The organism is Enhygromyxa salina, from assembly GCF_002994635.1.
Lineage (GTDB): Bacteria > Myxococcota_A > Polyangia > Nannocystales > Nannocystaceae > Plesiocystis > Plesiocystis salina_B.
Window position 1 is genome coordinate 1 of sequence record NZ_PVNL01000109.1, and the last position, 57,401, is coordinate 57,401.

At 67.2% G+C, this 57,401-nt stretch carries 39 protein-coding genes, 1 tRNA gene and 1 pseudogene; 19 read left to right on the forward strand and 22 right to left on the reverse strand.

From position 1 onward, the window contains the following. Window positions 1-260: 260 nt before the first annotated feature. Window positions 261-3,653, forward strand: a complete 3,393-nt coding sequence (locus ENSA7_RS26830; RefSeq protein WP_106092204.1) for a P-loop ATPase, Sll1717 family — start codon at window positions 261-263, stop codon at window positions 3,651-3,653. A gap of 110 nt (window positions 3,654-3,763) precedes the next feature. After that, the gene (locus ENSA7_RS26835; RefSeq protein WP_219908060.1) at window positions 3,764-4,453 is read left to right on the forward strand and encodes a class I SAM-dependent methyltransferase; all 690 of its coding nucleotides are present in this window, start codon (window positions 3,764-3,766) and stop codon (window positions 4,451-4,453) included. Between the two features lie 191 nt (window positions 4,454-4,644). On the opposite strand, the gene ENSA7_RS26840 is transcribed toward ENSA7_RS26835, so the two are convergent. Then, window positions 4,645-5,811, reverse strand: a complete 1,167-nt coding sequence (locus ENSA7_RS26840) for a sigma-54-dependent transcriptional regulator (protein ID WP_106092205.1) — start codon at window positions 5,809-5,811, stop codon at window positions 4,645-4,647. 285 nt (window positions 5,812-6,096) lie between these two features. Between ENSA7_RS26840 and ENSA7_RS26845 the strand changes: the two genes are divergently transcribed. Continuing rightward, a complete protein-coding gene (locus ENSA7_RS26845; RefSeq protein ID WP_146158165.1) occupies window positions 6,097-6,837 on the forward strand; it encodes a hypothetical protein in 741 nt (246 codons plus the stop codon). A 17-nt stretch (window positions 6,838-6,854) separates the two neighbouring features. Here ENSA7_RS26845 and ENSA7_RS26850 read toward each other — a convergent pair whose 3' ends face one another. After that, complete coding sequence (locus ENSA7_RS26850; protein WP_106092207.1) at window positions 6,855-7,358, reverse strand: hypothetical protein; 504 nt, start codon at window positions 7,356-7,358, stop codon at window positions 6,855-6,857. 270 nt (window positions 7,359-7,628) lie between these two features. On the opposite strand from ENSA7_RS26850, the gene ENSA7_RS26855 reads away from it, so the two are divergent. From ENSA7_RS26855 to ENSA7_RS26870, 4 genes are all read left to right on the forward strand, one after another. Continuing rightward, on the forward strand, window positions 7,629-8,552 hold the full coding sequence (locus ENSA7_RS26855; protein WP_106092208.1) for a hypothetical protein: 924 nt from the start codon (window positions 7,629-7,631) through the stop codon (window positions 8,550-8,552). 29 nt (window positions 8,553-8,581) lie between these two features. Continuing rightward, window positions 8,582-10,174, forward strand: a complete 1,593-nt coding sequence (locus tag ENSA7_RS26860; RefSeq protein WP_106092209.1) for an LDL receptor domain-containing protein — start codon at window positions 8,582-8,584, stop codon at window positions 10,172-10,174. 143 nt (window positions 10,175-10,317) lie between these two features. Beyond that, a complete protein-coding gene (locus ENSA7_RS26865) occupies window positions 10,318-13,218 on the forward strand; it encodes a serine/threonine-protein kinase (RefSeq protein ID WP_244923922.1) in 2,901 nt (966 codons plus the stop codon). An 82-nt stretch (window positions 13,219-13,300) separates the two neighbouring features. Next, window positions 13,301-14,143: a sterol desaturase family protein gene (locus ENSA7_RS26870; protein WP_106092211.1), complete on the forward strand. Its 843-nt coding sequence runs from the start codon at window positions 13,301-13,303 to the stop codon at window positions 14,141-14,143. Window positions 14,144-14,170: 27 nt separating this feature from the next. On the opposite strand, the gene ENSA7_RS26875 is transcribed toward ENSA7_RS26870, so the two are convergent. After that, on the reverse strand, window positions 14,171-16,102 hold the full coding sequence (locus ENSA7_RS26875; protein ID WP_106092212.1) for an anaphase-promoting complex subunit 10 family protein: 1,932 nt from the start codon (window positions 16,100-16,102) through the stop codon (window positions 14,171-14,173). Window positions 16,103-16,253: 151 nt separating this feature from the next. Here ENSA7_RS26875 and ENSA7_RS26880 point away from each other — a divergent pair, with 151 nt between their 5' ends. The 3 genes from ENSA7_RS26880 to ENSA7_RS26890 are packed head-to-tail and all read left to right on the forward strand — an operon-like array spanning window position 16,254 to window position 18,564. Next, window positions 16,254-17,276 (forward strand): DUF6620 family protein, encoded by a 1,023-nt coding sequence (locus ENSA7_RS26880; protein ID WP_106092213.1) that lies wholly within the window; start codon window positions 16,254-16,256, stop codon window positions 17,274-17,276. Then, entirely contained in the window at window positions 17,276-17,770 is a 495-nt protein-coding gene (locus tag ENSA7_RS26885; RefSeq protein ID WP_106092214.1) for a hypothetical protein, read from the forward strand. The genes ENSA7_RS26880 and ENSA7_RS26885 overlap by 1 nt, the downstream gene beginning before the upstream one ends. Beyond that, window positions 17,767-18,564 (forward strand): hypothetical protein, encoded by a 798-nt coding sequence (locus tag ENSA7_RS26890; RefSeq protein ID WP_106092215.1) that lies wholly within the window; start codon window positions 17,767-17,769, stop codon window positions 18,562-18,564. The genes ENSA7_RS26885 and ENSA7_RS26890 overlap by 4 nt, the downstream gene beginning before the upstream one ends. Window positions 18,565-18,769: 205 nt before the next feature. On the opposite strand, the gene ENSA7_RS26895 is transcribed toward ENSA7_RS26890, so the two are convergent. From ENSA7_RS26895 to ENSA7_RS26910, 4 genes are all read right to left on the reverse strand, one after another. Beyond that, window positions 18,770-20,296, reverse strand: coding sequence for an Eco57I restriction-modification methylase domain-containing protein (locus tag ENSA7_RS26895; protein ID WP_106092216.1), 1,527 nt, complete (start codon window positions 20,294-20,296; stop codon window positions 18,770-18,772). A gap of 95 nt (window positions 20,297-20,391) precedes the next feature. Further along, window positions 20,392-20,754 carry a J domain-containing protein gene (locus tag ENSA7_RS26900; protein ID WP_106092217.1) on the reverse strand — a complete coding sequence of 121 codons (363 nt, stop codon included), beginning with the start codon at window positions 20,752-20,754 and terminating at the stop codon, window positions 20,392-20,394. A gap of 65 nt (window positions 20,755-20,819) precedes the next feature. Beyond that, window positions 20,820-23,837 carry a carboxypeptidase regulatory-like domain-containing protein gene (locus ENSA7_RS26905; RefSeq protein ID WP_106092218.1) on the reverse strand — a complete coding sequence of 1,006 codons (3,018 nt, stop codon included), beginning with the start codon at window positions 23,835-23,837 and terminating at the stop codon, window positions 20,820-20,822. Window positions 23,838-23,920: 83 nt separating this feature from the next. Next, the gene (locus ENSA7_RS26910) at window positions 23,921-27,271 is read right to left on the reverse strand and encodes a WD40 repeat domain-containing serine/threonine protein kinase (protein WP_181234149.1); all 3,351 of its coding nucleotides are present in this window, start codon (window positions 27,269-27,271) and stop codon (window positions 23,921-23,923) included. Between the two features lie 217 nt (window positions 27,272-27,488). On the opposite strand from ENSA7_RS26910, the gene ENSA7_RS26915 reads away from it, so the two are divergent. Continuing rightward, the gene (locus ENSA7_RS26915) at window positions 27,489-28,115 is read left to right on the forward strand and encodes an RNA polymerase sigma factor (protein WP_181234150.1); all 627 of its coding nucleotides are present in this window, start codon (window positions 27,489-27,491) and stop codon (window positions 28,113-28,115) included. Window positions 28,116-28,197: 82 nt separating this feature from the next. Further along, window positions 28,198-29,112, forward strand: a complete 915-nt coding sequence (locus ENSA7_RS26920) for a M14 family metallopeptidase (protein ID WP_106092221.1) — start codon at window positions 28,198-28,200, stop codon at window positions 29,110-29,112. A 324-nt stretch (window positions 29,113-29,436) separates the two neighbouring features. On the opposite strand, the gene ENSA7_RS26925 is transcribed toward ENSA7_RS26920, so the two are convergent. Both ENSA7_RS26925 and ENSA7_RS26935 read right to left on the reverse strand, forming a co-directional pair. Further along, the gene (locus tag ENSA7_RS26925; protein WP_181234151.1) at window positions 29,437-30,969 is read right to left on the reverse strand and encodes an NHL repeat-containing protein; all 1,533 of its coding nucleotides are present in this window, start codon (window positions 30,967-30,969) and stop codon (window positions 29,437-29,439) included. 211 nt (window positions 30,970-31,180) lie between these two features. Continuing rightward, on the reverse strand, window positions 31,181-32,023 hold the full coding sequence (locus ENSA7_RS26935; protein ID WP_146158167.1) for a ribulose phosphate epimerase: 843 nt from the start codon (window positions 32,021-32,023) through the stop codon (window positions 31,181-31,183). Between the two features lie 60 nt (window positions 32,024-32,083). Here ENSA7_RS26935 and ENSA7_RS26940 point away from each other — a divergent pair. Continuing rightward, window positions 32,084-32,494, forward strand: a pseudogene (locus ENSA7_RS26940) (ankyrin repeat domain-containing protein); the annotation flags it as partial. Window positions 32,495-32,502: 8 nt separating this feature from the next. Further along, entirely contained in the window at window positions 32,503-33,717 is a 1,215-nt protein-coding gene (locus tag ENSA7_RS26945; protein ID WP_106092226.1) for an RICIN domain-containing protein, read from the forward strand. A gap of 28 nt (window positions 33,718-33,745) precedes the next feature. Here the strand turns inward: ENSA7_RS26945 and ENSA7_RS26950 are convergent, their stop codons facing one another. The 5 genes from ENSA7_RS26950 to ENSA7_RS26970 form a co-directional block, all read right to left on the reverse strand. Continuing rightward, complete coding sequence (locus tag ENSA7_RS26950) at window positions 33,746-34,567, reverse strand: hypothetical protein (protein WP_146158168.1); 822 nt, start codon at window positions 34,565-34,567, stop codon at window positions 33,746-33,748. After that, window positions 34,560-35,747 carry a DUF4150 domain-containing protein gene (locus tag ENSA7_RS26955; RefSeq protein ID WP_106092228.1) on the reverse strand — a complete coding sequence of 396 codons (1,188 nt, stop codon included), beginning with the start codon at window positions 35,745-35,747 and terminating at the stop codon, window positions 34,560-34,562. The genes ENSA7_RS26950 and ENSA7_RS26955 overlap by 8 nt, the downstream gene beginning before the upstream one ends. Beyond that, window positions 35,744-36,388: a beta-ketoacyl synthase N-terminal-like domain-containing protein gene (locus tag ENSA7_RS44230; protein ID WP_181234152.1), complete on the reverse strand. Its 645-nt coding sequence runs from the start codon at window positions 36,386-36,388 to the stop codon at window positions 35,744-35,746. The genes ENSA7_RS26955 and ENSA7_RS44230 overlap by 4 nt, the downstream gene beginning before the upstream one ends. A 398-nt stretch (window positions 36,389-36,786) precedes the next feature. Continuing rightward, the gene (locus tag ENSA7_RS26965) at window positions 36,787-37,809 is read right to left on the reverse strand and encodes a DUF2169 family type VI secretion system accessory protein (RefSeq protein ID WP_106092230.1); all 1,023 of its coding nucleotides are present in this window, start codon (window positions 37,807-37,809) and stop codon (window positions 36,787-36,789) included. A gap of 13 nt (window positions 37,810-37,822) precedes the next feature. After that, on the reverse strand, window positions 37,823-39,151 hold the full coding sequence (locus ENSA7_RS26970; RefSeq protein WP_106092231.1) for a hypothetical protein: 1,329 nt from the start codon (window positions 39,149-39,151) through the stop codon (window positions 37,823-37,825). Between the two features lie 301 nt (window positions 39,152-39,452). Here ENSA7_RS26970 and ENSA7_RS26975 point away from each other — a divergent pair, with 301 nt between their 5' ends. After that, window positions 39,453-40,796, forward strand: a complete 1,344-nt coding sequence (locus tag ENSA7_RS26975; RefSeq protein WP_244923924.1) for a serine hydrolase domain-containing protein — start codon at window positions 39,453-39,455, stop codon at window positions 40,794-40,796. Window positions 40,797-41,041: 245 nt separating this feature from the next. Continuing rightward, the gene (locus tag ENSA7_RS26980; protein ID WP_106092232.1) at window positions 41,042-42,328 is read left to right on the forward strand and encodes a DUF4215 domain-containing protein; all 1,287 of its coding nucleotides are present in this window, start codon (window positions 41,042-41,044) and stop codon (window positions 42,326-42,328) included. A 283-nt stretch (window positions 42,329-42,611) separates the two neighbouring features. Here the strand turns inward: ENSA7_RS26980 and ENSA7_RS26985 are convergent, their stop codons facing one another. The 6 genes from ENSA7_RS26985 to ENSA7_RS27010 all read right to left on the reverse strand — a co-directional run bounded on the left by ENSA7_RS26985 (window position 42,612) and on the right by ENSA7_RS27010 (window position 50,941). Continuing rightward, window positions 42,612-43,943 carry an HNH endonuclease family protein gene (locus ENSA7_RS26985; RefSeq protein WP_181234153.1) on the reverse strand — a complete coding sequence of 444 codons (1,332 nt, stop codon included), beginning with the start codon at window positions 43,941-43,943 and terminating at the stop codon, window positions 42,612-42,614. 134 nt (window positions 43,944-44,077) lie between these two features. Then, complete coding sequence (locus tag ENSA7_RS26990) at window positions 44,078-44,644, reverse strand: DUF262 domain-containing protein (RefSeq protein ID WP_106092234.1); 567 nt, start codon at window positions 44,642-44,644, stop codon at window positions 44,078-44,080. 537 nt (window positions 44,645-45,181) lie between these two features. After that, window positions 45,182-45,254, reverse strand: a tRNA-Ala gene (locus ENSA7_RS26995). A 63-nt stretch (window positions 45,255-45,317) separates the two neighbouring features. Then, on the reverse strand, window positions 45,318-48,059 hold the full coding sequence (locus tag ENSA7_RS27000; RefSeq protein ID WP_146158169.1) for a WD40 repeat domain-containing protein: 2,742 nt from the start codon (window positions 48,057-48,059) through the stop codon (window positions 45,318-45,320). A gap of 8 nt (window positions 48,060-48,067) precedes the next feature. Continuing rightward, entirely contained in the window at window positions 48,068-48,880 is an 813-nt protein-coding gene (locus ENSA7_RS27005; RefSeq protein WP_106092236.1) for an amidohydrolase family protein, read from the reverse strand. 24 nt (window positions 48,881-48,904) lie between these two features. Then, window positions 48,905-50,941: a bifunctional aldolase/short-chain dehydrogenase gene (locus ENSA7_RS27010; protein ID WP_106092237.1), complete on the reverse strand. Its 2,037-nt coding sequence runs from the start codon at window positions 50,939-50,941 to the stop codon at window positions 48,905-48,907. Between the two features lie 111 nt (window positions 50,942-51,052). On the opposite strand from ENSA7_RS27010, the gene ENSA7_RS27015 reads away from it, so the two are divergent. From ENSA7_RS27015 to ENSA7_RS27025, 3 genes are read left to right on the forward strand one after another with little or no spacing between them, the layout of a single operon-like run. Continuing rightward, on the forward strand, window positions 51,053-51,397 hold the full coding sequence (locus tag ENSA7_RS27015; RefSeq protein ID WP_106092238.1) for an FtsB family cell division protein: 345 nt from the start codon (window positions 51,053-51,055) through the stop codon (window positions 51,395-51,397). Next, on the forward strand, window positions 51,394-53,667 hold the full coding sequence (locus ENSA7_RS27020) for a sensor domain-containing diguanylate cyclase (RefSeq protein WP_106092239.1): 2,274 nt from the start codon (window positions 51,394-51,396) through the stop codon (window positions 53,665-53,667). Before ENSA7_RS27015 ends, ENSA7_RS27020 begins: the two co-directional genes overlap by 4 nt. A 58-nt stretch (window positions 53,668-53,725) precedes the next feature. Beyond that, the gene (locus ENSA7_RS27025; RefSeq protein ID WP_106092240.1) at window positions 53,726-54,181 is read left to right on the forward strand and encodes a hypothetical protein; all 456 of its coding nucleotides are present in this window, start codon (window positions 53,726-53,728) and stop codon (window positions 54,179-54,181) included. Window positions 54,182-54,185: 4 nt separating this feature from the next. On the opposite strand, the gene ENSA7_RS27030 is transcribed toward ENSA7_RS27025, so the two are convergent. Beyond that, window positions 54,186-55,439 carry a DUF4215 domain-containing protein gene (locus ENSA7_RS27030; protein ID WP_106092241.1) on the reverse strand — a complete coding sequence of 418 codons (1,254 nt, stop codon included), beginning with the start codon at window positions 55,437-55,439 and terminating at the stop codon, window positions 54,186-54,188. A 103-nt stretch (window positions 55,440-55,542) separates the two neighbouring features. Continuing rightward, window positions 55,543-56,790, reverse strand: coding sequence for a TIGR04552 family protein (locus tag ENSA7_RS27035; RefSeq protein WP_106092242.1), 1,248 nt, complete (start codon window positions 56,788-56,790; stop codon window positions 55,543-55,545). Window positions 56,791-57,401 lie beyond the last annotated feature (611 nt).

Consider the following 57,401-nt stretch of genomic DNA (forward strand, 5'->3'; position numbering starts at 1 on the left):
GTGGTGGTCGGCCCGGTGGCGGCGGCGGCGGTGGTGGCCGCGGCGGTCGTGGTGGTGGTCGTGGCGGTGGTCGTGGCGGCGGCGGCGGTGGCCGTGGCGGCGGCGGCGGTGGCTACGGCGACAACTGGTAACCCAACAGGTTTTTGATGAGGCCCCGTCAGAATGACGGGGCCTTTTTTTGGTCTCGCGGCGTCATCCACTGCGCCCCGCAGCCGGCATGGTGTTCAGCCAGACGCCTGCGTGGGTCTATCATGCCGCGGATGGCGGCCGATGATCGGGTGTCGACGAAGGTCGGCGGCAGCACATTGAAGTCGGCCAGCGTCGAGCTCGCGCAGGGTGACATCGTCAACGGTCGCTATCGGCTCGAGCAATTCTTGAGCAGCGGCGGCATGGGTCGAGTCTGGCAGGCGACCGATCTCGATCTGCGCCGCGAAGTCGCGATCAAGTTGATGCATCCGGGCCTCGTCGCGACCCAGACCGCGCGCGAGCGGTTCTTGCGAGAGGCCCAGTCCGCCGCGAGGCTGCGCAGCGCCAACGTGGTGTCGATCCTCGACGTCAAGGTCGACACCGAGCGGGGCGTGCCCTACCTGACCATGGAGCTGCTGCGCGGCGAGGATCTGTCGCGGCGGCTCGAGCGGGGCCCGCTGAGCTACGCCCAGACCATGGCGGTGATCACCGACCTGTGCGCGGCGATCACAGAGGCGCACGCCAAGGGCATCATTCATCGCGACCTCAAGCCGGCCAACATCTTCTTGCTCGAGGGCCGGCTCGACCGCGGTCGCGAGCTGGTCGCCAAGGTCCTGGACTTTGGCATCGTCAAGTCACTCGCGATCGACTCGCTCGAGCACGCCCACAGCTCCGAGCCACGCGCGCTGACCATGGCCGGGACCGCGCTCGGGACCGTGACCTACATGAGCCCCGAGCAGGCCGAGGACGCGCAGAACGTCGACCACCGCGCGGATCTGTGGTCGATCGCCGCGCTGTGCTTCGAGTGCCTGACCGGCAAGCGGGCGTTTCGAGCCAAGTCGCTGGCTGAGCTGATCCGCGAGACCGGCGGGCCGCGGGTCGTGCCCTCGAACATCGCCGATAATCTACCGCGTGGGTTCGACGCGTGGTTTGCCCGGGCCACCCACCACGAGATCGATCAGCGGTTCAGCTCGGTCGCGCAGCTGCTCGAAGGCCTCGCCGCGCTCGGAAAGACCCAGGCTCCGTCGGCCGGCCCCGGCCCCAGCGCCTCGCTGCCGCCGCCGTCGCGCAGCTGGGCCTCGGACGCCAACCAGATCGACATCAACGAGCTGCGCCTGCTGACGTTCAAGAACAACGTCGTCAACGAGTTCTTGGACAGCGGCAGCAAGTACTTCGTGGTCGGCAGCAAGGGTCTCGGCAAGACCTTGTTGCTCACCTACAAGCGCTCGCTGCTCCACGAGCAGTACCAGGGCGGCGACGAGCGCAAGCAGGCCGCGGTCAAGTTCATCCCCGAGGGCCGGCCCTACCTCGACCTGATGAGTGATCTGCCGAGCGTCGGCAAGGCCGAGATCACCCTGATGTCCGAGCTGCACAGCTGCAAGCGCATGTGGGGCTTCGCGTTTCGGATCGCCGCGCTCTCGCATCACGCGGGCGTGGGCGCGGGCGCCAGCTCCGACGAGCGCGACGAGCTCTTGCGCATCGCCGCCCCGATCCGCGCCATGCTCGAGGGTCGCAAGGCCGAGCCCACCGTCGTCGTCAAGCAGCTGCTCGCGCTCTCGTTTGGCGAGCTCAAGCAGATGCTGGATCGCAGCGAGAGCTTCCTCGAGTACAAGATTCGCTCGCTGCACAGCCCGACCTTCATCTTTGTCGACAAGCTGGATCAGGCCCTGCGCCAGCTCCCGCGTCAGGCCTGGATCGCCATGCAGGCTGGCATGATCGAGGCCGCGTGGGATCTGATGAGCACCAACGCCCACGTCAAGGTGTTCGCCACGATCCGCGAAGAGGCCTTCGCCGAGTACGAGTCCGACATCAAGGCCAACCTCCACGGCGCGACCACGGCGTTGCGCTACACCAAGCGCGACCTCAAGGACATGCTCGAGAAGTTGACTTACTTCTACGAGCGCGTGCACCTGCGCGACTTCGTTCGGCTCGACCACATCACCACCACTCGCGGCGCCCGGGGCGAGCAGCCCTTCGACTTCATCTATCGCCACACGCTCGGGCGACCGCGCGACCTCGTCATCATCGCCTCCGAGATCTCGCGCAACCGCGGCGCCCCGATCGACGAGCAGCTGTTCAAGCGGGTGATCCGGGAGACCAGCGCCGGGATGTTGGTCGCCAACGTGTTCCTCGAGATGCGCGTGTTCCTGGAGATCCTGCGTGATCGAGACGAGCGCGGGCGGTTCCTCGCGCTGCTGCGCAACGACATCTTGACCGCCGAGGATCTGATCGACGTGTGGTGTCGGTTCCACGGGTTCGAGCGCGAGTACTACGAGCTGCACGGGCGCGAGGCCGAGGGCGTGTATCACCCGTTCCGCGAGCTGTTCGACTGCGGGCTGCTCGGGGTCGTCGTTCGGGATCCCGCGACCGGGCGACGCAGCCAGCACTTTCGTCAGCCCCGCGACGCCGTGGGTGGCTCGCGTCGGCAGCTGCCGCCGTCTCCTCACTACTTGCTGCATCCGGCCTTGCAGGCGCTGGTCATGCAGCTCGCGGGCGGCGGTGGGTTTGTGCCGTTTCGCCACGTTGTGATCGGGCACCAGCAGCCCTGGCCCAGCTATTACGGGCGCATGATCGAGGTTCAGCGCGAGCTGCAGCGGGGCGCTGATCGTGGGGACGAGGACAGTGAAGACGCCGTGTTCGATGTGCTGGCGCGGTTTGATGGCCACGTGGGCGCGGGCGAGAGCGTGGAGGTTGCCCGGCACCTGGTCGCCGCGACCTCGGCGTTCGCCGAGCTGACCACGCGGCTCGAGCATCGTGGGTGGGATGATCTGCACCTCGCGCTGCTCGAATTGTTTCCGGCTCGGCGTTCGGTGAGCTCGGCGGCGCAGGTGGTCGCGGCGCCCGAGCGGGCGGTGGAGCGGGCGGCGTGGTCTGGGGATCACGACGAGGGCGGGGAGGATGGCGAGCTGGGGGGCCCAGATACGACCATGGGGCCCACGCATCGGGCTGCGGTGGCGATGTTGCTGATTGATATCGTTGCGTCGACGGAGTTCGTCGAGCACCACGGGGATACGATGCTGGTCGAGTTCCTGCGGGACATTCGGGATGTCCTGACCCACGACAGCCATGAGGCGCCGCGGGTGATCAAGGGGGTCGGGGACGGGTATCTCGTGGTTTACGGTACGGTTTCGGGGGCCCTCGCTAGCGCGCGGGCGTTGCTTGGGGGGCTCGAGGACCGCAGCAGCTTGCGGCTGGTGGTTCACTGGGGGGACGTGCATGTCGGGGCTGCGGATGTGTATGGGGTGGAGGTGCATCGGTTGTTTCGGCTCGAGAAGGTTGCGGAGCGGGCCCGGGTGGGGCCGCCGGGGCCTGTGACGTTGCCGACGCCGGGGCGGGTGATGTTGTCGTCTGCGGCGGTGGAGTCGCTGCCGAGGGAGCAGCGGGGTGGGTTTGAGCGGGTTGGGACGTTTCGGATCAAGGGGTTTGAGGATCCGGCGGAGGTGTGGGTCGAGAGCGAGCCGCGCTGACGCGTGACGATGGCCCTGCCCGAAGGTCCTGTACCTCTATATTTGCGCAGTGTGCAGACGATTAGGGACGACCACGCCACCAACCACAGTCCACGACCCCGCACTCCCCAATGAGCCCCATCCAAGCGCCAGAACGCCAGCTGCTCGCCAGCTGGGAAACCAACGCGGCAGCGTGGACGTCGGCCGTGCGCGGCAAAGCGATCGCCAGCCGCGAGCTCGGGACAGATCGCGCGATCCTCGAGGCGGTCGCAGCCCAGCCCCCCCGCGCCGCGCTCGACCTCGGCTGCGGCGAGGGATGGCTGGTCCGCGCGCTCACGCAGCGAGGGATCCTGGCGTTTGGCGTCGATGGATCCGCGTCGCTCATCGAGGCTGCCCGGCGCGCCGACCAGGCGGTTCATGCCGAGCGCTACCGCTGCCTCCACTATGAGCAGCTCGAGCCGGCAGCGCTCGCCGATGCTGGTCCTTTCGAGCTGGCCATCGCCAACTTCGCGCTGCTCGGCGAAGACATTGAGACGCCGCTGCGCGCGCTGGCGAAGCTCCTGGTCCAACCCCGCCGGGTGCTGATCCAGACGCTGCACCCCGCCAACATTGACGCACCCGAGCGCGACGGTTGGCGACACGAAGACTTTCGCGGGTTCGGAGATGCCCACGCGTGGGCGCCGATGCCCTGGTACTTTCGGACGCTCGCGTCGTGGACCGTCGAGCTAGCGGGGGCCGGCTTCACGGTGGAGCGCGTTTCAACGCCGCTCAACCCCGGGACGGGGCGGCCGTTGTCGCTGCTGATCGACGCCCGCGGCTGAGCATCCCCCAATGAATCGAGTCTACTGTTCGTTTGCACAACTGCGCGAATATGAAGGTACATGACCTTCGGGCAGGTCACCTACGGGCAGGTCACCTACTCATTTGTACAACTGCGCGAATATGAAGGTACATGACCTTCGGGCAGGTCACCAATCCGGGCACCAAAGGTACATGACCTTCGGGCAGGTCATCAATCCTCGTTCAGCCAGCTCCGCAACCCCCGAGTCCTCGCCTGCGCCCGCTTGAACGCCCGCGCCTGGTTCCGCCGCTCGATCGTCGAGTTCGCCTCAAACAGCGCAAACGCCTCGCGCATCCCCCCCAGCCGCGCAGCCGCTCGCTCCAGCACGATCCCCCGAAACACATCAAGGTCGCCAAGCTCGAGGTGCTCGCTACGCGCAAGCATCTCGTCGATCAGCGTATCCGCGGCCCGCTCCAGCTCCCCCAGGATCGACCCATTCGCGTGTCCATGATGGCACTCGAACGTGAGCGCCAGCGACACATGCCCAGCCTCGATCTGTCCAGCCTCGGGCGACTCGGCCAGGCACAGCGCCCAGGCCCGACGCACGACGTTGTCGAGCTGCCGCAGATTGCCAGGCCACTCGGCCGCGCACAGCAGCTCACAGGCGCGGCGACTCAGCGAGCGCGAACCACAGCCTCCGGCCTCATCGCAGCGCCGCGCCGCCATGAAGTTGGCCCACGCCGGGATCTCGTCGCGTCGGGCGTCGAGCGGCGGAATCTCGGTGACGAGCACGTGGACCCGATAATACAGATCCTCGCGAAACTCCCCGCGGGCAACGGCCGCCTCCAGATCGCTGTTGGTGCCCACGATGATCCGCGCGGAGCAGCGGCGATCCTGGCGGTCGTCACCGAGCACGCGAAAGCTACGATCTTCCAGCAGTCGCAGCAGCCCGGCCTGGCAGGCGAGTGAGAGCTTGTCGATCTCGTCAATGAACAAGGTCCCCGCGCCGGCCCGCGTGACGCCACCGTCTTGGTCGCGGACCGCCCCAGTGAAGGCCCCGCGTCGCCACCCAAACAGCTCACCCATCTGCATGTCGCGGGGAACCGACAGCAGGTCCACGGTCACGAACGGTGCCTGCCGACGCGACGATTGCTGATGCACCCAGCGGGCGAGCGACGACTTGCCCGTGCCGGTCGGACCCGTGAGCAGCAAGGTCTCCGGCAAGGTCGCGTAGGTCGCGAGGCGAGCGACGATCGCTTGCATTCGGGCGCCGACCACGGGCAGGCCGAGATCAGATCGGGCCGCCGTGGACTCCGAAGGGCGCGGCGTGGTCGAGGCGCTGTACTTGCGGTGCATGGTGCTCGGTCCGGACTCGCTGCGTACGGCATTTACTGCCATTGAACGTGGCTCTTGCGCCAGGGTGCGAAACCCTGCTGACGCGGCAGACTATTCAGTCTCGACTCTGAACTCGACGCGGCGTGTGACGATCTTGCGCGCGCAGTAGACCGCCCGATACAGGTTCCGCGCAGGCGTCCCCAGCGGACGCGGTCGCGCGTCCACGAGTGACGCTGCACCGAGGCGCAACCGCGAGCAGCAACGCGTGAGCGGCCAGCGGACTCGGCACGTGGGTTGCTTTGGCACCCAGGCATGAACGCTCCATCCAAGCCAACCATCCACAATCGCATGTTCTCCTCCATCGGCTGCATCGCCATGCTGGCATTGTTCGCTGGCGGGTGTGATCCCGACGAGCTGGCATCGGAGGTCGATCGTTCCGCCGCGCTCGACGTCGACGTCGCCACCGCCGACGCGTCCACCGCCGACAACCCACCGCTGGTCAGCCCCGGGCCCGATCAGATCGACGGCATCAGCCCGGTCGGGTTTGACGACGAGCGGCAGCTATGGCTCTACGACCGGGACGGCGACGGGTTCCCCGACCTCACCGAGGCGCTCGATGACACCGACATGCTCGACCCCAACAGCAACCCGGCGGTCGACGACGAGCTCGACGCCCTCGACCCGGTCGCGGCAGCGTTCCCCCAGTCCAACTGTCGCAAGGGCTTCCAGCAGGCCGGACCCCGGCTGTGCATCAGCAAGCAGCTACGCCCGGCTCGCCGGTTTCGCCGGGCGATCAACAACTGCCGTCGACGCAGCAGCAGCGTGTGCAGCTACGAAGACCTGACCTACCTATATTTGAACTCGGACCTCGACGAGGACTACAACCCCAGGAACAAGTGGATCGGCAATATTACCGGGGATAATTACGTGCTATGCGGTAATCGGCGGATCAGCTACGACGGCGACCCCGATTGGGTCGATTTCGAAGACACGTGCCACAAGAACGAAAAGCACCCATTTTGGTGCTGCCACGACGACGATCGGGGCAAGAATGACGAGGACGACTACGACGAGGAATATGACGACTGAGCTGATAACAGTGAGGCTCACGGGTTCAGGTGTGCCCAGGGACGCGGGTCGACCGATCGGAACGCCGCGCCCTTGGGCAGCGCTCGCAGCCGCTTGGCGAGGCCGACCAGCAGCGCGATCGCGCCAATCAACACCACCGGCGAAGTCGCGACCAGGCCCATGAACAGCTCGTCCTTGCTGGCCAGGTAGGCGACCCCGGCCAGTCCAACCGCCAAGAGCACGCCGCCTCCGGCCAGCCACGGCTTGGCCTTGGCGTGAAACGTCCGGACCGCGAGGTCATCTCGCAGACCGCAGGAGGGGCAGGGCGAGAGGGCGATCAGCTCGTCGCCGGCCTGCTCCATGTTGCCGTGGGCTGTCCCCATCGCCAGGTCGCGGGTGTCGTCGAGATCCTGCAGCAGCCCAGTCTGAGCGCCCGCGCTCATCTGCATGCGAACGGCGCCCTGATCTTGGTGCCCGCAGTGCTCGCAGGTGAACGGGGCGTAGACCCAGCCGCGACGGGTGGCGTGGACGATCGTCGACATGCGCTGGATCTACCAGATTCGGGCAGACGGTGTCGCTGACCGTCTGCGAGTGTCTGACAGTCATCGCCGACAGTCCGCTGGTGGGCAATTCCAGTCGTGGCACCGCAACGCGAGTGGCGAAGGACTTGCAGCACGGGTCTGACACTCGCTTGCCCCGCTTGGTAGGCTGTCTGGACCCCCGTCATGCCCGCGCCCGAGTATGCCTCGATTCATCCCCTGCTAGTCGGCCCGCGACCCCTTCGCGCCCGCGTCTCCGGCCTCTCCCGGCTGGTGGCCGTGTCGGCTGGTATTGGCCTGATCGCCCTCAGCGTGGCCCCGCAGCCAGCTGCGGCGACTGATTCCGCACCCGCCGAAGATCAGGCCGGGCCCGACGAGGCGCCCGTCGATCCCAACTTGGCCAAGGCCGAGGCCCTGTTTCGTGAAGGCCAGGCCAAGTACGAGACCGCCGACTACGCAGGCGCGGTCGACCTGTGGACATCCGCCTACGCGCTCGTCGACTCGTCGACCGAGAACGCCAGCATCAAGGCGCTGCTGATCTACAACCTCGCGCAGGCCCACCTCAAGGCGTTCGATCTCAACAAAGACAAGATCCACCTCAAGCAGGCGCTGCAGCTGCTGCAGAGCTTTCAGTCCAACCTCTCGCTGCTCTACGACGATCAAGCGCTGCTCGACGCGGAGTCCAGCAAGGTCGCGGGGCGGATCGACGAGGTCGAGGGGCTGCTCGCCGAGCTCGAGGACAGCGAGCGTGAACCCGCGGCGGATCCCGATGAGGCGCCCGCTGCCACCGTCGAGCCCGCGCAGGACCAGTCACCCGCCGACGCGAACACCCGCTCGGGCACGCCGCTGATCGCCGCTGGCGGCACGGTGATCGGACTTGGGGCGCTGTTTGGTGTGGCGGGGATCGTCGGTGGGTTGATGGCCAGCAACGCCAACGACATCAGCGATCTCGAGCCCGACGACCTCGCAGGCCGCGAGGATCGCTTCGCCTCCGGGCGGGCCGGTAACACGATGTTGATCGTCGGCTCGGTCGGCGCGGGGGTGTTGGTGCCAACTGGCATCGCGCTGATCGTGGTCGGGGCGCTACGCAACAAGAAGAACGACGATCGTCGCGCCGCGGCGCTGCCCCGGCTTGTCCCCAGCGTCGGCGGCGTGTGGGGTGGTGGCGGTGGCGTGACGATCTCAGGACGGTTCTGATCGGCGTCGATCAAGCAGGAGACACGCACGTGAGCGATAAATTACGCATTCAATCAAGTCTCAGGATCCTCGCGTCACTGACCGCCTTCGTCGGCAGCTTCGCGCTCGGGGCCTGCTTCGACGGGCTCGACTCCACGGGCCTGCCGTGCACCAACGACGACCAGTGCGGGACCAAGAACAGCTGCATCGAGGGGTTCTGCGGCGGCATGTTTGCCTGCGCCGACGGTGAGCTGGTAGTCGAGGACGAGCTGTGTGACGGCAAGCTCGACTGCCCCGACGGGTCCGACGAGGACTTCGAGCGCTGCTTCGGCGACGCGGAGCCGTTCGAGTGCGACGACGGGACACTGATCCCGGCGGACCTGGTCTGCAACAGCACCGAGGAGTGTGCCGACGCCAGCGACGAGGCTCCCACGATGTGCGTGGGCGTCGGCGTCAACAGCTGTGAGGCGCCCGGCGGCGACCTGGGCTATGCGCTGGGCCCCACTCACGCGGTCATGCCGGGGCCGAGCAAGCTCGCGCTCGGGGATCTGGTCGGGCCCCCGACCGTGGACGTCGTCACGATCGGCGGCGCCGGAGACCAGCTCACGATCGTGTCGATCGACGAGGGCAGCTTCGGTCCAGAGATCGTCCTCGATGAGTTCGGGGTCAGCCAGATCGTCGACTTCGAGCTCGGTCTGGCCAACGACGACTCGATGACCGACTTGGTGGTCGCGACCACGGGGACGGACCCAGACGGCACCGACGCGGGGATCTACGTCTACGCCAGGGGCATGCCGATGACCCCTCCCGCGCTATTCGGGGCGCCCTCGGTCGTCCCGGGTCTGCTCGACGCCCAGGTCATGGGCATCGAGCTCGGCTCGTTCGACCTCGACGACGCCAGCGACATCGTCGTGATCGTCGATGGGGCGGTGAAGGGCCGGGGGGTCGCGGCGGTCGGCGATCCGGCGGCCGCCGCGATGGGCGGCGCCTACTTCCAGTTCGCGCCGCAAGACTCGTTCACGCTCGACTACGAGACCTTCTTGGACTCGGCGATGACCGACATCGACGACGACGGCGACAGCGACCTGCTGGTCACGAGCATCACCGACGGCAAGGGCGTGCTGTGGATCGTCAAACGCAGCGGTGAGGGCGGTCAGGGCCCGGTCGAGTGGGATCCTCCGCAGATGCAGGTGACGCCGTTTCCGGGCCGCGAGCTGGCGCTGGGCCAGCTCTCGACCATGGCCGTGTCCGACGATCTGGTCCTGCTCGACACGATGTCCGGCGACCTCCAGGCCTTCGTCAATCAGGAGGGCAGCTTGACGCCCCGTCCGCCGCTGTCGGCGGTGACCGGCAGTCAGCTGTCCGGGCTCACGGTCGCCGACATGAACTGCGATGGCTTCGCCGACTACTTGCTCAACGTCGAGAATCCAGCCGAAGTGCGCGTGTACCTTGGCGATGGCTTGGGCGGGCTGGTCTCGGACGAGCCGATTATCTACGCGAGCGGCGGGACCCCTCGCGGCGACCTGGCGGTGTTTCCCGCTGACAACGACTCGACGCCAGACATCGTGGCCGCCGTCGACGCGGGCGACGGGGTCGGCACAGCCGAAGTCCGGTTGTTGGTGACCGCCGAGGCGTCCAACTGAGCGCAGCCTCGCCCCGCGACGCGGCCACGCTCGCCCACGCTCTTGGAGTGGCGAGGGGGTGGGGTTCTCGGCGTCCTGCTCGCTGGCCCAGGTGAGTCGTCGGTGCGGGGACAAGTGTTTCGCATCCGCTTATGCTCTGCCGGGTGGTCGAGGTCGTTGACACGCAGGGCGAGCCCTCGCGCCCGATCACCGCGGTCGACTCGGCGGCCGAGTCCGCGGCCGAGTCGGTGCCCGAGCCGCGCGCCCAGGCGCAGCCGCCACGCCTGCGCGAGCGGGGCGAGACGATCGGGCGCTACGTGGTCGTCGACACGATCGGCCAGGGCGGCATGGGGGTGGTCTACGCGGCCTGGGATCCCCAGCTCGATCGACGCATCGCCCTCAAGCTCGTCAACTTGGGCTCGGCGTGGGGCAGTGAAGGTGACACGCAGCGCGCCCGGCTGCTGCGCGAGGCCCAGGCGCTCGCTCGGATCGAGCACCCCAACGTCGTCAAGGTTCACGACGTCGGGGTCAGCGGCGGGCAGGTGTTCATTGCGATGGAGCACGTCAACGGCCAGAGCCTGCGCCAGTGGTTGCGCGCGGATCGTCGGTCCGTGCGCGACGTGCTCGAGGTGTTCATCGCGGCCGGCCACGCCCTCGCCACCGCCCACGCGATGGAGCTGATCCACCGCGACTTCAAGCCCGACAACGTGTTGGTCGGCCACGCGGGCGAGGTCAAGGTCGTCGACTTTGGGCTCGCCCGCGACAGTCGCCGCGATGATCGCCCGCGGGCCCGCGAGTGGGCCGAGACCGAGCCGGTGATCGCCCGCGCGCTCGAGCGCGCCGCGTCCGAGAGTCAGGGCCGGGCCGGGGCCACCCGCGAGCCATCGGGTCTCGACGAGATCGAAGAGGACTTCGGCGTGGACTCGGGCGGGTCGAACCCAGACTCGGGCCCTGGCTCGTTCTTGTTCAACCCGTCGAACATCACGATGGCGGGGACCGTGCTCGGGACCCCGGCCTACATGGCGCCCGAGCAGCACGAGCAGGCCACCGTCGACGCGCGCTCGGATCAGTATGCGTTCTGCGTGAGCTTGTGGGAGGCGCTCTACGGCAAGCGCCCGTTCTCTGGCCGCCGCTCCGACGTGCTCGCCCGGCGCAAGCGCAAGCTGCAGATCCGCGAGTCCAGCCGCGGGCTGCGGGTCCCCAAGCAGGTTCGCAGCGTGTTGTTGCGGGGCCTGAGTCCGCGTCGCAACCGGCGCTTCGCCGCCATGTCCGAGCTGCTGACCGAGCTCGAGGGCAGCCTCGCTGAGCGGCGCCGTCGGTGGCTGCCCGCGCTGGCGCTGGCCGCTGCGACGTTGGTCGCGGTGTCTGTGAGCTGGTCGGTGTTGGCGAGCGACGACGCGGAGCCCTGCGCGGCCCCAGTCGAGCAGCTCGCGGGGGTCTGGGACGACGCGCGGCGGGCCGAGATCGCGGCTGCGATCGCGGCGAGCGAGCTGACCTACGCCTCCGACAGCTGGGCGCGGATCTCCGCCGGCCTCGACAGCTACGCCGAGCGTTGGCTCGCGGCCGAGGTCACCGCCTGCGAGGCCACCCACGTCCGCCACGAGCACGACGGCGTGTGGCTCGACCGCCGGCTCGCGTGCCTCGAGGCCCGCCGCCGCGAGCTCGCTGGCCTGACCACGCAGCTCGTTCGTCGCGACGAACGGACCGTCGAGCACGCGACGCGGGCTGTGTCTTCGCTGACCCCGATCGACGCGTGTGAGCGCGAGCGCAGCCCCGAGCTGATGCCGCTGCCCGCCGACTCGAGCCGCCGACTGCGGGTGATCAGCGCGCTCGATCAGCTCGCGGCCGCCCGCGCGAGCGTGGGCTCGGGTCAGCTCGACGACGGCCTGAGTCGCGCGCGAGCGGTGCTCGAGCGCGGGCGCGAGCTCGACTGGGCCCCGCTCGAGGCCGAGGCGTTGTTCGAGATCGGCCGGCACCGCGCCGACGTGGATCTCGACCTCGAGGGTGAGCTCGAGACCCTGCACCAGGCTGCGATCGCGGCGTTGCGTGGTGGTCACGATCAGCTGGCCGCGCGCAGCTGGTCTCGCCTGGCGCGGGGGCTGGTCCGCGCGGGTGAGCTCGAGCAGGCCGAGCGCTGGCTCGGCTACGCGGACGAGCTGGCGACGGCGCTGGCCCTGGCCCACGGCCACGACCTCGCGCTGACAGCCGATCTACTCCACGCTCGCGCGCAGCTGCGCTTCGCCGAGGGCGACTTCGCTGGAGCGGAGCAGCACGCCCGCGAGCGCGTGACCCAGCTGCGCGAGTTCTACGGCGAGGACAGCCCCCACGTCGCGGACGGGCTCAACAACCTGGGGGTCGCGGTGTACATGCAGTATCGCAAGGACGAGGCGGTCGCGGCCTACCGCGAGGCGCTGGCGATCCTCGAGCGCGTGCACGGCCCCGAGCATCCCTCGGTTGCGACCATGCACAACAACATCGGCGTGGTCTCGACCGATCGCCACGCGTACGCCGACGCGCTCGTCCACTACCGCCGCGCCGTCGAGATCCGCGAGCGCGTGTACCCGCCGGATCACGAGCTCGTCTTGCAGTCGCTGGTCAACCTCGCCAACGTGCACCTGTTCTCGGGCGACCCGATCGCCGGGGTCGCGGTTGGGCTGAAGATCGTGCAGCGTCGCCAGGCGAGCGCGGCCGTCGCGGTTGCGACGCCCGAGCGGCGGGTCAGCCTGGTCCCGGATCTGCTTCGACTCGGGCGACTGTTCGCGCTCGCGGGTGAGCCACGCAACGCGCTGATCGTGCTCGAGCAGGCGCTGAGCTTGCTCGACGAGGTCCCGGACGCCCGCCTCCCGCCGGGCTTCGTGCCGCCCCCCAAGGGGCAGCCCTGGCCATCGCACCTCGATGGCTGCCGCGTGGACGTGCTGGCGGGCATCGAGGACGCGAGCCGGGCCCTGGGCCGCACGCTCGACGCAGACCGGGCGCTCGCCCGTCGCACCGCGATCCCGGTCCCGCAGCGATCGCACCCACGCCGCTGCCTCGACGAGCACAACCGCTGGTCGACCTCACCCTGATCCAAGCGGATCGCTGTGATCTCGGTCTCAGCGGCGCGCGCCCACGCTGCTAGGATTTCGCGCCTGCTCGGCCCCACCACCCATGCTCATCAAGCTGCTCGGTATCGAAGACGCACCCCTCGCGATCTTTTTGGTCCTCTCGATCAGCGGGTTGCTGGCCTACTTCATCGCCTCGGGCCTCAGCTACCTGTTGTTCTTCGTGTTGGGGCGCAAGCGCTTCCACCCGGACTACGTCGCGGACCCGCAAGAGAACCGCAAGGCTCGATTCTGGGGCGCGCTGTCGGTCGCAGGCAACGCGCTGTTCATGGTCCCGTTCCACTGGCTGCTGTCGCACGGCTACGGCCACCTGTACTGGGACGTCAGTGACTATGGGTGGGGCTGGCTAGTAGCGAGCTTCTTCTTGTACCTCGCGGTCACCGAGACGATGATCTACTGGACCCACCGCGCGCTGCACTCTGACTTTCTCTACAACTGGCTGCACAAGCGGCACCACCAGTTTCGGGTCACGACCTCGTGGGTCAGCACCGCGTTTCACCCGATCGACTCGTTCGCGCAGGCGCTGCCCCATCACCTGTGCGCGTTCTTGTTCCCGGTCCACGCGGTCTTGTATCTGGTCATGGTCTCGTTCGTGACGGTCTGGTCCGTGGTGATCCACGATCGGGTCTCGCTGGTCCGCTGGAAGTTCATCAACTACACGGGCCACCACACGCTTCACCACTGGTACTACCAGTACAACCTCGGGCAGTTCACGACCGTCTGGGATCGCCTGGCCGGGACCTACAAAGATCCCGAGCTGTGCTACGAGGACATCCCCGAGGGCGTGGTCGTGCGCTGGCAGGATGGGCCCGGAACCCTGGTCGGGCCGCGGGCGCCACGGCCGACGGACCTGCGCGAGGACATGGTCGCGCTCGAGGCCGCCGAGTAGCTCGGGCAGTAGCTCGAGCGATCGGGATCAGCCGGGACCGGGCGGGACCGGGCCTGGCGGCGGGGCCGGGCGGGCGTCCCCAGGATCTTCGGAGGCATCGTCGTCGGCCGGATCGTCGGCCGGATCGTCGGCAGGACCTTCGGGCGGGTCATCGGACGCCGACTCCTCGTCTTCGTCCCCGTCCTGCTCCCCGTCCTCGTCGGACTCGCTCTCGTCGTACTCCTCGTACTCAGCCTCGTCGCCGTACTCGCCCTCGTCGCCCTCACCGTCGGGGATCGACGCGTCCGGGTTGGTCCACACGTCGGTGCAGGGCGTGCAGGTGCTCGGCGGCCGCACGAACAGCGCTCCGTTGCTCTCGAGCTGGGTGAGCAGGCCGGGCTCGGCGAGGTACAGCGATCCGGTGTCGCCGCCCTTTGACGAGAGCTCGACGAACAGCTTGTCGCCCGTGCGGCGCAGCCGGAGCCCGCGCGCGTCGGCCAGCTTGTTCTCGTGCTTGCCGATGATCTTGCCGCTCGGGTCGAGCTGATACGCGCGGGCCTTGGCGCCACACGAGGCCGACGCGTACAGCGTGTCGGTGCCGACGCTGCAGACCATCCACTGGGCGGGGTCGAGCCCGTCGGCGGCCGTGAGCTTGGCCGCTTTGATCACGGGCTCGAGCTCGCCCGCGCCGCCGCGGTGACAACCAGCCACGGCGCCCTCGAGCGGGACGGCGCGCGGCAGCGGATCGGGATCGAAGCCCCACGCGCGCAGCTGGGTCGCGCCGTCCTCGGATCCCTCGCTGGGCGGGCGCTTCCACTTGAGCTTGCCGCCCTCTTCGACGATGCCCTTGATCGTGAATTGGCCGTCGGCGGTCATCCACCCGACCGCGAATCCATGGCCCTCGGCGTGGCGATAGACCTGGGCCCCAGCGCCGCCGAGCTCACCGAGCGCGTAGGACATCCGGTTGCGCTTGTCCAACAGCATGTAGTTGCCCGCCGACGCGCCGCAGGTGGTCCCGTACAGTCGCTCGAACAGCGCGTAGTCGTCACCGAGCTGGCCGAACACCGCCGTGGCCCGGGCAAACCGACGCCGGACCGGGCCGTCCTCACCCGAAGGCTCCGGGCGCGAGACATACACGAACACCTGGCGGATCGTGTGGTCGAGATCGTCGCCACCCCAGGCCGTGGTCTCCCACCCGGTCCACGCCAGCGCGGGGTCGAGGATCACCGGTGGCCGCGCGACGCCGTCGGTGCCGTAGACCTCGACCTCGGCCAGCTGGATCTGCTTGTCTTTGTTGCCGGCGTGGAGCTCGAGCACCTCGATCGCCAGGCTCTGGGTCTCGACCGGCGCGTCGAAGCGCACGTAGCCGTGATCCGCACCGTCCGGCACCGTCGCGTCGAGGTAGCCCGCGTCGGTGTGGATGCGAACCTTGGCCACGCGCGGGTGGCCCTTGTAGTCGCGGTAGCGCGGGCCCGCGGCGGTGTACAGCCGCACGACCTCGACCTTGGCCTTCTCGGGCAGCGCGAGCCCAAGCACGCACGGCTTGGCCTGGCCGAACTCGCAGGTCCACGCGGTGTCGAGATCATCGTCGCGGGTCAGCTTGGCGTCACCGGTCCCCGCCGCACCCCAAACGGGGAGCTTCGCGGTGGCCATCAGCGAGAACAGATGGCTGATCTTGTCGATGCTAAACCCGAGGCCCTTGGCACCCTTGGCGCCGGTGCTCGCCGCGGCCGTGGCCCGCGTGATCGCAACGGCGGCCGCGCGTGGATCGTCGGGCTCGTCGACGGGCTGACCCCCGGTGTCGTCCGGGTCCGGCGCAGGTTGTGCCTCGGGATCAGATCCGTCGGTCTTGGGTGTCGTCGAGTCGCCGCTCGACGTCGCAGCGTCGTCGCTGTTCGACTTGCACGCAGCGGTCAACGCAACGCTGAGCGCGAGGCTGGAGATCAGTGGAGGTCGGACGAGAACGCGCAGGGCGGCCATGGTTCGCGTGCAAACTAGCAAGATATCCCTCACCCCCCCAGACCCTCGTGGGGTTGGGTCCTTGCGTGGGTTGGGCGGGAAATTGCGGGAATTACAGGTGGTGGTGCCGGGCTGGCACTCGGGGCGAGGGGCCGCGTAGGGTCCGCGGGCCATGGGCCTCCTCGACACCATTCTCTCGGCTTTGGGTCTGCGCAAGCAAGTCCAAGACAACTTGCACACTCCCCCGGTCGCCTCGGCCACCGCCACCGCCGCCGCCGCTGCTGTCGCCGCCGACGACGACGACGACGACGACGACGACGACGGGGAAGGGCGGGACTTCGCGCTCGAGGCCGTCGACGATCGCGCCAGCTTCGACTTTGACAATGACGTCGATCGCTACTTCGCCGCCCAGTTTCGGATCGAGCAGAACTGGGACGACGAGGACGACCGCGGCGCGCTGTTTGGTGAGTACGGGATCCGCTCCCCACAGCACTGGTATCAGGTCAAGGCCACGTTCGAGCGCTGGAGTCAGTCACCGGCCGCGCGGGCCAAGTACCCGACCGATGGCGACCTCATGCAGGCGCAGATGGACGCGACCCAAAAGGTTGCGATGCAGTCGATGAACATCGGCAACCAGCACGCGGCGCTGGCCGAGGATCTCGCCCCGGTCGAGGGCGTCACCCTCGAGCAGTGGGCCAAGGCGCAGGCCGGGGTCGCGAGCGGCGGCGACGTCAACCAGCTGATCGCCGGGCTGGGCGTGGACAAGGCCGCCTGGGATCGGATCTCGGCCGAGTGGAACGCGCGGATGAGCCGCGACACCTCGTTCACGATCACGATGGAGTACTCGAAGCACTTCGGCAGCGCGGGGGTCGGGCAGTTCGCGGGTGCTTCAGCCTCGGCTGCCGCTGGCGAGGCCGCGTCCGAAGCCGACGCACCGATCACGCTCGAGCGCTACGTCGAGATCGAAGTCGCCCAGAGCGCCGGATCCTCGCAGGGCAAGGACGCGGCCGGGATCTTGAAGAGCTTCGGCATGAGCCCGATGGAGTGGGGCCAAGTCGGCGGCTGGTGGTCGCTCTACATGAGCAAGAACGCGATGCGCAACAACGGTGAGCTGCACGCCCGCTACACCAAGCTGCACGAGCAGTTCGAGGCCAAGTACGCGACCGCGTCAGCCGACGACGACATCTCGTTCTGATGGCACACGCGGACCAAGCGGCGTTGCTCGACCAGGGGCGCCAGGCGATCGCGGCGATCGTCAACCTCGCGTCGATCTGTCCCGCGGGCGGCGACGCTCGCTGGGACGCGATGTTGGCCAAGCTGAACGTCACCCCGCTCCCGCCGGACGAGCGAGCTCGACACCTGCGCGAGGGGCCCGGCCAAGCCAAGGGCGCGCTGCTGCTCGAGCTGCGCTGGGCGCTGAACGGCGTGGTCGCGCCGCTGTGCGAGCACATGGATGAGGGCTGGCGCTTGACCCACGAGGTCGAGCAGGCCGTTCGCGACTACGTCGGCGCGGTCAAGCCCCGGGTCACCACCGCCTCGATCTTTGCCAACGCGCTGGCCGGCGCCGCCAGTTCGCCGGCCGCCATGGTCGGGGCCGCGGGTGCCAGCGCCGACTGCTGCCGCTGCTGTGGCGCGCCGCGAGCCGAGCGCGGCGAGACCCACTGTCACTACTGTGGAGAATCACGATGACCGCTGCTATCGACGCCCGCTGGGATGGGTTCCTCGCCAAGATCCGCGAACGCTTTGACGAGCTGATGCGCGAGTCCACGGCCGGGTGCGCGGCGCTGCTGGTTCAGACCGGCGGTGACCCGACCCCGGTCAGCAACGCGTGGCAGGGCATGCGCATGCGGGCGCTCGACCTGAGCGGCAAGGTCAGCGACAGCTGGAACGACAAAGTTCAGGACATGTATCACGACGCCGAGGCCTACGATCAGGCCGACGCGGCCTGGGCCCGGGCGGAGGCGCTGACTGACGAGATCGAGATCCGCCTCGAGCAGATCGAGACCAAGATCTTCGCCGACGCGATCCGCAGCTTGTTAGGCATGGCCGCGACCGAGCAGGGCCAGCTGCGCTGCAGCCAGTGCGGTGCCGAGCTTCAGCACGCCGTCACCTTGCAGTCGATCGAGGTCAGCTGTCAGCACTGCGGCGCGCTGGTCACGATCGAGCCGGGACCGCGCGCGCGCATGGCCGAGGCCATGTCGCATCATCTGTGGCGCGAGGCTTGCTGGCCGCAGTGGCTCGCGCGCTACCACGCTGACAAGGCCGCCCGCCACGCCCGGTCGGCCACGCTCGCGCAGCTGCAAGCGTGGGAGCAGGCGGAGATCGAGTATCTGACCGGCTATCTGCGCGAGCGCGCCAAGCTGCTGCCCAACACGGCGGGCGAGCTCGACAAGGAGCTGCGCGGGCGGATGCATCAATTCTATCAGGGCCTCGAGCGCGAGAGCGCCTGGAAGCAGGCCGGCTCGCCGCGTCGAGTTCGCTGAGCCGCGACTACTTCGAGAGCACAGACTTGTATGCCGGGATGTCATCGGGTGGCTTGTGGGGCGGGTTGACGGTGGGGGGCATCTGTCCATCTGGACGAATACACAGGTACATGACCTTCGGGAGGGGCACGGTGGGAGGGGCACGGTGCTCGGGGACGCCCAGCTGGACAAATACACAGGTACATGACCTTCGGGAGGGGCACGGTCAGCTCGCGCGGCCGAGCTCGCGCGGTTGGTCACGAAGGCTCGTCGCAATGATCCGCTCGACCGCCACAGCTTGGCCCCGCCCCGCTCGCCGCGACGCCTGGGCGATCGCATGGATCACCCCCAAGTCAGGCAACGGCAGCACCCGCAGCTCGGTCGCCGAGACCTGGGTGTTGCCGCTGCAGATCCGAAAGTAAGTATCAATCGTCCGCGACCCAAGCAGGGCCGCCAGCCCGATCACCTCCATCTCCGACATCCCCCCCGGACGGTGGATATAGTTCACATGGTTCTCGAGCCCAAACGCGCGGCACTCGAGATGCTTCGCAAGGTGCGGCGCGGCGGTGATCCGCTTCGGGTCCTCCTTCGCAGAGAACCGACGCAGCAGCACGTAATTACGATTGGCGAGCAGACGCGCGTCACCGATCGACGCCCGCACGTGCTCTTGCTTGCGAAACGGCTGACCCAGCGGCCAGGTCACGCCATCCGCCGACACGTGCTGCAACCACAACAACGGCAAGGTGTCGCGCTGGCGCGCGTGCTCGAGGTAGTCCGTCGCCCGAAACGGCACGATCGGTCCGGTCGACGCCTGTAGCCCCAGATCAGCCAGCACCATCGGCCAACCGCGGACCGCCTGCAGCAATCGAAGCTCATCCGCGCTGGTCGGCAGCGAGACCACCGCGTCTGCGTCGTCGCCCACGACATCACGCGAGGGCGCGCGCAGGCAGCTGACCGAAGCGAGATCCCCCAACCCCTGAGAGCGAGAGATGATCACTTCATGCTGCGCGCCCGCCTGCTTGGCATACACCACCACGATGTTCTCTTGCAGCACCGCGTCGCCGCGAAACGCGTCGGTGCGCGAGTCGAACACGTGAACCCTGCGAAGCCGCATCTGCTGGTGAAAGCGCGTACGAAACCGCCGAAAGTAGCGGCCCGAGGCGAAGCTGCGCGGGACCACGAAGCACAGCGCCCCGCCGGGGTGCAGCAATTCGCTCGCGACCTCCATGAAGCGCGCATAGATATTTGGGGCATCGCCCCCGCGCGGGTCCGATGGCGGCAGCTTGTAATAGGGCGGATTGGCGATCGCGAGGTGAAATCGCCCGACCGGCCGATCCCCCAATTCGAGCACGTCCTCGCTCAGCACCGAGAACGAGAAGCCAGGACCCAGGACCCGCCCCGCCACGGTCAAGCTGCGCACGAGCTGATCGCGCGCCCCCGGCTCGGACTCGACCGCGACCAGCTCGACCCGGCGGCCTGGCTGGTCTCGCAGCGCGCGCGCGGCCAGGCTCAGCCCCAGGACCCCAGTGCCCGCGCCCGGATCGAGGATCCGCAGGGCGCCGAGCTGATCGAGCTCGCCGAGGTCGACGAGGCTCGCCATGAACTCGCCGAGCGCAGCCGGGCTGAAGAATTGCCCCCACCGCTTCTTGTGCGCCTTGGTCGACGTCGCACCCAGCGCCCGCGCCCGGCGGTCTGCCTCGGCGACGGGACTGCCGGCCTCGCCGCCCGGATCGTGCTGTCGCTCGTCAGTCACGTGGGCTCACCCACTCGCGCCGCGAGGGGTCTGTGGGGGGCGACGTTACACGCAACCGCGGAGCTCGCGTAAGCCCCGTCCGGTCGGGCCCTCGATCAGGACTTCCCGCGCGCCCGGCGGGCCGCCGCAGCCTGCTGACGCAGCGTCTCGAGCAGCTCCCGCTCGTGGGTCTCGAGCTGCTCGACGCGCTGGTCCGAGATCGGCGGACTGACCTTCGAGATCGCCGCAGCGGTCTCGTCGATCAGATCCTCGCCGACACAGCGGGCGTCGTACTCGGCCCGCTTGGTCGGATCGATCAGCACGGCAAACGCCTCCTCGATCAGCCGCGTGCGCGCAGGGGTGCGGCCTGTGCCGCTCGAGCGGTCGTGTTCGAGGGCTCGATGGAAGGCCCGGAGGATCTCGTCGGTCTCGGCCTCGGGCCCAAGGCCGAGGATCTCGTAGTAGTCGGGGTCGCGCATCAGCCTGTATTCAATAACAGGTTTGCGGCCCCGCAGCGAAGCCTCCGCAACCGACTGCAACCCAATCACCACTCTACAGGCGGCCCGAGCACGATTGTCACCTCCGGCTTGCCCTCGATCGTCAGCTGAATCTTGGTGCCGGGCGGCGCGCGGGTCAGCTTGTTGTAGCGGTGACTGTCGAGACCCGTGACCCCGCGCCCATCGACCGCGGTGATCTGATCACCGGGTGCGAGGCCGCTGGCAGCGGCGGGGCCACCGGGCCGGATCACCGCGACTTCAAACTGCTCGTCCTCGGGCTCGACCTCGGGGCCGTTGGGCTTGGTCTTGAAGCCGAGGTCGCCCCCGGTCTCGCGCTTGTCGAGCCGCGACACGAGCAGCTCGATGTCGCCGATGTCGAGCGGCGATGGCTCGGCTGCCAGGGTGAGGCTGCGGTGGTTCCACCCGTAGTCGGAGTCCGCCGTGAAGTCGCGGGGGAGGATCATCATGTTGACCCGTCCCGTCGGCACGTCCTCGACCTCAAACCGGCCGTCGGCACCGCTGACATCGCGTTGTTCGCCCTTGTCATCCAAGCCGAAGTTCATCGAGCCGTTGCGCGCGCTGATCGTGACGCGGTGGCCAGGTACTGGCGCGCGAGTGTCGGCGTCGACCAACCGACCGGTGACGGTGATCATCGCTTGCAGCTCGATCTGCACGTCGTCGACCGACGCCCCGGCCGCGAGCTCGACCGTGGTCGAGGCGGCGCCCCCGGTCGCGGACACCGCGATCTCGTAGGTACCGGGGGGCAGCTCGCGCATGGCGAACACACCTTGGCTGCGAAAGAAGCTGTCCCTGCGCGTGAACGCGGCGGCCTTGTCAACAACCCGAACCTCGAACCGCTCCGGGCTGGTCTGGCCGCCCGCGAACACGACCTTGCCCGCGATCTGTCCGGTCTCGACGATCGTCAGCACCACACCGCTGGCGCCCACTTCGACGTCCTCCACGATCGCCTCGCCGCCGCCCTTTCGGTAGGCGCGGAGCATGTAGCTGCCCTCGGACAGGTCGCGCAGCTCGAACGCGCCGTCGTGGTCGCTGAGCATCGGCTTGCGTCCCCAACCCCACCGCAGTGACCCGCGCGCGCTCGAGGCTCCGGCCGCTGCGCTGTCCGAGATCCGCGTGGCGTCAATGAACGCGTCGGTCACCGGCCCGCCGTCGCCATCGACCACGCGACCGCTGATCGTGCCGTTGCGGGTCTCGACGACCAGCTCGACCTCGGCCTCGTGACCTTCAGCGATGTCCACGACCTCGCCCTGAACGTCATCGTCGGAGCTCCCCGGCGCGCGCATGTCCTCGAACCAGCCCCCGTGGGCCCGAACCCGAGCGCCGCCAGGGCGAAGCCGCTCGAACACGAACCGTCCGTCGTCTCCGGTCTGCGTGGTCTCGCTCGAGTGGCTATCGATGCCACGGACCGAGACCGAGATCCCAGCCACGCCCGCGCCAGCCTCGTCGCGCACGATCCCAACCAGGCGCCCGGTCGCTGGCAGCTCCAGGCGCACGCCTTCGAGGTCGGCGGCTTCGCTCAGCTCGACCAGGAGCGGCTCGTCGAGGCCGGGGTAGTCGGCGCTCGCGGCCGTCAGCTCATAGCTGCCGGGCAGCAGCCCCTGCAGCTCGAAGCTGCCATCGGCCTCGGTCTGGCGGCCCCAGCTCGAGGTCTGCTGACCGCGGGGATCGGCGCCAGGTTTGAGCTTCGGTGCTGCCCTCACGTGGATGTTCGCCAGCGCGTCGCCGTTGCTGTCGACGACGACACCGCGAATTGCGAGCCCCGTGTGCACCCGCCACTCGACCTCGATGAGGTTTTGATCCGTGATGATGATCGGCTCGTAGCGCGGCTCGGTCATGTACCCGTCGCAGCGGATCTCGACCTCGTACTCGCCAGGCAACAGCGCGCGCACCACCACGCCGCCCTGCTCGTCGATGGGGCTGGACTGGCGCAGATCCTTGGCGTCGAGGCGAACGCTGCCGTCCGTGCACGGGGCCCCGGTCTCGGCGATCACGACCTTGCCGGTCAGCGAGGCAGCAGGATGCGCCATCACGATCGTGCCCTCGGCGGCCTGCGCGAGGCCAAGGTGGATCTGCTCGACGGTCTCGCCATAGAGCTCGTCGGTTGTAGCGATCACGTCATAGACCCCAGGCTCGAGCCCGGTGATCTGGAACTGGCCCTCCCCGTCGGTGATCGCCGCACCGCGACCGCCGCTGGCGAACCGGGCCCCCTTGGCGACCACCGTGGCGTGTGGCACGGGGGCGCCAGTCTCGGCGTGCACGACCGTGCCGGTGATCGTCGACTCCGGGGTCATGAAGATCTCGGCCTGCTCGGTCGGCGCCGCGCTGTCGGTGCGTGCGCTCGCGTAGCCCTGCGCCTGGGCGTTGAGCGAGGCCACGCCGGGATCCGTCCACAGCTCGAAGCGCCCTTCGTCGTCGCTGAGCGCGGCCACGAACGAGCTGCTGTTGAAGCCCCAGCGCTCGCCCACGCCGACCAGCGCGCCGTCGATCACACCACCGCTGATGTCTTTGACGACCCCCCGGATCGCCACGCCGCCACGCTCGAGCGTGATGTTGGTGTCCCGGACCTCCTGGCCCGGATGCAGGCGCAGCTCGTAGCGCACTCGCCCGTCGACGCGCTCGCTCCATCGGCCCGGCCGAAACTCTGGCGCGCCCGCGCCGATCGAGGTGGGGACCGGCCACAGATCCTCGAGCCGATAGTGGCCGTCGTGCTCGGACTTGACGCAGCGCGGGCGCCCATCCCCGGCCCCGCGCAGCGCCGACTGATCCGCCCACGCGCAGACCGTGGCGCCCGCGATCCCGCGGCCTTGATCGTCGAGGATCGTGCCCGAGACCACGGCTTTGTCAGCACGCAGCAGCAGCGTCCCGCTGTCGAGCGGCTCGCTGTTCACCGGGCGGGCGCCAAGGTCGAGCTGCTTGGTCGCGCCTTGTTCGGCCGTTGCGGTGCCGGAGTCGTCTTTGTTCGCGCCCAGCCACCACGCGCCGAGACCCAGGATGACCACAATCGCCGCGAGGACGCCGAACTTCAGTTGTTTACGATCGCTCATTCGTTACCTGCTGGTGACCTTCAAAGTCGTTGCGAGCGGAACGCCCCACCCGTCAGAACGTTGTTGCCCACTCTCAACCGGGCCTAGCTACCACAGTATGGGTCGCTCCGCTCCGCAAACTCGGATCGGGCAAGCACCTCGCACGCCGCGTTGACCAGCCCGGCCACGCTCAGCGGCAGGGTCACCAGTCCACCGTCGTCGGTGACCAGATCCAGGACCAAGCCGTGCTCGCCTGCGCGGGTCTTGGCCGATCGCATTGGCCACAACCGGCCGGGGAGCCGGAACAGCTCGCGCCCGTCGGCGATCCGCACCACCGCGATCTCACGCTGACCCGCGTTGATCAGGATCAGCTGATTGTCGGCCGAGATCTGAGCCTCCATCGCATAGCCGCGCAGATCGAATTCGCGGATCAGCTCACCGGTGGCTGTATCCCACAGCCGGCCGGGGTTGTGCTCGGCCGCGCGGCTGTTGCAGCACGACAGCAACATCCGCCCATCGGGCGACAGCTGCGACCACCCGGCGTCCTCTTTGACGCACTGCTCGTCGATCCGCACCGTCCGGCCCGAGCCGTCGCGGATCACGTTCAGGCCCAGCGCCGTGCGAGCGCGGAGCGACCGATCCACGCCAAAGTGCAGCCGCAGCTCGCCCTGACCCTCGGCCTCGGGCCAGCTGAACCGCTCGCGCACGTCGCAGGTGTCGACGTTCCAGATCTGGACCCCGCCCGCGCCGTCGAGCGCCGCGAAGGTCAGGCCGTCGCTGCTCAGGGCCCAACCCTCGCTGTGGTGGGCGTCGATCTGGCACAGCGGCGCGGCGGCTCCGAGATCGCGGATCTCGTAGCGACCGTCGAGGTTGTAGACCACCCGCGTGGGTCGCTCGCTGGCGAACTCGAGCACCTCGGTCCGCTCGTAGGTGGCGTCGACCGCAGTCGGCGTGGACGCGCCCGCCCGCGGGTAGACCTGCAGCGACCCGTAGCCGATCTGGGTGACGATCACCTCGTCCGAGAATTCGCGGATCAGCTCGCGCCCCGGCGCGCTCCACCGGTCGACCTCGAGGTGGGCCTCCGGGCTCCACAGCCGCGCGCTGCCACCCGACACCGACGCGACAAACCGGCCGTCGACGCTGGCGACCAGCTCGTCGACGAACGCCGCGGCCTGACGCGGGTGCGCCCGCGGTCGCTCGAACCACTCACCCTCGTTGATCGCCAGCCAACCCGACGGCAGCGCGACCGCCTGCGACGACCCCCACGACTGCGCGTAGTCCAGCCGGCCCGCGCCGACGTCGTAGAGCGTCAGTCCAGCGCCGCTGCCGTGGAGCACCAGCTCGGTGCCGTCGTGCGAGAGCAGCGGGGAGCTGAAGTACCAGCCCCACCCGGTCGGCTGGAGCTCGAGCAGCGCGGGCGCCCGCGACTCGAGATCCCACACGACCACCGAGCCGTCGCCACCCGTCTCGATCGCGGCGAGCTTGCGCCCGTCGCCCGACAGGGCCACGTGCTCGGGCCGCTCTGGACCGAGCGGCGTCGGGCTCGGGCGCGCGAGCAGGGCGTCTCGCTCCCCGGTGGCGGTCGACAGCAGGTCGATCCCCACGCTGGCGTCTGCGGCGGGCATCACGATCAGGCGCTCACCGTCAGGGTGGACCAGCGTCGCGCCCACGCGCTCGGGCAGCGGCCTCGCCCATTCCTGGGTTCGATCGTCGAGGGTCCACGCCGCGACCCCACACGTGCCCCGCACCTTGGTCTCGCCGGGCGGAGGAAGGTCGACGCAGGGCAGCCTCGCAAACAGCGTGCGACCGTCGACGGCGAACAGCGGATCCGTGCACCCGTCGAGCTCGTGGACCCGCTCGCCCGCCTCGAGGTCGAACACGACACAGCGCTGACCCGAGCTCACGGCGACGAGCCGGCCATCGGGGCTGATCGCGGGGGTCCGATGGCCGACCTCGAGATCACCCAACGCGATCGAGTGAAGCTTGCGCGCGGGCTCGGTCGACCACACGTCCAGGTTGCGCGGCGGCGCCGTCGTCGTGCCGAGCTGATCGCCGGTCCCCGCGTGGGAGGGCGTGGTCACCAGCCGCGAGCCGTCCGCCGAGAACTCGACCGCCGCGACCAGGTGATCGGCGCCAGCGAGGTCAGCGAGCGGGACCACCGAGCCCAGCGCCGACGCCAGGCCCCCCAACGCAACATCGCGTGCGGCGTCGTGACCCGAGCCGTCCGCGGCCAGAAATTCGACGCCGAGCGCGAGCGCCTCGAGCTCCCGGCCTGGCGTGTGCGCGGCGATCTGGATCTCGCTCGCGCGCCCGGCCTCGTCGAGCACGGCGCGCTCGATCGCGAGACGATCCGCCCGATCGGCTTGGGTTGCGATCACATCGGCCTGATCCTCGAGCTGGCGCTCGTACCCGTCCACCATCGCCCAGCCGCCAAAGCCGACGATCGGGAGGACCACCGCGGCGGTCGCCGCCGCGACCTGCCAGCGCGCGCGGGGCTCGAGCGCGTCGAGCAGCGCCTGCATCGAAGGCCAGCGCTGCTCCGGATCGGCCGCGAGGCCGCGATTGAGCGCCCGCGCGAGCCGGCCCGACCGCACCCGGGCCGTGATCGACCCGCTTCGCCGCCCCTCACTGACGTTGCTGCTCAGCTCGGCGACGGTGCTGCCCGCGAACGGCCGCGCCCCCGTCAGGGCCTCGAACAGCGCCACACAAAACCCAAACTGATCCGTGCGCGCGTCGATCTTGGCGCCCGAGAATTGCTCCGGCGCCATGTAGGCCGGCGTGCCCAGCAGCGTCCCCGTCGTCGTCAGCTCGACGTCTAAGGCCCGCAGCGACGCGCTCGCGTCGGCAGCTCCGACCGGCCTGAGCTCGACGGGATCATCGGCCCCTGCGACCAGGCCAAAGTCGAGCACGCGCGCGCAGCCATCGTCATCGACGATCACGTTCGACGGCTTGAAGTCGCGGTGGACCAGGCCAGCCTTGTGCGCGGCCGCCAGCCCACGCCCGGCCTGAAGGTACTTGTCGAGGATCGCCCGAGCGCTCGGCCGCGCGCCCTCGGCATGCTCGCCAGCTGTCCACTCGCCCAGGGTCTGCCCCGCGACGAACTCCATGACCACGTAGACCTGGCCCTCGTGCTCCCCGGCCTCGTAGACCTGGACCACGTTGGGGTGCGAGAGCTTGGCCAGCGCCTGGGCCTCGCGCAGCAGCCTCGTGCGCTGCTCGAGCTCGCCGCCGAACGTGGTCGGCAGCAGCTTGAGCGCGACCTTGCGGTCCAGCGTGGGGTCGTAGGCCGCGAACACCTGGCCCATGCCGCCCGCGCCAACGAACCGCAAGACCACGTAGCGCCCGATCGAGTTGATCTTGGTCTCGGTCGGGAACATCCGCTGGCGCAGCAGCTGGCGGCCGAGCGACGCGGCCAGATCTCGGGCGGGTGTGCGCGATGTCGTCTCGGTCTGCATGGATCCCAAGCTAGAGCGGGATTGGCGATGGTCGCACGAAGCGGTGTTCTGTGTTCGGTTGTGCATGGCTGCGGGCCTCACCTGACTTGTTCCCGGCACCGCCCGGGGCAATTGCAGAAAGTGTTTTCAGCTCGGGTCAGGCTTCTGACCCGCTTGCAGGCGCCATTCGTAGACTGGTTCACCTTGGGCAGCGGGCTGATCGGCTATCCTGGCCCGCGTGACCCCCGACTCCGCGCTCCTCGCAGCCTGGCGCGACGGCGACAGCCGGGCCGGATCGCAGCTGTTCGATCGCCACTACGCCCGGCTCGCGCGCTTCTTCAAGAACAAGGTCGGCGATGAGATCTACGACCTGATCCAGCAGACCATGCTGACGTGCCTGGAGAGCTGCGATCAGCTGCGCGACGACGCCCGGTTCGCCCCGTTCCTGCTCGGGGTCGCCCGCAACGTGCTGCTGCACCACTACCGGACCCGCGCGCGCAAGCACGACAAGATCGACTTCGACGTCAGCTCCGTCGCCGATCTGTTCGTCGGCGGCACCACGATCATCGCCCGACGCCAGCGCGATCGCCTGCTGCTCGACGCGCTCCGGCAGCTGAGCGTGGAAGATCAGATCCTGCTCGAGCTCTACTACTGGGAGGAGCTCGGCGGGCCGGCGCTGGCCGAACTCTACGGCGCCCCCGAGGGCACGATCCGCACCCGGCTACGCAAGGCTCGCATGGCGCTCGAGCGGGCGCTGGCACGAGTGGCCCGCTCGCTCGGCGTCGCGCTGACCGACAGCGCCGACAACCTCGACGCCTGGGCCCGTGAGATCCGAGCGCTGGTTGACGGCGGATCTTCGGAGTGAGCGCCGCTCAACCCGGCGGGGATGGAGTTTGGCGCGGTCCGATCCGTGTGGCACAACTGGGTCCGATCCAGAGCGCGCGACCATGAATCATTTTTATCCGATCGGCAGCCCAGGAACCCCATGGACCGACGCCGACAAGGCCGCCTGGTACGAGCGTCAGCAGATCCAGCGCAGCTATCAAGACGAGGTGCGCAGCAAGCTGGCGCGACTCGGCCCGGCGTTTACGGTCGAGCAATACGGCGCCTCCAGCCTCGACCCCCAGCGCTACCCGTTGCTGTGTGTGCGCTGCGAACAGGCTGGGCCGCAGGCACCCTGGGCGCTCGTGACCGGCGGCGTGCACGGCTACGAGACCAGCGGCGTCCAGGGAGCGCTCGCGTTCCTCGCGACCGCCGCCTCGAACTACGCCGCCCGCGTCAACTTGGTGGTCGTGCCCTGCGTCAGCCCCTGGGGCTACGAGGTCATCAATCGCTGGAATCCGCGGGCGGTCGATCCGAATCGCTCGTTCGTGGCCGACAGCCCCGCCGAGGAGTCGGCCGCGCTCATGAAGCTCGTGGAGCGACTCGGGGTGAAGTTTCTCCTCCACATTGATCTGCATGAGACCACCGACAGCGACGAGGCCGAGTTCCGCCCAGCCCTGGCCGCGCGCGACGGCGAGGCCTTTGAGCCGGGGTTGATCCCCGACGGGTTCTACACGGTGGGGGACAGCGAGAACCCGCAGCCCGGCTTCCAGGCCGCGATCGTGGCCGGCGTCGAGGCGGTGACCCACATTGCACCGGCCGACGCGAATGGCGAGATCATCGGCTCGAAGGTGATGCAGCATGGCGTCATTCACTATCCCTTTGCTGCCCTGGGGCTGTGCGCGGGCATGACCGGTGCCCGGTTCACCAGCACCACGGAGGTCTACCCAGACAGCCCCAAGGCCACGGCCGAGCAGTGCAACCTCGCCCAGGTCGCGGCCGTCCGCGCCGCGCTCGACCACGCGCTCGCGCACGCCTGAGTCGGGGGGAGTACATGACCCCCCACAGACACCGTGGCAGCTGAAAACAGCCCGCTGCCCAAGGTGATCCAGTCTACGAATGGCGCCTGCAAGCGGGCGAGGAGCCTCGCCCGAGCTGAAAACAGCCCGCTGCCCAAGGTGATCCAGTCTACGAATGGCGCCTGCAAGCGGGCGAGGAGCCTCGCCCGAGCTGAAAACAGCCCGCTGCCCAAGGTGATCCAGTCTACGAATGGCGCCTGCAAGCGGGCGAGGAGCCTCGCCCGAGCTGAAAACAGCCTCGCCCGAGCTGAAAACAGCCTCGCCCGAGCTGAAAACAGCCTCAGCTCAGCCGGGCGGCGGAACTGGCGACACGTCGCCCGGGATCGGCAGCTCGACGTCGCCGTACGCGGTCTTGTCCTGCTGCGTGATCTCCTGGTCGAGGTCGATGACGGTGCTGGTGTTGATGTCACCGCCGCCGTAGGGCGTGCCCTGCAGGCCGTACACCACCTCGGGCGTGTAGAAGTCGAGGGCGTCGCCGGTCATCCACACATAGCCACCCGGATCGAAGTCATGGTCGACCCCGCCCGCGGCGCTGTACGGCATCAGCTCGCCGACGACGTAGTTGGTGCCCTGCCAGATCCAGTCGCCGTTGATGTAGTCGTAGTCGAACGTGGTCGACTGGTGGGCGCTGGTCTGCATGTCGCCGTACATGGTCCGCTGGGCGATCAGCATCCAACCATCGTGGGCGAAGCTGAGGTCCGAGACCGGCATCGACGTGCCGCTGCCGTTGGGCACGTCGAACTCTTTCTTGGCCGTGCCCGGGTCGGGGATCCCATTTTGGCTGGCGTACGCGACCGACCAGACCTCGTTGTTCTTGGCCTGGTTGCTGGCTTGCGAGTGCTCCCACCACACGCTGTAGTAGAGCCGGCCTGCGTGCGACTGCACGGCCCAGACCCGCTCGCCGAGCGGCGCGAACGAACCGTTGGGCTCACCAGGATCGTTGGCCGGCCCCATGGTCACGCTGCCCGTCGCGTGGTGATAGGTGCTGACGACGTCGCCGGTATACACGTCGAGCTGATAGATGCGACCGTCCTCGTGGTTTGACACGTAGATGGTCTCGCTCACGCAGTCGTAGTTGAGGTTGCCCATCGCCGGGCCGTTGTTGGGCAACGTCGCGAAGTTGCTGATCTCACCCGAGAGCCGATCGATCTTCTTGATCGTCGACGTGTTCTGCGTGGCCCCGTACACCGTCGACGGCGCGACGTAGATGTTGCCGTCCGAGTCCAGCGTGATCCCGAAGATCCTGCCGCCGAAATTGGCCTCGTTCCAGGTTGGACGGGTGTAGAGGGGCGCCAGGTAATTCACGCTGGGCGGCGGGGGATCACCCGAGATGTCGACGATCGTGAGTAAGTGTTGGCCAAAGTTGCCGCTCTGGACCCGGTGGGTGACGATCGCAATCGTCTTGTCGAGGAAGTCCGCGTAGGCCGGATCCTCGAACGCCGGGAAGCCCCCGGCCGCGCCGTAGATCTCGGACTCACGACACGAGCCGGGACCCCCGGGGCCACCCGTGCCCTCGCCAGCGTCCCCGACTGTGCCGAGGTCGAATTTGGTGTTGGGGCCGCCGGAGTCGTCGTCGCCGTCGCCGTCGCCGTCACCGTCGCCCGGGTCGCCGTCGCCATCGCCCGTGTCGCCGTCGCCGTCGCCACTGGTGTTGGTCGTGGTGTTGGTCGTGCTGGTGCTGAGCGTGCCGCCGTCGGTGCCATCGGCCTCGAGGCCGCCGCTGAACGCCCCGTCGTCGGAGGACGAGGAGCACCCGGTGAGGCACATGAGCGAGGTGAGGCTGACGGTGGCGATCAAGCTAGGTTTGGCGATGGACATGGCGGATCTCCCGAGTGATGGCCACACGTTACTATTAGGAGCCTGCTGCGGGGATGTGCGCTGGCTATCCTGGCCATGGGATAGGGGAGATTTGCCGTCAGAACGCTGATAGAGGCGCGTAGAGGATGTTTGGTTGGCTGAAAGGATAGTGCTGTTCACGCGAATGGGCGAAATCGCGCGTCGGGGGAGCTTTGGGGCGATCCGGGTTGGCTCAGGGCGCGATACACACGCCGAGGTCCTCGTACCCCGGCGGCGCGGTGCCTGGCTGGAAGTAGGACTGGCAACTGGTGCCCGGCAGCTCGGCACACGGCACGTCGCCGAGGCTCAGCGCGCAAAAAATACTGCAGCAAGCGCGGTCACAGCTCGGGATGCGGTCCCCCTCCACGCACACGTTGCCTGCGCCACAGTCGGTGAACACCGCACAGGGCTCTGCTGGACCAGCGCCGTTGCTCGCAGCGCAGCTAAAGAAGGACCCGAACCAGTAGCAGCCAAGCTCCTCGCCGCAGTCTTGCGCGAGCGGATCGCACTGGGGGATGCACAACACAGGTCCCGGATAGCCGTTGCCGATCAGGCAAGTGTGGCTTGGCGGGCACATCGGATCGTCGCCCGAACCCGTGCAAAACGCGTGGCACTGACCAGCCCCCACGCCGTCGAAGATCGAGAATGAAAAGCAGCTGCTCGCCGCGTCGCAGTCGTCGGAGGAGTCCTCGAAATCGAGGGTGCAAGGCTCTCCCACGCCCTGCTCGCCGAGTACGGGGACGCAGGTGAAACCCAGCCAGGGCGAGCCGTCTGGGTCGATCCACGGGACACACTTTTCCCCCTCGCCGCAGTCTTGCTCGAACACGCTGCAGTCGGGCGGCAGGTCGCCCTCGTCGGTCGGGACGAAGCCCGAGCTCTCTGCGCTCGGCTCACTCGTGCCCTCGCTGGCGTCCTCGCTGGTTGCGACCCCCTCGCTCGACTCGCTGTCCGTCATGGGACCAGCGGGAGGCTGCGCAGGTCCGCAGGCGCCCAGGAGCAGCACCGCAGACACCAGCCGGTTGCGAGATAGAAGCACCGGGTTCAGTCTACCAACAACTGCGCGTGGGCCGCAAGTGCTGCTGGGAAATGCGAGTTCAACCGCACGACCAGCAACCACGAGACTCCGCTGACTTTTCACGCCTCCTGGGGAAATTTCGGGCTCGTCGAGCAGCTGCTCCGACACGGCGCAGACCCCAACTATGTCGACACCGAGGTCGAGCGCTCCGTGCTCGAGTACGCGGCGGAATGGGGGAATCTCAACATTGTCCGCGCGCTGTTGGACGCGGGGGCAGACTTGCACCGATCATTCGAGGGCAAGACCGCGCTGACCCACGCGCTCACGGGCGGGCACGTCGCGGTCGCAGAGCTGCTGGTCTCACGGGGCGCGACGCTCGGTGAGGCCGATCGACGCGCGATCGAAGTACTGGTCGTGCGGATCGACAAGCTCGGCGCGGACGCTGCAGGGTCCAATGGCGGCGACTTGGGGGATGAGCGGCGACTGCGGTAGCATGGCGCATGCTCACGCTCGCGCTGGTTCACTTCCTGGCCGTGCTCGCGCCCGCCGACCCGATCGACGCCGCCGCCTACTACCGCCTGACCACCGAGTTTCAGGGCGAGTGCAAGAGCCTGGACATCGTCAACGACGCCACCGACGACAAGCCGCGGCTGCGCAACACCGCCGAGGTCTCCGGGCAGTTCTGGCAGCTCACCCCGGTCGGCGACGGCTACTACCGCTTGACCACCATGTGGAGGGGCGAGGGCTACAGCCTGGACATCATCAACGATGCCCGGGACGACACGCCGATCCTCACCAAGACCACCAACGCCTCGGGTCAGCACTGGAAGTTGACGCCAACCACCAACGGGGCGGTGCGGCTCAGCACCCGCTGGCTGGGCACGGACAAGAGCCTGGACATCGTCAACGACGCGAGCGACGACCGACCCATACTCGCCGCAACCGCGAACGTGTCGGGTCAACACTGGCGCTTGACCAAAGAGAGCGGCGTGGGCCCGGTGCCCAAGCACCTCGAGAAGCCGAGCTTCTACAAGAAGTACCTGGACGCGGAGGGCATCCCGATCCTGTCCTCCAACAAGGTGCCCGACGCCGCGCTGTACCGCGTGCGCTACACCGTCAGGCAGGCGCTCTCGCGGGTACCCGCGGTGCGGGCCAAGATGATCGCGCTGGGGATCAGCATCGTCGTCATGGGCAACGGCGAGGTCACCACCGACATCCCCGAGTACAAGGCCAAGATGCCCAACCCCCACGACGGCCGCGACATCGACACCGTGCGAGGCTACGGCGCCTCACCGTTGATCCCCGTCCAGCTGTGCGCCGAGGAGAACGTGCTGTGCCAGGCGGCCGACACCTACCCGAACGAGGATATCTTCTTGCACGAGTTCGCCCACAACATGCACTGGGCCAGGAGCGAGGTGTACGGCAAGGCGTTCGACGAGGAACTCGACGCGCTATACGTGAAGGCCAAGGCGAAGGCCAAGAAGCTGGGGAAGGAGGGTAATACGTATGCGATGGCCTCTGTTCAGGAGTACTTCGCCGAGGGGGTGCAGTCTTGGTGTTATCTGAATGATGAGTCGATCCCGGCTAATGGGATTCATAATCATGTGAACACTCGCGCCGAGCTGCGCTCGTTTGATCGGGGGTTGCATGACCTGTTGGCGCGGTACTTGCCTGAGGATCGGAATAATTGTAGCTGCCACGCGCTGGCGAAGTAGTGGCTTTGGCTGACGATCAGAGCTGTACTCAAATGGGGCGGTTCGGATCGCGGGGGATGCGCCATTCGTCGAGGATTGGCATCGGTGGCATGGCCCTGCGAATTTGGGCGGCGTAGTTCAAGAAGGCGTCCCGGTTCTCGGCGCCGATCCAGACCTGAATGTAACCGTCGGGGGTCCGGAGGTCGACGCCCATCGCGTCGAACATCACTCCAAGGGCGGGGGTTGAGTAGCAGCGAAGATCTGGTCGAATCTCGAGTAGTTCAGCAAGCCCCATGCGCTCGGCGAGCTGCGCCATGGCGTCCGCGTAATCTTCCCAGCGTACGTCATCTTTGTGCGGACGGTAGGCTTTGGCCAGGTATCCAACAAAGCCGCGCTTGTTGAGATCGAAGTGCTGGAAGATGCTCTCGAGCGCTTTGCTGAGAATGGTGTGACCGCGAGCGGCAGGCTCCTCGCCATGCCACTCCTCGACAAGCACGATGAGAGGCGCGTCCTCGCCGTCACTGCGCGAGAGGTCAACGTACAGATCTTCTTGTGTCATCTGTTCCGGGTTCCGGTCGACGGCGACGCGAAAAAAACGGTCGGCGAGCACCTGAAACTCGAGATCTTCAAGCATCCGCTCGATCGATGTCGTGTAGGTGGCTCCGAAAACCGAGATCGTGTTGGAGTCGCTGCCCCCAAGCCACGAGATGACCTCCAGCGCAGCGCGTGGCAGGGACGCTGCGACGTTCGGCGGGCAGGCGTGGAGAAGATCGTCAAGCAGGGTCTGCGGGACCCGGGGATAGCGTGCCAGAGTACCGGGAGTTTGAGCTTCGACGAAGTCGAGCAGTTGGCGTAGATGGGAGCTATCCACAGGGGAGATCGTCCTTCTGGCAGACTGCCATGTACAGGAGTTCTTGACAGGTATGACAAGAAGCAACGGTCTGGATCTGGTCTGGGCCAGCACGGAAGGAAACGGGTTCGGCATCCCCTGCGAGAGCATTTCGCATTACCGCGTCAAGCTCCACCGGGGCGAGCGCTTGCAATTGTTCGTTGCTCAGCCGACTCGAACGCACGCTGTACGTGGCCGACCACTCGGCTTGAGGGGAGAAAAATCGTTCGGTCATTCGTGCGGGCACATGACCCTTTGCGCCGGCGATTAGCTTGGCGGCGGCGCAGTTGCCCGGTGCAGAGTATCCAGCAGAATCGAAATCAGGGTTTTTTCGGAGTGTGTTGATGGCCTTCCATCGCCGATCTAGCGCGTCCATGGCTGTTGCCTTTGGTGACCGATTTGCCGCGCCGAGCGTCTCGACCGTGGCAGCACCACCAGAGATCACGTTGTCCACGTGACGGCCCGCGATGGCGGCAAAACCATCGAGAGTTGTGGGGCCCGAGGCCGCCGCCCAGGTCTTCTTTCCGTTGTTGCACAGGCAACTCATGACTGCGATCATGTAGCCGCGCCCCTTCTTGAATGCGACGCGAAGGCTGTCGTGGCGGTTGCGGTTGGCATACTCTGCCCGTAGATCCTTGATGATGTCGTTGGCGCGGCTAGCAATGTCCGGATCTTCCAGAATCCGGTGCCGCTCCGGGCCCTCTTTACAGATCGGACAAGCACCGTCGAAGTCATCGGCATACGCGAACCCCGTACCGCCGTGGGCCTGAAACGCGGTGTTGAAGGTGTTCCCGTTGTGCATCGTGACGTCCATGAACCGCACGACAGCCTTGCCCTCGACTTGCACGTTCGGGCTCGCGGTCTGCCAGGTCATGGCGCCTTTGGTCTTTGACGACATCAGCCCGCCGCCCGCACTACCGGGCTCGTCACCCGTGCTGGTTTTGAGGCTGGCGCCCTCGATGGCGATCGACTTGTTCCCAATCTTCGTGCGCTTGGATCCCTTCTTCAGATCCCGGTTCGCGGCGGAGTTGACGTAGGGGACGGGCATGGGTGGTCCCCCGGGAGAGGGCGTCTTGCAAACGTCGGGTGGGGCAGACACGTGAACGAGGCCGTCACCAGCGTGGAGGATCTGACGGTCGTTGGCGTAGACAGGTTTCGTCATGATATTTCGCCGTGGGTTCGGGGGGAGCGTAGCAGGCAGGCACCGAGCGTGCCGCTATCGGTGCAACCGTAGACGAGGGCGCGGTCGAGCACCCGCGCCCCGCGGCGGGCGACCAGGGGGTGGAACTCCCAAACGGCTGTGGCCAGAGCGACCCCGCCCGCTGCCGCCCCGAGATCGCCCAGGCCTGAGCTCGGGGCCACTGCAACCAGCGGCTCGGGCATCAGCGCTGCGTTGCGGAGGTAGGCGTGGCTGAACTCGCGGGCCCACCAACGCTGGTACGCGAGCGCGGATACGACGACCTCAGCGCGGGCGGCTCCGGTGCCTCGCAGCTGCGCGAACAGCCGAGTGAGTCCGGCTGCCCTTGGAGGGCCGCCCATGCTCCGCGGCTCGAGTTCTTGTCCGAGCGCGACCGTCTCGATGGTGGCGAGGGCGCCTGGCTCACCTCGTCGGGCGAGCAAGAAGAACGCCGCACCCTCGCCGGGGATCAGGCCGTCGGGGTTGCTCTTGCCCAGGAGGATGTTGTCTCGCGCGAGCTGCTGGAGCTCGTCGGTCGTGACGAGCGAGTCCGCGCCACCAACCAGCGCCAGATCGACAGCACCGGCGAAGAGCTGATCACGAGCGAGCGCGAGTGCGTGAAACAAACCTGCGCGTCCGTGTGGAATCACGGTCGCGGATGGGGGCAGCGGCACCCCCTCAAAGCTGCTTCGCAACCTCGCCCACAAAGCCCCGGAGTCGACGTTCGAAGCCTGAGGTCGTTCGGGACCAACGAGGAACGTGGCGGGCGGCGTCATCCAGCGCCGCCAGCTCAGGGTCTCCGCCAGCGCATGGGCAGCGAAGAAATGGGCTCGCTCGACACGGCTCGCGCTCGTGTCGAGCTCCTCGAGCCGACAGGCGGACACACTGTCCCCCGCCAAGTCCTCGACTTCGTCGACGTCCTCGTGAGCAGCGAAGCCCGCGCGCAGAGCCGCGATTGTGGCACGGGAGCTGAGTCCCAGTGGGCTCGCCATGCCCAGCGCGAGGATGTCGATCTCTCCGCTCATTATGTTCGCTCCCAGGCGGCGAGCTCGCGCACCAGGAGCGATTGAATCTCCAGCATGTCCTCGGGTACCGCGGTCCGCCAGATCAGCGCCAGGCGCATTCGGTCGACGTCGATGTCGACGGCATCGAGAACCAGGCTCTGCTCGACGACTCGGCGGCGAAACTCGAAGCGGGCCGTGAGCGCGAGTGAGGGGAGTTCGAACCCGATCGGGCCATCGGGGTGCAATCCGAGCAGCTGAACGGGCTCGCCGCCGCGCAAGTGGGGCTGCGCGCGAAGCCCAGGCGCTGCGGCGAAGAACAGGCGCTCGTCCATGTCCTCGGGCCACAGCGGAGCGCGGGTCTCAACCCAAGCTTGATCATAGGTGCCGGCGAAGGACAGGCGGGGCTGCCAGTGACGGGCGATCGGACCGAAGCCGACGGGGTCGGGGAGGTCCCCGAAGCTGGCGATGGGCTGGCTCAGGTCCTCAAAGTTTGGCAGAGGCTGGCCATCCGCGGCAGCCTGATCGGTGTGGAGGCCACGACCCACGGGATTGCGGGCGGATATCTGCGCTTGACGACCCCGCACGCCTACAGGGCTACCGCCGAAGCTGCGCTCCCAAACGATCGGCATGTGCTCGAACGGGGCCGGCCGTGTCGCGGTGAGCGTGGCGAAGCTCCGCACCCAGACACGCTCCCCCACGACCAAGGCGCTGTGGCGGCAGGGCCCAACCCGCACATGGAGCTCGGCCTGTTGAGTCGGTCGGCCGTTGGGCCCCCAAGCGTGACCCCGGACGTAGATGTCCGTGCCGGGTCGCGCAGCGGTCGACTGTCCTTCCACCCGCAGGCTCGAGGAGCTGGGGTCGCCGTGATACGCGTCGGAGATCGGCGGAGGGGGTTGTTCGTCGGCTCGGCAAAGGCTCGTGCCACGGTGAGGCTGCGGGAGGTCGAAGCTCGCCATCACCACGAGCAACGTGAGGTCGTGATCATCGCGTGACATCGAGGGCATCACGTGCTCGGCGAAGGGGGTGAGATTGACGATCTCCATCTAGTCCTCGTGCTCAGCTCCGGGGTGCTGGGAGTCCTCCCACCCAGGTCAGTGCAGCCGGGTTCAGGCTGGCGAGCTGATCGAGCTGCAGTGCGGCCCAACTACGCGTGTTGATGCGTTGTGCTCCGTGGCTACGGATCCGCAGCTCCAGCGCGTGCGCGTGTCGGCGACGCAGCGGCATGGCGCGCAGCGCCGCGACGAGACCATTCGGCGACCATGGCTGCCCGGCGAGAAGCCGCGGTGCGTTGAGAGGCTGATTTCGCCTGGCGGTCCACCACGCCGCGAGTGCCTCCGGGTTTGGGCGTGGAATCCGATCCTCGGGATCTTCGCTGAGGTCGGTGTCGAGATCTTGTTCCAGGGCCGGGAGCTCGGAGGAGTGGCTGGTCGGAGTGTTGGGGAGCCACAGAGACTCGTCGTTGGTGGGCGCGCCAGCGACGGCGGACAGAGTCTCGCCCGCGAGCGGCCCGAGTTCGTCGTCGGTGAGCAACGCGACGGCGGCGTCGACAACCGCGACATGACCACCGAAGCTCGCGGCCCACAGGGCATCCCTGGCGAGATCCTCGACCCCGAGCAGGCTCAGCACACGGCGCTGGCAACCCTCGTCACCAAGCATCGCTACCCAACTTAAAGCGTCTCGACGGAACGGACACGGGCGCTCGGTAAACGCCCAGTAGATCGCCGACTCCCACGCTCCGCGCAAACCACGAATGAGGCCGGCCTCGAGGGCGGCGCGCTGGACCTCAGGCGCTTCGGCTTGTGCGAGTGGTCCGACGAGTGCGAGGTACCGCGCATCTGAGCTGTTACATGCGAGCTTCACTGCTGCGCTCGAGACGTGGGGGTCTTGGTTTTCGATTAACTGCGCGATGGCAGAGCCAGGATCGACCCCGCGCTCGGCCGCCGCCGTGGCGAGCCCGGCCACACGCGGACTGGCGCCTCCGTGGCCGAGCTGCTCGATCAACCACTGATCGAGCCCGGCGCGTTCGCTGAGTTCGAGACCTCGCGTGATGCCCAACCATCGTTCGTCGCCAGGCCGCGTTCTGTCGAGGACCTTCAACACGCGTGAACAGTCGTCGACGGAGCCGATCTCGAACAGCGCCAGCGCGGCTGCGCAGGCGAGCGAGGTGTCGAGTGGCTCACGCTCGAGCGTGGGCGCGAGCAGTTCGTCGATAATCGGCGCGCCGCCGACGGCCAAGCCGTTGAGTTGCGCGATCACGCGAGCCTCGGGACCCGCGGCGAGCTCGTCGAGGGTGTAGTCGGGCGCGTCGAGGCAGGTCGTCCAGACCTCGAGCAGGAAGTCGGCCTCTTCGAGGTGGCGCTCGAGGATGTGCCAGAGGGGTCTCATGTGGAGCGACGGTAGCGAATTTGGGATGCTCGATCGAGCGTTCATGGTCTGGGCTGATGTGGGGGGCGTCTTCCGAGAACCGCTGGCGCGGCGGTAGGCCCTCAACGCCGGAATAGCAGCTCGAGGCGCGTATGCGCGCCCCCTGTAGAAACGAGAGCTCCGAAGTCCCCGGCAAGTTTGACAAGTCGGCTCGAGAGATCAACGGAGAATGATGCGACAACTTCTTTGCGCGCTGGGGCTTGGCCTTCTCGCTCTTCAGCCGCCCTTGGGCGCCCTGGCCGAACGAGAGAGTTCTCGGGCGGTGGCCGAGCAGCGGCTCGGAGACCCCGACGCACTCGACATGCCGGGCGTCGCCTATGCGGTCGTCGAGCAGGGTGAGATCACCGAGATCGGTGCGGCAGGTGTCAAGCGGCTTGGCAGCGATGAGCCGATCGTCCCCGAGACACCGTTCGTGATCGGCTCGATCTCGAAGAGTTTCACCGCCGTGGCCGTGATGCAGCTGGCCGAGGCTGGCAAGCTGTCGCTCGATGATCCGATATCGCGCCACCTGCCGGCGTTCGCAGACAAGCCCTCAGGCGCGATCACGATCCGCCGGTTGCTCAGCCACACGAGCGGGTTTTCCACGTTTCAGGGACATGTCTCGGGACCGGCACTTTCGCTGGAGAAGGGCCCGATTGCACGGCGCGCAGCTCAGTTGGCAACGATGGATCCTGCCTACGAGCCCGGCCAGGTGTGGGAGTATTCCAACGCGAATTACCAGATCCTCGGTCGCCTAATTGAAGTGGTCAGCGAGCAGCCATTTCCCGACTATATCGAGACCCATATCCTCGAGCCGATTGGCATGGACCACAGCTTTGTCTCCGACGGGGAGATCCACGCCGCCATGGCAACGGGGCATAGGCCCTGGTTCTGGACCAAGCGACCTCTCGAGGACAACAGGACAGACCTTGGCACGGCTCCACAAGGCGGAGTCGTCTCGAGCGCGAGCGACCTGGCGCGCTACATGGCGGTGATGATGAATGGAGAGACCGACATCATCAGCGCCCGCGCAAAGACGGCGATGATGCAGCCGGCGAGCGATACCTCTCCGTTCTATGGCTTGGGATGGTTCCTGGATCCGGAGGACGGTACGGCTTGGCACTCCGGCGCAAGCCCGGGCGTTGAAACGCTGCTGACCATGTTGCCGAAGGAGAAGAAGGGCGTTGTCGTGCTGGTCAATGCGGCAAGCGGGATCGGCTTCGGGGAGACGGCCGCGCTGCAGAACGGTATCACCACCAGCGCCCTTGGTCTCGACTACGAAGGCGAGCCGAGCCGCTGGGTGCAGAAAGCAACCTTCATTTTTTTGGTGCTGCTCCCGCTCGTGTTTCTGTTGAGCATCGTGTGGGCGTGGAGTCATCGTGACGACCTCCGCGCCAAGAGCGGGCTTTTCGGCATGTTCAGCCTGTGGTTCCCGCTGTTGACCACCCTCGGCTCGGCCTTGGTCCTCGTGGTCATCGTCCCACGTCTGTTCGGCGTGCCAATGGCGACACTGCGTGTCTTCCAGCCCGATCTGGCCCTTGCGATGATCGCCGCTGCCATCACGGGCGTCCTCTGGGCCCTGGTCAGGCTGGGGCTCGCTTACACCGGGAAGGCCGCAGATGCCTGATGCAGTTGCTCGGCCACGAGATCGCCGCCCGACAAGCGCTCGTCTATGCTCATCGGGTCGACCAATGATGCGCTTGCATCGCAGTCGTTCGGAGCGGCGGCCAGACCGTTGGTGGTGGTGCCGTGCTGCTGGCCTGCTCTTGGGTTTGCGCGTCTCACACGAATACGTCGTTTGTCGAATAGCGCGCACGTACTGTGCGCATTCGCGCCGCTCAAAGCAGCTCCAACACATGGTACCCTGCCGGAATGAAAACACGCTCCCTCTACACCTTGCTGGGGACCACGGCCCTCTTGGGTTTTCTCGCCTGTACCGACGACACGTCCACGGACACCACCACCGGTGACGAGGTCGGGACCACGGGGTCGACGGGAGACGGCGACGGCGACGGCGACACTGGCGACGGCGACGGCGACGGCGACGGCGACGGCGACGGAGACCCTGGCGACGGCGACGGCGATGGCGATGGCGATGGCGACGGCGAAGGTGATCCCGTATGTGGCGATGGGGCCGTCGAAGGGGACGAGCAATGCGACGACGGCAACCCCGACAACACCGACGCCTGTCTCGACAACTGCACCGTCGCTGCGTGCGGTGACGGCTACGTCCATGAGGGCGTCGAGGCGTGCGATGACGGAAACGACATCAACGACGACGAGTGCTCCAACCGGTGCGCGTTGGCGACTTGCGGCGACGGTGCCGTGCAAGCCAGCGAGGAGTGCGACGACGGCAACATGGACAACACCGACGAGTGCCTCGACACCTGCCTGAACCCGTCGTGCGGAGACGGGTACGTGCAGCTCGACGTCGAGGTCTGTGACGACGGCAACGACGTGGACTCCGACGACTGTCCGTCGACCTGCACCCCGGCCGCCTGTGGCGACGGGTTTGTGTGGGAGGGCAACGAGTCGTGCGACGACGGCAACGACGTGGAGACCGACGAGTGCCTCACGACCTGCGCAGCGGCGTCGTGTGGCGACGGCCACGTCCAAGCGGGCGTCGAGGAGTGCGACGACCAAAACATGGACGACACGGACCAGTGCGTCTCGGGCTGTTTGTCAGCCACGTGTGGTGACGGATTCGTGCACGAGGGCGTCGAGGAGTGCGACGACGGAAACGACGACGACGACGACGACTGCAGCAACACGTGCGAGCAGAACATCCCGGACAGCTGTCACTTCGTGAGCGGGTTCTTGTGGTGCTACAACCCCGCCGCCTGCGGTCAGCCGTGCAACGCGACGTGCGCGGCGCTCGGGCTCCAGCCGACCGCGGACACCGAGGGCTGGTTCAACGCCCAAAACTCGACCCCCAAGTGTCAAACGATCGCCGCCGCGTTTGGCCTGACGGGTTCTGCTGCCGGCTACACCTACGCGTGTCTGGAGGACATGTCGGGGGATCACACCAACACGGCGCTCATCGGTCCGCTTCTGTGCTCGACACACGCGCCTTGTCCGGTCAACCACTTGACGCAGATGGACCAGAACGGGGTGGCTTGCGGTCCGAATTCGCGTCGGTCGATCTGTCCTTGCGAGTGAGCTCGTGGTGCCAACTAATGTTGGCGAGGTGGTGATTGTCATTGCGGCGGGGCGGCTTTTTGCCCCGCCGCAGTGGCGTCTACGCTGCCGCGGAAACTCTGCAACTATCTTGGCAGAGGGGGGGATCCACCCGCGTCGCCCACGCGGCCCGCTTCCCCTTCGTTGGCGGGTTGCGAAAGGGGTCGCCCTCGAGCTCCATCACCTACCGGTGATGGAGCAGCCGTTCCATCGCAGCCCCAGCGAGCAGTGCATCGCTGCGTCGTCGCTCGGGACGTTGGAGGGCTCACGCATCCCTGGTGTCGATATTCCAATCGTCGCCGCAGTCGGCGAGTTGAAGTATGTATTCGCAGACTCGATAAATGCTCTGGGCGCTCAGGTTCGCTTCGTAGAAGTAGCTGTTGCCAGCGCTACGCGGCACTCGGAGGCTACTTGGGTCCAAAGATATGTACTTGGGAAAGCTCTCTTTTAGAGTGATGAAACGATCAGGGTAGGACTCGTTCAGGTATCGAATGACCTTTTCGAGTACCTCCGACCACATTTTTACATCGTGACTCTCTTTGCCAATACGGATCGCCGTTGGTTTTGTCCCAGTAACCCGCTCAGGTGCCTGCTTCGATTTTGCTGTTTGCGGATGGAAATTCGGCCAGACGCTGAGTGCCCTCGTGGCGAGTGCTTCCGACCGCCTTTTGATGGCTTCGAAATCCCAAGTCTCAACACCCTGGAAGTGGCGATTGAGTTCGATGTGGCTTCCAATCAAATGCTTCCGCTTGACGGCATACGGCGCATTTGACATTTCCTGATTGTACCCCGTCAGTGTTAGGTTGCCGATGCGATGCAGAAAAGAATCGTGATCGTCATCAACGTCGTCACCCAGCGCTTCCCGCCATGATGCGCTCAGTGTCTGCGGCATGACATGTTCAACTTGCAGCGGAGTCGCCACCACTTTCTCTTTGTGTTCAAATGAGTCCTCCAGGCGATCGAGAATGAAGCGGGACTTTTCCCTCCGGTCTCCGCCGCCATACAGGCGAATTTCGGACAGTCGGGCACGAAAGTCTTCGTCAGATGGGTATCCTCGATCTGACAATATTGACTTTAGGCGGTCGAGGCTGAAAGCCTCGTCGAGCCGCGCCTGCCGATATAGAGTAGGGAAGAGTTTATTGAGAACGTTGGTGGGTATTCCGCAAACGAACCGACGGATCAGGAAATTCTCTACGACCGCCAGCGTATCTGCCAATACGCTCGCCAGAATTCGTCCCGTGGAATAGTCTTCATAGAGATTCAGCAGGAACGACGCGGCTACACCAAAATTGAGCCGGCGGAGGTTCGAGAGGGACCGCTGGAGCGCGGGGTCGGGTTCGTTCGCAGGCTCTACTATCCGGCGGTAATACTCTGCGTAGCGGTGAATCTCCTGGAGTTGCGCAATGGGTGTTGCGTGAGCGCGCTTGTCCGTGTTGTGTTTTAGTTCGACGTAGACAGCGTCGACCTTGACTGTCCCTCCGTCTTTCATCAAGTACTGGCGAAAAAATTCTGTCATGTCTGTGTTGCTGAGCAGTCGCTCAATTGGCTGCCAGTGCTGCCGATAGGTCATCTCATGCTCGCTCTGGTCGATGCGCATGAAAAAGTAGTTACGAATGAGATCTGATTGCGAAAGGGGGCGTCCCTTGGCGTTTAGGCTCTCGAATATTGTGTACGGGTTGTCATCGCGGTCTAGTACGATAGAGACTATGACCAGCCCGCTGGTGATGGTTTCTATGAATGTTCCGATTTTCTCTGAGCTTGTATGTCGCAATTTTTTGCGAAAAACTCATATGCGGCCGTTGTCGAGTGTCCTTCCACCATTTTGGCGCTGTCTGGATCTACTACGCTAACGAACGCGTTCCTGTCGCTGCTCTGCGGATCATCTCCTTCGGTCGGGAGAAGCTTGAAATGTTCTAGATTTTCCTGGTACTGATTCGTCAGATAGAGGTTGTGGATCATTGATGCGTGGCGCTTTTCGCCGGTTTCATTCGCAAAATCTCGGATCGCGGCCAGCAGCAACATCAGGGTTGTGATTCGCTGTTGGCCATCTATAAGCACAAATTTGGAGACACCTTGCGGGACTGATGATCCTGGCATGGTGACCATCGAGCCGATGAAGTGGGTTGATGCCGGATTGTCTTGAGTTGCGTCTGCCCGCTCAACTGCGAGTGCGACGACGTCTTCCCATAATTGTGCCCACTGCTTGCGTTCCCAGGAATATGGTCGCTGATAGTGCGGGACAAAAAACTGGATTGTGCCCTCGATAATCTTTTTGAACTCCGTTTCGGTTGCTTTCATTGCCTGCTCTCTCCGTATCTGGAGCTTGCCAAACTTTGCAGCCGCTTGCTACGAAAATGCTCGAGCGGCAACTTGAGAGACTCCACCATTTCAAGTCAACATACGCGGGGGGCGATCCAGCGATCTGGCTTAGTTCGAGAGGTTGAGCCCCACCGTAGCCATCTATTAATGGGATCGAGCCGGGGTCAGCGAACTCACCGACAACTGGAGTGGATGGTGTGCGCAGAGGGCAGCCGCGCCAAGATACGAGGGCCGACGGTGGATCGCAAGCTTCCACGATAGGTCTATCCACAAGCGCGATTGACACACGGATTGGGAACCGCAACGGGCGGCTACTCAAGTTTACACTCATGAACACCGTAGGACGACCTGATGCTGTCTGCGAGATTTTTTCGAACGCGACAGCGGGACCCAGCGCGATCCAGTTCTCAAACCCATCCGATCGTCTAGTGCGCGAACGGCGAGACACCACAGCAGCACTGCCCACCACCAGAATTGAAAACGGGCAGCTAGACCGTTCTAGCTGCCCGTCTTCGATGGAGGCAAAGGGACTCGAACCCTTGACCTTCGCACTGCCAGTGCGATGCTCTCCCAACTGAGCTATGCCCCCGGGATCCCCGCCCCGCACAGGTGCGAGCCGGGAGCGGGTACATAGCCCGGCGACCGCCGACCGTCAAGACCCCCCTGACGCCGCCGGATACCGCCCCAGCAACCGCCCATCTGTGAGCGACCAGCAGCTCAGGTTGCCCCACGCGCTCACGGCCAGGATCTGGCCGTCTGGCGACACGGCCACGCCGCCGATCTGCCCCCGTCCGGGCTCGATCCGCAGCAACTCCGCCCCAGTGTCACGGTCGCTGACGCGCACGCAGTCACTCGCGGTGACGAGCGCGCGACCATCGGGGGTCCAGCACAGCGCCCTGACCATCTGCTCGTGCAGCCGCACGCGAGTGAGCTCAGTCCCATCGGCGCCCCAGATCACCAACCCGCCGTCAGCCTCGGCAGCCACGAGGTGATCTCCCCCGGGCGCCCAGCGCAGCACGCCGTTGCGTGAGCCAACGTTGCCGATCACGCGGGGCCGCCCAAGCTCGTCGACCGCGCGCAGCGAGACCTCCCCCGTGCGCTTCAACAGCGCCAGGGTGTCACCGCCGGGGTCCACGGCGATCACGTCGGCGGCGCGGTCGAGCGAGGCGCTGGCGTGCGGGGTCATGACCACACACTCGTCGTCGTCGCTGGCGGCGTACTGCCACGCGTGGAGCTTGCCGTCGCGGTCGCAGCTCAGCAGCAGCTCGCGCCCAGGCACGACCGCAACCGTGCCGACGAGGCTGCGATGAAAGCGAGCTCGGGCGAGCGCGCGCTGGGCCTCGAGATCCCACAGCAGCGTCAGGCCCTGGCCGGTGCCGATCCACATCCGCGCCCGAGCTCGATCGATCGCCACGGAGCTGACGTAGCTGCCGTGTTGCTGCCCGGCCAGGCGCCAGCGAGGCTCGAGGCCGGGCGCCGACAACCCGCACACGGCGTCGTTGTGCATCCACAGCTCACGGCTGTCGTCGGAGAACTCGACCCAACCGCCGTGGGTCAGCCGCATCCTGTCAATGCCGTCTCGAAGCTGGAACCATGGGGTGTCCTCGAGCGGCTGGTGGATCGGCCTGGTCTGCTTGCGGCTTCGTGTCCGCCGCCTGGCCGAGCGCTCCTGACGTTGAATCAAGCTTCGTCGCGCCCGCCAATTGGCGGACCCAACCCCAGGGTCATCACTTGGCGCGTGCTCATACCCGTACTCGACAAACCCGGTAGCCTTGGCCAGGCTGACCAGCGTCTCGCGGAGCATGGGCTCGCGGGCGTGGCTGACAAATTCAATTGTATCGAACTGGGTCCCGATCCCCTCAAGGAGCGTGCGCACGGAGTCCATGTGGTAGTCGCTGGGCTTGCTGCCGAATTCGCTGAACACGCGCAGCTTGGCGCGCAGACCATCGCGGACCAGCTCAATCGAGACATTGTGCAGATCGAGCCGCAGCCGCTCTAGCTGGTTCCAGTCACGCATGGCCTGCAACCACACGGTGGCATCGAGACCGCGCGGATCGCCGCTGGCAAACGGAAACGCAGACAACCGAAAGCTGGTCAGACGCCGGCCAAGCGGGGTGTCGAACAGCCACGCGAACGCGCTGGGCTGGCGCGAAAGGTTGTGGTCGTCGAGGTGCAGCCACAGCTCGCGGACGTTGGCGAGCCAGGTGGCCGGGGCGGCGCGCAGGTGGTCTAGCTCGAAGGGCGGCAGCTGCTCTGCGATGATCGGACCGAGCGTGTAAAGACCAGTGGGCTCGCCAACGTGCTCGCACAGGCGCCGCAGCTGGGCGAAGCCAAGCCCGCCCGCGCGCCGCAGCGCTCGCAGGTTGGGGTGGGTCAGCAGCTCGACGTCGTTGCACTCGAGCGCGCGGAAGGTCGCCCACGCGGGATCGTGGATCACGTCGCGCTCGGTCGCGGAGTCGAACACGACCTCGGCGGAGGCGGGAAAGCCTTGCTCGTAGCGAAGGGTCTTGCGCTCGATCACGGCGGCGAGCGGGCCGAGCCACGCGAGCGCGTGCTTGGTGAGCAGCTGTCGCTCGCGCTTGCTGGGGAGCTGATCGGGGGGGCGAGCGAGCTGCAGCTGCGCGAACTCGCCGCGGGGATCGCCTGCGCTGATCAGCGCGTCGGCCCACACAATGCGGTGCTCGATCACGTCTGGCTCGGCGTGGACGTGGGCGAGCAGCTCGGCGGCGAGCGTGTCACCCGGGCGAGCCGCGGCGGTGCTGGGGTCAAACGCCTCGAGCGCGGTGATCTGGGCCCGGAGCGCGGCGATCTGCTCACGCTCACCGTCGCTGGGCTCGGGCAGGCGCTCGGGCAGCCGCTTCAACAACGCGAAGCAGCGCTGGTTGAGCATCGGCCAAAACTGCGAGCTGCCGCCGACCGTCTCGAGGCGGCGCTCGAGCACGGGTCGCAGGCGAATGTCGGGAGCAGCCGTGAGCATGCCGAACAGCCGCGACCAGATCCCAAAGTTGGAGGACGCCATCACGGGCGGCTCGGTGATCATGCGGGCGAACGCAGCGTGCAGGCGCGGGTCGTCCTCGAAGCGGACCAGCAGCTCGAACCGCTCTTTCACGCGCTTGCCGAGCGGTCCCCGAAACATGCCTGGAACCAGCAGCTCGAGCTCGAACGAGGCCGCCTCGCTGGCCCTGGCGATCCACGCGGCGTGGTAGTCGGCGTCGCTCAGGTTGGGGTCTATAGGTGTGAGCCCGCTGGTGAGCTTGGCGCTGAGCGCCTCGACCAATTCGGCGAGCTCGGGCCAGCGATGCTTGTCCCGCCAGGCCCGAACGAGGTGGTCGAGGGCCAAAACGGGATCGGGCGCGCCCCCGAGAGCCTTGGCTGCGGCAGCGAGATGGTCCACGGTAGCTCCTAGCTCAGTCCAAACACCCGCTGCGCGTTGCCATGCAAATACAGCTCGCGGGCTTCGTCGTCGAGCCCGAGTTGATCGATCTGGGCCACGCACTGGGCCGGGGCGATCATCGGCCAATTCGAGCCAAACAGCACTTTCTTGCGCCCGTGCTTGCGCATGTACTCGACGAATTGCGCCGGCAGCCGCGAGGGCTTGTAGGCGCTCGTGTCAATGAACACATTCGGGTATTTGGTCGCCAATGCGATCATCTCGTCGGTCCACGGATACCCAACGTGCCCGCCCACGATCGTCAGCTCGGGGAAGTCGAGCGCGACATTGTCGAGGTGCGGGATCGGTCGGCCATACTCGGACCCGCGCAGGGGCCCCGTGTGCCCAACCTGCGTGCAGAACGGCACGCCATGCGCGACGCAGGCGGCGTAGATCGGGTAATAAAGGCGATGATCCGGGGCCAGCTCCCACAGCCATGGCAACACCCGGATCGCCTTGAACCCGAGCTCTTCGACGCAGCGCCGCACCTCTTCGACGGCGGCGATCGGGTGGCGTAGATCCACGGAGCCCACGCCAACGAAGCGATCGGGGTACGCCCGGGTCATGGCCGCGACCTCGTCATTGCTCAGCAGCGGACCCGCGGGGCCGTACCAGGCGCTGACGAGGGCGCGATCGATCTTGGCGGCGTCGAGGGCGGCGATCGTGAGCTCGATCGGGATCGCGTCGGGGACCTCGTCGACGCCCATCCAGCGCAGCAACGACGCAAAGATCGGATCGCGCATGAACGCGGGGGTAGGGTGCTGAATCCAGGCGTCGATGATCATGGTGAACGCTCCGGCAGAGGTGGATCAGCGCGGGCTGGCGGCGATGTTGCCACCGTCGACGGTGAGCACGCAGCCGGTCGTGCTGGGGGCCAGCGCCAGGTGTACGAACGCGGCCGCGACGTCGTTGGCCGTGACCTCGCGCGCGAGCAAGTTTGACCGAAAGTAGGCGTCGACCTCGAGCCCTCGGGCGGCGGCGCGGCGCTCGACGTCGTCGCTGGACATCAGGCCGGTCCGGATCCGGTCGGCGTTGACAGCGTTGGCGCGGACGCCGAGCGGCCCGCCCTCGAGCGCGTACTGCTTGGTCAAGGCCACGAGCGCGGCCTTGGGCAGGGCGTAGGGTCCGAACATGGGCCCCGGGTTGAAGGCGGCCTTCGAGGCGTTGAACAGCAAGAACCCACCGATCCCCTGGCGCTGAAACAGCGAGAAGGCCTCGCTGGCCAGCCACTGGTGGGCGTAAAAATTGACGGCGAAGCTGGCCTGAAGCAGCTCGGTGGTGCAGCTGGCGATCGACGACTGCGGCGCGTAGCCGGCGTTGGACACGATCCCATCGAGGCCGCCGAAGGTCAGGGCGCAGTTTTGCACGGCGCGACGCACAGCTTGCTCGTCGCTGACATCGACGATCTCGCTGGCCGCACCCAGCGAGCCAGCGACGGCCGCCAGCGCGTCGGCCTCACGATCGATCAAGTACAGCGACGCGCCCGCGCGGGCGAACGCGCGGGCGGTGGCCTCGCCGATCCCCCGGGCCGCGCCGGACACGAGCACGATGTGACCATCGAGCGGACGCGGCTGGCTCTTGCCGAGCTTGGCTTGCTCGAGCGACCAGTACTCCATGTCGAACAGATCGGTCTCGGGCAGGGCCTGGTAGCTGCCGATCGCCTCGGCGGCCTCGATCACGTCGATCGTGTGCTCATATAGATCCGCGGCGACCCGCGCGGCCTTCGGCGAGCCGCCCACGCCGATCATCACGCCGGCCCCGGGCGCGAGGATCACCCGTGGATCGGGGTCGAGCGCGGTGATGGTTCGCTGCGGCCGGGCCTCGGCCTGACGCGCGACGTAGGCTCGATACGCGCCGCGAAACTCGGCGAGCGCACGCTCGATCTCGCCGACGTACTCGCTGGCCGGGCGGCCGCGTAGATCGAGCAGCAGCGGGGCAGCCTTGGTCCGGATCACGTGGTCCGGCGTGACGGGGCCCCGCTGCGAGACCGCGACGAGATCGCTGCGATCGGTGAACCGCCGGATCGCCTCGCTGCTGCGCATGTCGAAGAAGTAGCGGCGATCTCGTGTGCCCACGCGCCCACGCAGCTCCGGGTAGAAGCGGGCCGGCTGCACGCTGGGCGCGGCGCTGGCGGGGGGCTGCTGGGTCTGCTGCCATGAACCGATGTAGCGCTCGGCCGCGTCGACCGCCCACACGTGGCGCTCGTACGACTCTTGCGCGGTCGCTCCCCAGGTGAACAGGCCGTGCTGCAGCAGCAACAGGCCCTCGGCCTTGGGGTGGGCCTGCGCGACCTCGGCCGCGAGCTTGGCCAGCGCGAAGCCAGGCATGACGTAGGGCACCAGGGCCAGGCGCTCACCGAACAGGGCGGCACAGATCCGCGCGGCTTCGGGCTGATCCACGCAGGCCAGGATCGCGTCGGCGTGGGAGTGATCGATGAACTTGGCGGGCAAGAACGCGTGGAGCAGGGTCTCGACCGACGGGTTTGGCGCGCCCGCGTCGAGCAGGCGGGTGCGCTGGGCGTTGACCATGTCCTCGTCGGTCATGGCCTCGAGCGCGCGCAGCTCGGTCAGGGTCGAGAGCCGCACGGCGGGCAGCCCGGCCGGCTCGATGTCGCCTAGATCCCAGCCGCTGCCCTTGACGCACAAGACCTCGACGGTCGCGCCCGTGTCGTCGACGAGCTGGGTCTTGACCGAGGTGTTGCCGCCGCCGTGCAGGACCAAGCTGGGCTCGCGGCCGATCAGGCGCGAGCTGTAGACGCGCAGGGCGACGTCCTCGTTGGCGTGGGGGGCGTTGGCGTAGCGCTCGATGTAGTCGCGCGCGTCTTGATCCGACCAGCGGCTTTGCATGCGCCGACGGTTGTACCGCGGCCTGTGCAGGCGCGCAGGGGTCGAGGTCTTGGGTGGAACGATTTTTTGCGAGCTGGGGGCAGGATCCGTACCTTGCGAGCACCGACGCCGATGACCTGGCTCAATCGCATCCTGCTGGCCTTGTTCATCACCGCCGCGCTGGCGTTCCTGCCCAACTACGAGCACCTGGGGGCCGAGGATCTCGCCCGGGTGCGGGCCGAGCGGGACGCCCTGATCGAGAGCAACACGCGGCTGCGTGACGAGATCCGTCTGCTCGACGCCGAGGTCGACGCGCTGCACCGCGACCCCGAGGACCCCGACTCGCACGAGCGGGTCGACCGAGAGCTCGCGCGCATTGCTCGTGAGGACCTCAACATGATCAAGCCGGGCGAGCTCGTGTTCGAGCTGCACCGCCCGCAAGCCCCGCGAACCCGGGGCACCGGAGACCAGCGATGACCGTACTCGCGCGCACCTTGTTTCGGGCTCGCCGCCAGGCGGTCGAGTGGTGGGGTCTGATCGTGGTCGTGGCCTTCGCCTACCTGATGGCGATGGGCCAGTTCTCGGCGACTCGGCTGTGGGCCGGCGACCTGCTGGTGCTCACGGGCCTGGCGATCTACGCGGCCACGCTCGGCCGGGCGGTGATGCGCGAGCTGGGTCCGGTCGCTGGTGACGGGCCGCGGCGCCGGGTCGGGGCCACGCTGGCCGTCGACGCCGCCCACGAGATCGAGCTGGGCCTGCTGTTGGTGACCGGGGTCTACATCCTGATCGTCGCAACCGGCGGGCTCGGGAGCTTCCTGTATCCGCTGGTCTACGCGCTCGTCTCGTTCTTGTTGATCGTCAACAAGCAGCGCTGGATCGCGGGGATCTGGCTGGCGGCGACCTGCATGCTCGAGATCCTGGTCGGCTACGCGAGCGGCAAGGCCGGACTCGAGGGGCACTGGGGCATCGTCGCGATGCACCTGACCTATCTGTTGTTCTTCGCGGCCGGCAACCTGCTGGTCCTGACCAGCCTCGCGCGGCGACTGCGGGGCCAGCACGCGGAGTCGGTCAGCGCCGAGCTCGCCCGGGTCCGCCAGGAGGCTCGCGACTTTCGCCTGATCGCGTCGCAGCTGCCGCTTGCGAGCCGGGCGGTCCGCAGCCGCGAGGAGGAGGAGCTGCGCATGTCGCAAGGGGCCGTGCAGGCGATCCACGAGCAGCTGTTCTTCACGATCGATCTGCTGAGCGTCTCGCTCGAGCTCCACACCGCGGCGTTGTTGTGGGTCGAGGCCGACGACGAGGAGCGCAAGCCGGGTGAGCGCGTCGACTCGCGCAAGACCCCGCGACTGGTGATCAAGGAGATGGCGACCGCGTCGGAGATGGTGATCGACACCCCGACGATCGAGTCGCCGGGGGTGCTCGCGGCGGTGCTGCGCGACCCCAAGCCGCTGCGCCTCAAGTCGCTGGGTGGACGCCGGGTGCCGCCCTACTACCAGGGGCCCGAGCCGGTCACGGATCTGTGCGCGGTGCCGTTGACCGACGGCAAGGTCGTGCGCGGGTTCTTGTGCGCCGACCGGATCGACGACCGGCCGTTCAGCGATCTCGAGCAAGAGACGCTGATCAAGGCCGGCAGCCAGTGCCTGCGGATCATCGAGCAGGAGCGGGCGTTCGCGGCGGTCGAGCGCGGCAAGTACGAGCAAGAGCAGTTCTACCGGGCCAGCGAGCTGCTCAATCAGGCGCTCACGCTGCAGGACGTGTACGCCAAGACCTTCGCCGCGCTCGGTGCCATGGCGCCCTATGAGCTCGCGGTGATCACCCGCCACGACGCGGGCGCGGGGATTCACGAGGTCATCGCGGTGCGCTGCAACGCGCAGCTGGATCAGCAGGGGCACAGCGAGCGCGAGCTCGAGTACTGGCGCTCGCTGGCCACCCAGCTCGAGTCCATGCGGTTCCGCGACGGCGTGTGTCTGGCCTCGATGGCGGTCAAGAACCGCCACCACATGCCAGCCAACGGCGACTACACCGACAGCTCGGTCGCGGTGTTCGATCCCAGCGCGAAGCTCGACAAGGCCCGCAGCGTGCTGGTGCTGCCGCTGGTCCGCGGTGAGCAGGTGCTGGGCACGGTCACGCTGGTGAGCGCGCGGGCCAAGGCCTACCCGCCAGCGGCGCGGGAGATGCTGCGGGTGATCTCGCACCAGGTCGGCGTCAGCCTGCAGAACGCCCGCATGTACGAGTCGATGGAGGAGCGGGCGACCACCGACGGTCTGACCGGGCTGACCAACCATCGCGCGTTCCAGGAGCGGCTCGAGCACCTGCATGCGCTAGCCGAGCGGACCGGGCAGAAGTTCTCGATCATCTTGACCGACATCGATCACTTCAAGAGCGTCAACGACACCTACGGGCACCCGGTCGGCGACGCGGTGCTCAAGCGGGTCGCGGCGATCTTCACCCAGCATGCGCGCAAGGTCGACATCGTGGCCCGCTACGGCGGCGAAGAGTTCGTCCTGGTGCTGCCCGACACCGACGGTGAGGGCGCGGCCGTGTTCGCCAATCGGCTCCGCGAAGAGATCGCGGCCCAGTCGATCACCTCGGACAACGGGAGCTTCTCGGTCACCCTGTCACTTGGCGTGGCCGAGTTCCCGGGTGATGGGCTCGATCGCCATGAGCTGATCGAGAAGGCTGATCAGGCGCTGTACTACTGCAAAGAGCACGGCCGCAACCGCGTGACGAAGGTCTGCGACCTGCCCTGAGCTTGGGGTGGCTTGGCCTGGCTTGGCATCGCGACCCCGGGTGGGGGATGATGCTCCCGTGGCGGGGCCGAAGCACTGGCGCGCGGGGGCGGTTCTGCTCGGGCTTGCGATTGGGCTGGGCGGTGCGCAGCTCGAGACGGCGCACGCCGAGGGCGACGTGGACGAGCCGATCACCGCGCAGGTCCGCGCGCTGCCTGTCCCAACGCTGGCGCCCGGGCAGACGAGCGAGCTCTCGCTGGTGCTGCTCGAGGCGCCCGAGCGCGAGCTCCCGCTGCTGACACGTGTGCAACCGAGCGAGCTCGCGCTGGTCGAGAACCGCCTGGGGTGGTCGGCCGTCGTCGATCCGCTGGCTGTTCAGCCGCGCCTGCGGGTCCCGATCAAGGCGCCCGCGGTGCCGGGCAGCTACGAGGTCCGCGCGAGCGTGGACTACTTCGTCTGCAGCGAGCAGTGGTGCCGGGCCAAGCACGGCGAGCTTCGCTGGACGTTGGTGGTCGCCGAGCCCGTGAGCCTCTGAGTTCCTACGGCAGCACGCACAGCGCGAACTTGTTGTTCTGATTGTTCCCCTGCGAGCACCAGCTGTTCTGCTCGGCGCCGCAGCCCCCGTTCCAGTTGTTGCCCATGTACTGATACACGCCCCACAGCGCCATGCAGCTGCCCGGGTTCCCGTTGTTGCACAGCAGCTGCGAGAGCGCCTGCATCGGGTTGCCGCAGCTGGGCTCGTTGTTGGTCTGCAAGCAGATGTTGTCGTTGTAGTTGCACCCGGCCGTGGCCGCGCAGGGGGTCGCGAGCCCGCAGTCCGAGCAGGCCTGGGCGATGTTGGGATCGGTCATCGCGCCCATGACCGGGACCTTGAAGTAGGTGTAGCCGTTCCAGTCGTCGACGACGATGTCTCCGTCGCACTCGGCGAAGCACATCGCGTCGCAGCCGTCCTCGCTCACGTTGTTGCCGTCGTCGCACTCCTCGACGCCGGTCTGCTTGAAGCCGTCGCCGCACGAGGCGGGGATGCAGCTGCTGGGACACGCGTCGTCGTCGTCGAGGTTGTTGTCGTCGCACTCCTCGACGCCTGTCCAGACGATGCCGTCGCCGCAGGTCGCCGGCTCGCAAAATGGATGGGTGCACGCGTCGTCGCTGGCCGTGTTGCCGTCGTCACATGCCTCGACGCCAGCTTGGATGTAGCCGTCGCCGCAGAACGCGAGCTGGCACGCCGGGCACTCGTCGCTGGTCTCGCTGTTGCCGTCGTCGCACTGCTCGCCGTCCTGCAAGATCCCGTCACCACACTCGCCGGGCAGACACATGCTGTTGCAGCCATCGGCGGGATCGTCGTTGGCGTCGTCGCAGATCTCGACGCCGTCGTGCACGAAGCCGTCGCCGCAGGTCGCGAGCTTGCAGCCGCTCACGCACTCGTCGGTGTTGCTGGGGTTGCCGTCGTCGCACTCCTCGAAGCCCTCGTACACGTAGCCGTCGCCGCAGCTGGCGATGAAGCAATTCGGCGTGCACTGACCGGACTCGGAATTTTGCGTGCCGAGGTCGCACTCTTCGCCGGCCTGGACGATCCCGTCGCCGCAGTCTTCGTTGCCGGTATCACTGTCGCCGTCGCCGCTGGTCTCGGCCGGGTCGCCGTCGCCGTCGCCAGCCGTGGCGGTGGTGGAGAGGCTCCCAAAGCCTGTGAAGCCGTCGCCCGAGTCCCCGCTCGAGCACGCCAAGACCGCGCTCAGGCCGACAATTAAGACGAGGGATCGATCGCGACCAAGAAGCCTGAGCTCGAGTGCCATGCCGCATTGTCGCTGCCAGCGGGCGAGCATGGAAGTCCCTTGGGCCGCGGCTCGGACGCCCGATCGCGGGGACGGGGTCACGAGGGGGGCGGACCGGCCCAGCTCAAGCTTCGTCGGCCTGGACCACGCGATCGAGGGTCTTGTCCGGATCGAGGGTCTTGGCCTCCGCGTCGGCGGCAGCTTGCAGCGCGCGCTGCAGCTTCTTGTCGGCCCGCGGCTCCGAGTTGACCCGCAGCATCCGCTCGCGCACGCGCGAGTGCTGCCGGGTCTTGTACGCGTCGTGCGAGGACTCGCCCTCTTCGTTGGCGCGGGCCGTCGCGGCGTCGATCAGCTGAAACTCCGCGAGCACGAACACCATGTCGCCGCGGTCGTCGTCGCCGAGCTGGTCTTGGCGGTTGGGGCCGTCGCGGGTCAGGCGATCGACGCGGACGGGCAGGTCGGCGATGAAGTTGATCACCCGGAAGTTGGCGCCCGAGAACTCGTTGGTCTCGGCCCGGCGGCCTTCGTCGGTGGTCAGGCGGCTCGGGCCAATCGCGAGGTCGCGCAGATCGATCAGATCGTTGACGGTCTGACCGGGGACCACGTAGTTGAACGGGATCAGCTTGCGCAGCATCGTGCGCAAGGTCGGGACCAGGTCCTCGCGGCGCTTGACGATCAGCCGGAACCGCAGCCGATCGAACACCCGGGCGGCGCTGGTCTCACGCTTGACGAGCATCTTGGTGAGCAGCGACTCGCGGGTCTTGCGGGACCACGCAAACTCGACCACGGGCGCGCCGCTCGAGCGCAGCTGATCGAAGATCGCCAGCACGCTCTGCTCGACGGACTCGAACAGCTCGGTGTCGGCGAGCGCGAGCCGGGTCCGGAGCTCGCGGGCGTCGAGGTGATGCAGGATGTGCATGACCTTGAGCAGCACGCACGCGCCTCGCTGTTGTTTGCGGGTGCCCTTGCCCGAGGCCATCAGCGGCAGCTCGATGAACGGGGCCCCGTGCGAGACCTCGTCGTCGAGGTGAAAATTGAGCACGCGCTGCAGGTAGTCGACCGCGTTGCCGCGCAGGACCTCGATCCGTCGGCGGTCGCCCTCGTCGTCCCAGTCGAACGCGTTGAGCTCGAGCAGCCGCCGTGCGTCCGCCTCGGTCTCGAGGTCGAGGCGGTGCCAGTCGATCACCGACTCACCCCGCAACAGCAGGCGCAGCTCGTTGGCGTCCTGCAGATCGATCGTTTCGAGCGACGGGACGGCGTCGGCCTGTCGCACCATCTCGGAGACCGAGAAGGCGCCGAGTTTTCGGACCGGCGCGCCCTCGCTGGACGGGCCGGCGCCAGGAGCTGGCGGTTGTTGATGCGACTCACTCATGGCGCGACTGGGTGCGGCCCGTCGCTCCAGCTTAGACTAGTGAGCCGCATCACGGGCAAGTCGAGTGTTGTAAACTCGACCGAGCGAAGCCGCTCAGTTTGCGCGGCTCGTGAAGCGCAGGGTACCGACGAGGAGGCCGATGCTGACGAGGGCGGCGGTGAGGTTTCCGATGTAGGCGAGGATCATCGTTTCTGCTCCGGTTGGGTGACTTCCTGTGAGTTACCACTTACTTGGATATCGACCTACAAAGTTGCAGATGTAGGTGTAGGTCGCAGACGCCTAGGGTAAGTCCAGAAAGAAGCCCCGAACGGGGAGAAACACGGGGTTCGGGGCAGGCCCTCACCACGCGGCAGCCCCTCTAGCACATTCCCGAACCTGCGAAAAGACGCTCACACTGTGGTTGTTTTACTCCAGGTGCGAGTCGGCGCACACTTCGCATTCACGCGCAGACGGGTCCGTGGTCGAGCTTGCAGGTGCCGCTCGATGCCAGTTGGCTACCTGAGAAATGCTGGAAAAACGCGCTTTTGTGCGGGCCGGCCTGTTCGCGAGTGGCGCCGGGGTGGCGGCATTGGGTGCAGCCAGCCAACCGCTCCGGGGGCGGAGACCGGGGG

What these genes read in the sequence shown, in the direction of transcription:
- ENSA7_RS26830 (WP_106092204.1), top strand. Translation starts at nt 261, where the DNA reads ATGGCGGCCGATGATCGGGTGTCGACGAAGGTCGGCGGCAGCACATTG.
- ENSA7_RS26835 (WP_219908060.1), top strand. Translation starts at nt 3,764, where the DNA reads ATGAGCCCCATCCAAGCGCCAGAACGCCAGCTGCTCGCCAGCTGGGAA.
- ENSA7_RS26840 (WP_106092205.1), bottom strand. Translation starts at nt 5,811, where the DNA reads ATGGCAGTAAATGCCGTACGCAGCGAGTCCGGACCGAGCACCATGCAC.
- ENSA7_RS26845 (WP_146158165.1), top strand. Translation starts at nt 6,097, where the DNA reads ATGTTCTCCTCCATCGGCTGCATCGCCATGCTGGCATTGTTCGCTGGC.
- ENSA7_RS26850 (WP_106092207.1), bottom strand. Translation starts at nt 7,358, where the DNA reads ATGTCGACGATCGTCCACGCCACCCGTCGCGGCTGGGTCTACGCCCCG.
- ENSA7_RS26870 (WP_106092211.1), top strand. Translation starts at nt 13,301, where the DNA reads ATGCTCATCAAGCTGCTCGGTATCGAAGACGCACCCCTCGCGATCTTT.
- ENSA7_RS26875 (WP_106092212.1), bottom strand. Translation starts at nt 16,102, where the DNA reads ATGGCCGCCCTGCGCGTTCTCGTCCGACCTCCACTGATCTCCAGCCTC.
- ENSA7_RS26880 (WP_106092213.1), top strand. Translation starts at nt 16,254, where the DNA reads ATGGGCCTCCTCGACACCATTCTCTCGGCTTTGGGTCTGCGCAAGCAA.
- ENSA7_RS26885 (WP_106092214.1), top strand. Translation starts at nt 17,276, where the DNA reads ATGGCACACGCGGACCAAGCGGCGTTGCTCGACCAGGGGCGCCAGGCG.
- ENSA7_RS26890 (WP_106092215.1), top strand. Translation starts at nt 17,767, where the DNA reads ATGACCGCTGCTATCGACGCCCGCTGGGATGGGTTCCTCGCCAAGATC.
- ENSA7_RS26900 (WP_106092217.1), bottom strand. Translation starts at nt 20,754, where the DNA reads ATGCGCGACCCCGACTACTACGAGATCCTCGGCCTTGGGCCCGAGGCC.
- ENSA7_RS26905 (WP_106092218.1), bottom strand. Translation starts at nt 23,837, where the DNA reads ATGAGCGATCGTAAACAACTGAAGTTCGGCGTCCTCGCGGCGATTGTG.
- ENSA7_RS26910 (WP_181234149.1), bottom strand. Translation starts at nt 27,271, where the DNA reads ATGCAGACCGAGACGACATCGCGCACACCCGCCCGAGATCTGGCCGCG.
- ENSA7_RS26920 (WP_106092221.1), top strand. Translation starts at nt 28,198, where the DNA reads ATGAATCATTTTTATCCGATCGGCAGCCCAGGAACCCCATGGACCGAC.
- ENSA7_RS26925 (WP_181234151.1), bottom strand. Translation starts at nt 30,969, where the DNA reads ATGTCCATCGCCAAACCTAGCTTGATCGCCACCGTCAGCCTCACCTCG.
- ENSA7_RS26945 (WP_106092226.1), top strand. Translation starts at nt 32,503, where the DNA reads ATGCTCACGCTCGCGCTGGTTCACTTCCTGGCCGTGCTCGCGCCCGCC.
- ENSA7_RS26955 (WP_106092228.1), bottom strand. Translation starts at nt 35,747, where the DNA reads ATGACGAAACCTGTCTACGCCAACGACCGTCAGATCCTCCACGCTGGT.
- ENSA7_RS26965 (WP_106092230.1), bottom strand. Translation starts at nt 37,809, where the DNA reads ATGGAGATCGTCAATCTCACCCCCTTCGCCGAGCACGTGATGCCCTCG.
- ENSA7_RS26970 (WP_106092231.1), bottom strand. Translation starts at nt 39,151, where the DNA reads ATGAGACCCCTCTGGCACATCCTCGAGCGCCACCTCGAAGAGGCCGAC.
- ENSA7_RS26980 (WP_106092232.1), top strand. Translation starts at nt 41,042, where the DNA reads ATGAAAACACGCTCCCTCTACACCTTGCTGGGGACCACGGCCCTCTTG.
- ENSA7_RS26985 (WP_181234153.1), bottom strand. Translation starts at nt 43,943, where the DNA reads ATGCGCATCGACCAGAGCGAGCATGAGATGACCTATCGGCAGCACTGG.
- ENSA7_RS26990 (WP_106092234.1), bottom strand. Translation starts at nt 44,644, where the DNA reads ATGAAAGCAACCGAAACGGAGTTCAAAAAGATTATCGAGGGCACAATC.
- ENSA7_RS27005 (WP_106092236.1), bottom strand. Translation starts at nt 48,880, where the DNA reads ATGATCATCGACGCCTGGATTCAGCACCCTACCCCCGCGTTCATGCGC.
- ENSA7_RS27010 (WP_106092237.1), bottom strand. Translation starts at nt 50,941, where the DNA reads ATGCAAAGCCGCTGGTCGGATCAAGACGCGCGCGACTACATCGAGCGC.
- ENSA7_RS27015 (WP_106092238.1), top strand. Translation starts at nt 51,053, where the DNA reads ATGACCTGGCTCAATCGCATCCTGCTGGCCTTGTTCATCACCGCCGCG.
- ENSA7_RS27020 (WP_106092239.1), top strand. Translation starts at nt 51,394, where the DNA reads ATGACCGTACTCGCGCGCACCTTGTTTCGGGCTCGCCGCCAGGCGGTC.
- ENSA7_RS27030 (WP_106092241.1), bottom strand. Translation starts at nt 55,439, where the DNA reads ATGGCACTCGAGCTCAGGCTTCTTGGTCGCGATCGATCCCTCGTCTTA.
- ENSA7_RS27035 (WP_106092242.1), bottom strand. Translation starts at nt 56,790, where the DNA reads ATGAGTGAGTCGCATCAACAACCGCCAGCTCCTGGCGCCGGCCCGTCC.